General features: G+C 51.3%; 45 protein-coding genes (1 of these 45 running past the window's edge). 26 read left to right on the forward strand and 19 right to left on the reverse strand.

What is annotated here, in order from left to right; all coding sequences use genetic code 11:
• Positions 1-136: 136 nt before the first annotated feature.
• Positions 137-514: a VOC family protein gene (locus LKK83_RS23405; RefSeq protein WP_324633847.1), complete on the reverse strand. Its 378-nt coding sequence runs from the start codon at positions 512-514 to the stop codon at positions 137-139.
• Positions 515-614: 100 nt separating this feature from the next.
• Here LKK83_RS23405 and LKK83_RS23410 point away from each other — a divergent pair, with 100 nt between their 5' ends.
• A complete protein-coding gene (locus LKK83_RS23410) occupies positions 615-1,277 on the forward strand; it encodes a DUF1449 domain-containing protein (RefSeq protein ID WP_324633802.1) in 663 nt (220 codons plus the stop codon).
• 105 nt (positions 1,278-1,382) lie between these two features.
• On the forward strand, positions 1,383-3,557 hold the full coding sequence (locus LKK83_RS23415; RefSeq protein WP_324633803.1) for an SPFH domain-containing protein: 2,175 nt from the start codon (positions 1,383-1,385) through the stop codon (positions 3,555-3,557).
• Positions 3,558-3,740: 183 nt separating this feature from the next.
• On the opposite strand, the gene LKK83_RS23420 is transcribed toward LKK83_RS23415, so the two are convergent.
• The 4 genes from LKK83_RS23420 to LKK83_RS23435 all read right to left on the reverse strand — a co-directional run bounded on the left by LKK83_RS23420 (position 3,741) and on the right by LKK83_RS23435 (position 10,137).
• Positions 3,741-5,171: a sodium/glutamate symporter gene (locus LKK83_RS23420; protein ID WP_324633804.1), complete on the reverse strand. Its 1,431-nt coding sequence runs from the start codon at positions 5,169-5,171 to the stop codon at positions 3,741-3,743.
• A gap of 200 nt (positions 5,172-5,371) precedes the next feature.
• Entirely contained in the window at positions 5,372-8,026 is a 2,655-nt protein-coding gene (gene mutS, locus LKK83_RS23425; protein ID WP_324633805.1) for a DNA mismatch repair protein MutS, read from the reverse strand.
• A gap of 296 nt (positions 8,027-8,322) precedes the next feature.
• Positions 8,323-9,345 (reverse strand): histone deacetylase family protein, encoded by a 1,023-nt coding sequence (locus LKK83_RS23430; RefSeq protein ID WP_324633806.1) that lies wholly within the window; start codon positions 9,343-9,345, stop codon positions 8,323-8,325.
• Positions 9,346-9,696: 351 nt separating this feature from the next.
• Positions 9,697-10,137, reverse strand: coding sequence for an NUDIX hydrolase (locus LKK83_RS23435; RefSeq protein WP_324633849.1), 441 nt, complete (start codon positions 10,135-10,137; stop codon positions 9,697-9,699).
• A 1,382-nt stretch (positions 10,138-11,519) separates the two neighbouring features.
• Here LKK83_RS23435 and LKK83_RS23440 point away from each other — a divergent pair.
• From LKK83_RS23440 to LKK83_RS23465, 6 genes are all read left to right on the forward strand, one after another.
• Positions 11,520-13,340 carry an N-acetylmuramoyl-L-alanine amidase gene (locus LKK83_RS23440; RefSeq protein ID WP_324633807.1) on the forward strand — a complete coding sequence of 607 codons (1,821 nt, stop codon included), beginning with the start codon at positions 11,520-11,522 and terminating at the stop codon, positions 13,338-13,340.
• A 272-nt stretch (positions 13,341-13,612) separates the two neighbouring features.
• Positions 13,613-15,463, forward strand: coding sequence for an N-acetylmuramoyl-L-alanine amidase (locus LKK83_RS23445; RefSeq protein ID WP_324633808.1), 1,851 nt, complete (start codon positions 13,613-13,615; stop codon positions 15,461-15,463).
• Between the two features lie 504 nt (positions 15,464-15,967).
• Positions 15,968-16,660: a deoxyribose-phosphate aldolase gene (deoC, locus tag LKK83_RS23450; RefSeq protein ID WP_324633809.1), complete on the forward strand. Its 693-nt coding sequence runs from the start codon at positions 15,968-15,970 to the stop codon at positions 16,658-16,660.
• A gap of 118 nt (positions 16,661-16,778) precedes the next feature.
• Positions 16,779-17,699 (forward strand): DNA repair protein RecO, encoded by a 921-nt coding sequence (gene recO, locus LKK83_RS23455; protein WP_324633811.1) that lies wholly within the window; start codon positions 16,779-16,781, stop codon positions 17,697-17,699.
• A 35-nt stretch (positions 17,700-17,734) separates the two neighbouring features.
• Positions 17,735-19,318 carry an MFS transporter gene (locus tag LKK83_RS23460; protein WP_324633812.1) on the forward strand — a complete coding sequence of 528 codons (1,584 nt, stop codon included), beginning with the start codon at positions 17,735-17,737 and terminating at the stop codon, positions 19,316-19,318.
• Positions 19,319-19,464: 146 nt separating this feature from the next.
• Positions 19,465-20,673 (forward strand): glycosyltransferase family 4 protein, encoded by a 1,209-nt coding sequence (locus LKK83_RS23465; protein ID WP_324633813.1) that lies wholly within the window; start codon positions 19,465-19,467, stop codon positions 20,671-20,673.
• Between the two features lie 185 nt (positions 20,674-20,858).
• Here LKK83_RS23465 and LKK83_RS23470 read toward each other — a convergent pair whose 3' ends face one another.
• Both LKK83_RS23470 and LKK83_RS23475 read right to left on the reverse strand, forming a co-directional pair.
• A complete protein-coding gene (locus tag LKK83_RS23470; protein ID WP_324633814.1) occupies positions 20,859-21,794 on the reverse strand; it encodes an isoaspartyl peptidase/L-asparaginase in 936 nt (311 codons plus the stop codon).
• Between the two features lie 78 nt (positions 21,795-21,872).
• Positions 21,873-22,061, reverse strand: a complete 189-nt coding sequence (locus LKK83_RS23475) for a DUF2256 domain-containing protein (RefSeq protein WP_442957360.1) — start codon at positions 22,059-22,061, stop codon at positions 21,873-21,875.
• 78 nt (positions 22,062-22,139) lie between these two features.
• On the opposite strand from LKK83_RS23475, the gene LKK83_RS23480 reads away from it, so the two are divergent.
• The gene (locus LKK83_RS23480) at positions 22,140-22,925 is read left to right on the forward strand and encodes an RNA methyltransferase (RefSeq protein WP_324633816.1); all 786 of its coding nucleotides are present in this window, start codon (positions 22,140-22,142) and stop codon (positions 22,923-22,925) included.
• A 13-nt stretch (positions 22,926-22,938) separates the two neighbouring features.
• Entirely contained in the window at positions 22,939-23,136 is a 198-nt protein-coding gene (locus tag LKK83_RS23485; protein ID WP_324633817.1) for a hypothetical protein, read from the forward strand.
• Positions 23,137-23,186: 50 nt separating this feature from the next.
• Here the strand turns inward: LKK83_RS23485 and LKK83_RS23490 are convergent, their stop codons facing one another.
• Positions 23,187-23,804 (reverse strand): hypothetical protein, encoded by a 618-nt coding sequence (locus tag LKK83_RS23490; protein ID WP_324633818.1) that lies wholly within the window; start codon positions 23,802-23,804, stop codon positions 23,187-23,189.
• 64 nt (positions 23,805-23,868) lie between these two features.
• Between LKK83_RS23490 and LKK83_RS23495 the strand changes: the two genes are divergently transcribed.
• Positions 23,869-24,861 (forward strand): serine hydrolase, encoded by a 993-nt coding sequence (locus LKK83_RS23495; protein WP_324633820.1) that lies wholly within the window; start codon positions 23,869-23,871, stop codon positions 24,859-24,861.
• Positions 24,862-24,902: 41 nt separating this feature from the next.
• On the opposite strand, the gene obgE is transcribed toward LKK83_RS23495, so the two are convergent.
• The 3 genes from obgE to LKK83_RS23510 all read right to left on the reverse strand — a co-directional run bounded on the left by obgE (position 24,903) and on the right by LKK83_RS23510 (position 27,269).
• The gene (obgE, locus tag LKK83_RS23500) at positions 24,903-25,931 is read right to left on the reverse strand and encodes a GTPase ObgE (RefSeq protein ID WP_324633821.1); all 1,029 of its coding nucleotides are present in this window, start codon (positions 25,929-25,931) and stop codon (positions 24,903-24,905) included.
• A gap of 106 nt (positions 25,932-26,037) precedes the next feature.
• Positions 26,038-26,754 carry a Mo-dependent nitrogenase C-terminal domain-containing protein gene (locus LKK83_RS23505; RefSeq protein ID WP_324633822.1) on the reverse strand — a complete coding sequence of 239 codons (717 nt, stop codon included), beginning with the start codon at positions 26,752-26,754 and terminating at the stop codon, positions 26,038-26,040.
• 215 nt (positions 26,755-26,969) lie between these two features.
• Positions 26,970-27,269, reverse strand: coding sequence for a 30S ribosomal protein PSRP-3 (locus LKK83_RS23510; protein WP_324633823.1), 300 nt, complete (start codon positions 27,267-27,269; stop codon positions 26,970-26,972).
• Positions 27,270-27,505: 236 nt separating this feature from the next.
• Here LKK83_RS23510 and LKK83_RS23515 point away from each other — a divergent pair, with 236 nt between their 5' ends.
• Positions 27,506-28,303, forward strand: coding sequence for a TIGR01548 family HAD-type hydrolase (locus LKK83_RS23515; protein ID WP_324633851.1), 798 nt, complete (start codon positions 27,506-27,508; stop codon positions 28,301-28,303).
• Positions 28,304-28,370: 67 nt separating this feature from the next.
• On the opposite strand, the gene LKK83_RS23520 is transcribed toward LKK83_RS23515, so the two are convergent.
• Together LKK83_RS23520 and ruvB are read right to left on the reverse strand one after the other, a co-directional pair.
• Positions 28,371-29,225: a tetratricopeptide repeat protein gene (locus LKK83_RS23520; RefSeq protein ID WP_442957361.1), complete on the reverse strand. Its 855-nt coding sequence runs from the start codon at positions 29,223-29,225 to the stop codon at positions 28,371-28,373.
• A 106-nt stretch (positions 29,226-29,331) separates the two neighbouring features.
• Complete coding sequence (gene ruvB, locus LKK83_RS23525) at positions 29,332-30,444, reverse strand: Holliday junction branch migration DNA helicase RuvB (protein WP_324633824.1); 1,113 nt, start codon at positions 30,442-30,444, stop codon at positions 29,332-29,334.
• On the opposite strand from ruvB, the gene LKK83_RS23530 reads away from it, so the two are divergent.
• The 13 genes from LKK83_RS23530 (at position 30,443) to LKK83_RS23590 (ending at position 46,973) form a co-directional block, all read left to right on the forward strand.
• The gene (locus LKK83_RS23530; RefSeq protein ID WP_324633825.1) at positions 30,443-30,586 is read left to right on the forward strand and encodes a hypothetical protein; all 144 of its coding nucleotides are present in this window, start codon (positions 30,443-30,445) and stop codon (positions 30,584-30,586) included. The genes ruvB and LKK83_RS23530 overlap by 2 nt on opposite strands.
• 50 nt (positions 30,587-30,636) lie before the next feature.
• Positions 30,637-31,203 (forward strand): hypothetical protein, encoded by a 567-nt coding sequence (locus LKK83_RS23535; protein ID WP_324633826.1) that lies wholly within the window; start codon positions 30,637-30,639, stop codon positions 31,201-31,203.
• Between the two features lie 284 nt (positions 31,204-31,487).
• Positions 31,488-32,288: an ABC transporter permease gene (locus LKK83_RS23540; RefSeq protein WP_324633853.1), complete on the forward strand. Its 801-nt coding sequence runs from the start codon at positions 31,488-31,490 to the stop codon at positions 32,286-32,288.
• Between the two features lie 57 nt (positions 32,289-32,345).
• Positions 32,346-33,752 (forward strand): ABC transporter ATP-binding protein, encoded by a 1,407-nt coding sequence (locus LKK83_RS23545; protein ID WP_324633827.1) that lies wholly within the window; start codon positions 32,346-32,348, stop codon positions 33,750-33,752.
• A 48-nt stretch (positions 33,753-33,800) separates the two neighbouring features.
• Positions 33,801-34,904, forward strand: a complete 1,104-nt coding sequence (locus LKK83_RS23550; protein WP_324633828.1) for a sulfotransferase family protein — start codon at positions 33,801-33,803, stop codon at positions 34,902-34,904.
• Positions 34,905-34,920: 16 nt separating this feature from the next.
• Positions 34,921-36,312: a glycosyltransferase family 2 protein gene (locus LKK83_RS23555; RefSeq protein ID WP_324633829.1), complete on the forward strand. Its 1,392-nt coding sequence runs from the start codon at positions 34,921-34,923 to the stop codon at positions 36,310-36,312.
• Positions 36,313-36,414: 102 nt separating this feature from the next.
• Positions 36,415-38,292 carry a glycosyltransferase family 2 protein gene (locus LKK83_RS23560; protein ID WP_324633830.1) on the forward strand — a complete coding sequence of 626 codons (1,878 nt, stop codon included), beginning with the start codon at positions 36,415-36,417 and terminating at the stop codon, positions 38,290-38,292.
• Positions 38,293-38,302: 10 nt separating this feature from the next.
• The gene (locus tag LKK83_RS23565) at positions 38,303-39,076 is read left to right on the forward strand and encodes a methyltransferase domain-containing protein (protein WP_324633831.1); all 774 of its coding nucleotides are present in this window, start codon (positions 38,303-38,305) and stop codon (positions 39,074-39,076) included.
• A gap of 273 nt (positions 39,077-39,349) precedes the next feature.
• Entirely contained in the window at positions 39,350-41,233 is a 1,884-nt protein-coding gene (locus tag LKK83_RS23570; protein WP_324633832.1) for a GtrA family protein, read from the forward strand.
• 243 nt (positions 41,234-41,476) lie between these two features.
• Positions 41,477-43,759, forward strand: coding sequence for a hypothetical protein (locus LKK83_RS23575; protein ID WP_324633833.1), 2,283 nt, complete (start codon positions 41,477-41,479; stop codon positions 43,757-43,759).
• Between the two features lie 244 nt (positions 43,760-44,003).
• Positions 44,004-44,750 carry a sulfotransferase domain-containing protein gene (locus LKK83_RS23580; protein ID WP_324633834.1) on the forward strand — a complete coding sequence of 249 codons (747 nt, stop codon included), beginning with the start codon at positions 44,004-44,006 and terminating at the stop codon, positions 44,748-44,750.
• A 190-nt stretch (positions 44,751-44,940) separates the two neighbouring features.
• Positions 44,941-45,660 carry a class I SAM-dependent methyltransferase gene (locus LKK83_RS23585; protein WP_324633835.1) on the forward strand — a complete coding sequence of 240 codons (720 nt, stop codon included), beginning with the start codon at positions 44,941-44,943 and terminating at the stop codon, positions 45,658-45,660.
• A gap of 71 nt (positions 45,661-45,731) precedes the next feature.
• Positions 45,732-46,973, forward strand: coding sequence for a glycosyltransferase family 4 protein (locus LKK83_RS23590; protein ID WP_324633836.1), 1,242 nt, complete (start codon positions 45,732-45,734; stop codon positions 46,971-46,973).
• Positions 46,974-47,019: 46 nt separating this feature from the next.
• On the opposite strand, the gene LKK83_RS23595 is transcribed toward LKK83_RS23590, so the two are convergent.
• The 5 genes from LKK83_RS23595 to hslO form a co-directional block, all read right to left on the reverse strand.
• Positions 47,020-48,528, reverse strand: coding sequence for an MBOAT family O-acyltransferase (locus tag LKK83_RS23595; RefSeq protein ID WP_324633837.1), 1,509 nt, complete (start codon positions 48,526-48,528; stop codon positions 47,020-47,022).
• 175 nt (positions 48,529-48,703) lie between these two features.
• Positions 48,704-51,475: a zinc-dependent metalloprotease gene (locus tag LKK83_RS23600; protein ID WP_324633838.1), complete on the reverse strand. Its 2,772-nt coding sequence runs from the start codon at positions 51,473-51,475 to the stop codon at positions 48,704-48,706.
• A 1,183-nt stretch (positions 51,476-52,658) separates the two neighbouring features.
• Positions 52,659-54,872 (reverse strand): hypothetical protein, encoded by a 2,214-nt coding sequence (locus tag LKK83_RS23605; RefSeq protein ID WP_324633839.1) that lies wholly within the window; start codon positions 54,870-54,872, stop codon positions 52,659-52,661.
• A 3-nt stretch (positions 54,873-54,875) separates the two neighbouring features.
• Positions 54,876-55,073, reverse strand: a complete 198-nt coding sequence (locus LKK83_RS23610) for a hypothetical protein (protein WP_324633840.1) — start codon at positions 55,071-55,073, stop codon at positions 54,876-54,878.
• Between the two features lie 522 nt (positions 55,074-55,595).
• Positions 55,596-56,489 carry an Hsp33 family molecular chaperone HslO gene (gene hslO / locus LKK83_RS23615; RefSeq protein ID WP_324633841.1) on the reverse strand — a complete coding sequence of 298 codons (894 nt, stop codon included), beginning with the start codon at positions 56,487-56,489 and terminating at the stop codon, positions 55,596-55,598.
• A gap of 167 nt (positions 56,490-56,656) precedes the next feature.
• Between hslO and LKK83_RS23620 the strand changes: the two genes are divergently transcribed.
• Positions 56,657-57,055 (forward strand): hypothetical protein, encoded by a 399-nt coding sequence (locus tag LKK83_RS23620; RefSeq protein ID WP_324633842.1) that lies wholly within the window; start codon positions 56,657-56,659, stop codon positions 57,053-57,055.
• Positions 57,056-57,118: 63 nt separating this feature from the next.
• Here LKK83_RS23620 and LKK83_RS23625 read toward each other — a convergent pair whose 3' ends face one another.
• Positions 57,119-57,671, reverse strand: the 3' portion of a protein-coding gene (locus LKK83_RS23625) for a DUF928 domain-containing protein (RefSeq protein WP_324633843.1). The gene runs 248 nt beyond the window's last position; the window shows 553 of its 801 coding nt (coding positions 249-801); the start codon falls outside the window, past its right edge — the gene reads right to left on this strand; its stop codon occupies positions 57,119-57,121.

Genomic DNA, 57,671 nt, shown 5'->3' on the forward strand with positions numbered 1-57,671 from the left:
TTTTACCTGATGTGAATTCCCTTTGTCAAGCACTCCATCGAAAAAATTTGCGGCTGAATATTGACAGAGACTCAGGATAAAGACTGTGGGGTGGGGAATGCCCACCCGACGAATTAAATCGGCGCGAAGTCAGGGTTTATTTCGCGCCGACGACTTCTTGAGGAACCGAAGCGGGTTCGTAGAGGTATTCAAACCAATTGCCATCCGGGTCTTTACCGTAAAAAGAAGCCGTTCCATCGCGATGTTCGTGGATATCGCGCACATCAACCTTTTGGGCTTTTAATTGCTGGTAAGCCGATTCCATTTCGGCGCGATCGCTGAAGACAAAGCCAAAATGAGGACCGGCTTGTTTGTAGCTGGGAGTCAACAGGGCTAAACCATCGCCGCCTGCTTTCAGATAGGCCCAGTCCGGATCCTTCCAGACCACCTCCATGCCCAAGTTTTGGTAAAAATTAACCGCGCGATCGAGGTTTTCAACGCAAATTGCCACGTGACCGATTCGTTTGAGCTTCATCTCGATTAAAATAGCATTATCCTTCTTCTTTATTATGATATTGGCAATCATGTAGAGCGATCGCCGTTCTGCTGGATTGTGGTTTTAGGGGACAACCCATATGTTATTCCATCCCGCCAACTTACCTTACTGGATTTTACTCGGGGTTGGGATCTCCTTATTCCTGCTGGTGATTGTCACTGGGGGCGGAGAGGATGATTTCGATTTCGATTCCGATATGGATCTCGATGTAGATGCCGATGCCAATGGCGCACTGGATAATTTCGGTCCGATGCAAATTTTATCATTGCTCGGTCTCGGGCGGGTACCTCTAATTCTGTTAATTGCCATTGACTTGAGTTTGTGGGGATTAACCGGATGGACCTTGAACGCGATATTCGGCGTTCCGGGGGGGTGGTTAGCCAGTGCAGTATTTATCGGTTCTTTGGCGATCGCCCTAGTGGGAGGGCGAGTGCTCTCACAACCTGTGGGCTATCTGTTTGCCTCATTTAGTGAAGATACCAGTCGCGATCGCTTAATCGGTTGTATTGGTACCGTCACCTCCGCCACCATCGAAAGTAAGAAACTCGGCCAAATTGACGTTTTAGATAACAATCGCAACCTCGTCACCGTGACTGCTGCATTGCCCGAGTGGGCCACGGTCATTCCCCAGCGCGGCGACAAAGCGATCGTCATCGATCGCACCGACGAGTGTTACATTGTCATTGCGGATCGGAGTGTAGATTGCGATCGGTGGTTGGGGGAATTTTCGCGAGACCGATAAACTGTCATTCCTTCCCTGGGGAGGAGTCGAGAGGAAACGCCAGTTTTCTCGCACGTATAGACCACAAGCCTTGGTAAATTATCCGTACAATATGGGGGTAATCTCATGTTATTTTGGCTAACGCTTCTCGAAACCCTACCGCGTCTTGACCTGCAAGACAGCGCCAGATTAGAACCAGCCTGCGAGGTGGCATTTGCAGAAGAGAACTCCGCCAACACATCACCTGCTTATTCTACTGCGATCGCGCAACTTCAGCCCGCCCAAACCAATCTGGTGGAAAGCGTCTCCAACAACTCTGCATTTATCGTTGTTTTTTGGATTGTTTTTGGATTAATTGCGTTCGGTGCCATTCTAGCATTAATTCGCAAATTCTATAAAATCACTCCCACCAACGAAGCCTTTGTAATTACCGGGTTATTTAGCAAAAAGAAAAGCGTCGTTCTCAATGGCGGCTGCATGATTATTCCCGGATTTCAGGAATACACCCGAGTCCCCCTGAAAGAAATCTCAATTGATGTAGAACGCACCGGCAAACTAGCCGTTCGCACCCAAGATTACCTGCGGGCGGATATGAAAGTGACATTTTTCGTCTGCATTAATGCTTCAGAAGACGATATTTTTACCGCCGCCGCGCGCTTGTCCAACGAGGGGCAAATCCAGATAGAAAACATCAAAAAAGCCCTAGAAAATCGCGCCGATGATGCGATTCGGGCGGCGGCGAAGACCAAAGCCCTGGCAGAAATCGATTCCGATAAATTGGGATTCGCGCAAGAAGTGCTAAATTTAATCGGCCCGGACTTGAAAAAAGTGGGATTAACGTTAAATAGCATTGCAATTTCCGAAATTGGCGAAAGCGACACCTATACCAATGACTTTTTCGACGCCCAAGGGGTGCGCCTGCGAACCGAAACCATCCAAAAGTCGATTAAGCAAAAGCGCGAAGTCGAACTGACCACTCAAATTGAAATCGAACAAAAAGAGGTTGAAGCAGAGAAGATATCCCGGCAAATTGCCAATGATAACGAACGGGATAAGTTAGAGCGACAATTGGCGATTGAAGCCGAACGCGCCCAACGAGAGCGGGAAATTCAAGAAGCGAAAGACCGCGAAATGGCAGCTATCGAACGGAGTAAGATTTTACAGGAGAAAGCGGTTGAAGAGGAAAAGATTAAAAACAAATTGGCCGTGCAACAAAGCCAAATTGAAGCGGATATTGCGTTAGAAGAGCGCAATAAGCACTTGAAAGTAGCGCAAGCGGTACAACAACAAGAAGCCGAAATGGCGGAAATCAATCGTCAAAAAGGCGTGCAGCAAAGTCAAATCGAAGCTGATATTGAGTTAGAAGAACAGCGCAAGCGGTTTCGGGTGGCACAAGCGCTGCAACAACAAGACGCAGAAATTGCAGAAGTGCAGCGTCAGCAGCAGGTAGACTCGGCGCGATTGCAGTCTCAGGTAGAGGTTGCGGAATCGGAACGATCGGCGCGGATCGCACAAGAAGACGCGGCGATCGCGATCGCGAACAAAGAACGGGAACGATCGCTAGCCGAAGCGCAACGGGTAAAAGCGGAAGCCGATGTCGCAACAGCAAAAGCGATCGCCGAAGCGCAGCGCCAACAACAATTGGCCGAAATCGACGCCGAACGAGAAGCACAACAGCATAAAATTGGCGAGCAAAATGTGGTAGAAATCGAAGCCTATCGCCGTCGGCGACAAGCAGAAGCCGCACAACAAGCCGCCGAAATGGAAGCCGAATCGATTCGCACTTTAGCCGAGGCAAATCGCGAAAAAGCGCTTGTAGAAGCGGAAGGATTGCGCGAGAAAATTGCCGCCGAAAATGCGATTAGCGATGCGAAATTGAAAGCGGAAGTGATTCAGGCGATCGCCCCCATGTTGGTGGATAAACTCCCCGCCATTCTGCAAGCCCTAGCACCGCAACCGGGGGTTTTAGGCGACCCGAAAGTGTATTTATTCCCCGGAAGTAATGGCAGTAACGACATGGGAGAATTCAATAAAATTCTGCTTTCGACCAGTGGTTTGTCGCTGATTAATGCATTTTTGGAAGAGGGGAAATTAGAAAAAGTTCTCGGTTTAATGGGGAATTTTATTGGCAAGAATGACAGCACTGGCAATAGTGGAGAAAAGTCCGACAGTGAAGCAATGCCAAAACCACCCAAATCACCAGCGACTCCCGCGCGATCGAGCGAACCGATACCCCCTGGAAGCACCTCGGCGATTCAACAGGTTCGCAAACCCGGTTCGGGGGAAAATAATGTGTCGTAATCTCAGCAGTGCGATCGACCCGTTGCGGTTGGATTGAACTGGGTAAATTTGTTTGGGGACAGGATGGTTTTCCTGTCCCTAAAATTATGGCATTTTGCCCAGGAGTGATTGTGCTATGCGTGATTTGATGTTTTCTCCATAGCCGATCGAAGTCGGCGATAGCGATTCCTTCAGACTTATCTCTTATCTCCTTCTGGCGGCGCGCTTGTTAATTTGGCGAAAATTATACAAGCCAAACGCCACCCAAAACACCAGCAAGACGGCGGTGAGGATAAAAACTGGAAGCGGACCGAACTGATAAATCAACGGAGGAGCGGCTGCAGTGAATAAACCGCCGCCGACGATCGGTTCGAAAAACAACTGTTTGTAGGCAAAACTCTCGAAGGCACCGGAATGATTGTCCGGGTCTACCATGCGAATCAGCAAAATGCCGGTTGCCGTTACCCCCATCGATTGTCCCATGTCACCAATGCCCCGTTCGAACCAATATGAGGGAAGAATCCGAGGTGCGAGGAATAGAAACGCGGCGATATTCCAGGTAATGCCAACCACAGATAACAGCAAAAATGGCACGAGGTTCGCGCCGAGAACGGTGAGAGAGATGCTCGCCAGGGCGGTGACAATGGTGACATCCAGAGCCACACCCGCGATGCGATTGGTCAAGGTGCGATCGATGAGCAAGCCGAGACCCAAGCGCACCATCCCCACCTGCACGATCAGCCCGCCAATCAGTGCCATTGGGAATAACGGCACATAGCTCATCACCTCGATGCCGCCTCGACCCCAGGTTATGGATTCGATAAAAATCAGCGCTTGCAGGATCGACCAGCCGATCGCGATCGCCAATCCCACAAAGCCGAGATTGAGAGATAGGGGATCGATCAGTAAGTCGCGCAGCAATATGCTTCTGGCTCTGCGAATATCCGGATGTTCGATGTGAGTCGGTTCGAGATTTTCCTCGATTTCTTCTTGAACGTTGACCTTGACATAACCTTTGCGGCGACCCCAATCGGCGAGCAGAGTGCCGGCGACAACGCCGGATACAATACCCACGGTAGCTAAACCGAGTGCCAGGTCTGCACCCGCCGGAAAGCCTAATTCTGCAAAGGTATCGCCCATGCCGGCGGCGGTACCATGTCCCCCTTCAAAGGCGATTTCGATCAGCGCGCCGGCAATCGGGTCGAGACCGAACAAGGGGGTGAGAACCAGCATGGCAAGTAACAATCCCAGTACATATTGTCCCCAAGCCAGACTTTGCCCGAAGGCGACTTGGGGTGCGGCTTTGCGCCAAATTTCCCGGGGTCTGGGAATGGTTTCGCCGAGGAAAAGTGCGGCAAAGACGACGTTGATAAAAATGCCGGGAGACTGCGCCCAAACTTGGCGGATTTGTTCGGGAAATAAGCCAGAGGCAAAGGGGGAATTCGGGCCGGCAATCGCGGTGGCGATCGCGCCCAATGCACCCGGACCGAGTAACAAAGCTAACAGGCCCGCTACAATCGAACTGGGCAAATACAACGCTTTCAACACCGATATGTTTTGTCGAATTAAACGCCCCAGTAAAATGAAAAGCCCGATGATAATAAAGGCAAAAAACGCATCAAATAGTTGAATCATGGCATAATTTCGATAGGTGGTAAATGAAGTGGCTCAAACTCCTTGGGGTTAAAGAGCGGTTTAAGCCGTTCTATTGTAATCGATAGTTTCGGTTCTGACAAGAACTACAGGTTTTGCGCCCCGAGCCAAAGAAATAGCCCGCTGGTGCGGGCGGGTCAGGGAAATACTTCAATATGTTGTAATTCTGGGGGTGATTTCGGTCAAAAATCAACCCCACCGAAAGGGTCGATCGCGCCTTGATTTGCCGTAGGTTCTGCGGGTGCGCCTTGGCGCAGTCCCACGGCAATTTTGCTGTGTTTTTCTATCTGACGCATCACTTCTCGGGCGCGTTGAATAACCGGGGCGGGCAATCCCGCCAGACGCCCCGCTTCAATTCCATAGGAGCGATCGGCTCCACCGGGATGAACTTGGTGCAAAAATACGATGCGATCGGGGAATTCTTTCACGGTAACTTGATAGTTTGCCACATTGGGAAGCACTGAGGCCAATTCGTTGAGTTCGTGGTAATGGGTGGCGAAAATCGTTCTGGCTTGAATCTCAGTAGCGATATATTCGGCGACGGACCACGCAATGGAAAGGCCATCAAAAGTGGCAGTTCCGCGCCCGATTTCATCTAAGAGAACCAGGGAATGAGAGGTGGCATGGTTGAGGATATTGGCGGTTTCGTTCATTTCTACCATAAAGGTGGATTGACCGGTGGCTAAATCATCCACTGCGCCGACGCGGGTAAAAATGCGATCGCAAATGCCTAAAGTGGCCGAAGTTGCGGGTACGAAACTGCCGATTTGTGCCATTAATTGAATCAATCCGACTTGTCGCAAATAGCAACTCTTGCCACTGGCATTCGGACCGGTTAAAATAATTAAATCAGGAGCGGGGCGATCGCCGGTTTGCGAACTGTAGAATCCTCCCAATCCGGTAGAATTAGGCACGAAGAAACCCACGGGCAAGGATTGTTCTACCACCGGATGACGTCCTTGCAGAATGCCAATCTCTCGTCCTTGCACGATGTGCGGGCGACAGTAGCCGAGATCCGTGGCAATCTCGGCTAAGCCGCACAATACATCGGCGGCGGCTACCGCTTTGGCCACCTGACGAATCGTTCCTGCATGTTCCCCGACTTGCGATCGCAGGTGGGCGAAAATTTCGTATTCCAATTTATTCAGGTCATCTTGTGCGGTGAGAATCCGCGATTCCCGTTCTTTCAGTTCCGGGGTGATATAGCGTTCTTCATTGGTGAGAGTTTGGCGGCGGACGTAATCTTCCGGGGCTTGGTCGCTTTTTGACTTGGAGATACTGATATAATAGCCGAAGGTTTTGTTATAGCCAACCTTCAAATTGGAGATACCGGTGCGATCGCGTTCCTGCAGTTCCAGATTGGCAAGCCACTGGCGATCGCCTTCCACTTGCGATCGCATCTCGTCCAGGCGCGCATCCACCTTGGGGCGAATCAATCCTCCCTCGTTGAGATGCAGGGGCGGCGATTCTACCAAGTAAGCTTTCAGATGGTTGGCCAGTTCCGTGAGTTTCGGTGGCACTTTCTGCAAAGCTTTGATATAGGGAGAAGTGCCTTGGGCGGCTAATTGAGTCATTTCGGATAATTTCAGTAGGGAATCCGCCAAAGCGACTAAATCCCGCGCGCTTGCGGTTCCCGAACCGGCGCGCCCGGTCAATCGTTCCAGATCGTATATTTCGCGCAACAGCTTTTGTAGGTCTTCGCGCAGTTCGCTATTATCTATCAATTCGGCGATCGTATCTTGTCGCGCTTGGATGCCTTTGATTTGCAGCAGGGGTTGCAGCAACCAGCGACGCAGCGCTCTCCCACCCATTGCGGTTCTCGTGCGATCGAGCGCCCACAGCAGAGAACCGCTAAAGGTGTTATCGCGCACGGTTTGGGTGATTTCCAGGTTGCGCCTGGTTTGGCGATCGAGAATCAGATAGTCCGAGGGGATATAGGTGCGAACCGGTTGCAGGGGCAGGGGAGTTTCTTTTTGCGTGTCTTCTAAGTATTCTAGCAATCCCCCTGCAGCGCGCACGGCGAGGGGAAGATGTTCGCACCCCAAGCCTTCCAAACTGTGGAGTTTGAAGTATAGCAAAAGCCGCTCGCGAGCTTCGGATTGGGTGAAGGGTTTTTGCGATCGCAATGAATAGCAAAATGCCGAGGGCAGACATTCCGGTAGGTGTTGCGATTTCTCTCCGGGTCTGAGCAACATGCCAATATCCGGAGCATTGGTGGGAAACAGCACCTCGGAGGGTTGCAGGCGCATGAGTTCTTGGTGCAGTTGTTCGAGATCTTCGGCTTGGGTAGTGAAAAATTCTCCGGTAGAAATATCGGCATAGGCTAATCCCCAATGATTGCGGGCAATCACCACAGCGGCTAAAAAGTTATTGTTGCGCGCCGGCAGCATTCCTTCTTCTAGCACCGTACCGGGGGTGATGACCCGGGTCACTTCTCGGCGCACTAAGCCTTTTGCTTCTGCAGCGGATTCCACTTGATCGCACACCGCGATCGCATAGCCTTTTTCTACTAACTGCATCGCATAGCGTTCTAGGGCGTGATGCGGTACCCCCGTCATCGGTACCCGTCCGATTTCCCCGCCATGCTTGCTCGTTAGCACAAGTTCCAGTTCCCGCGCTACGGCGATCGCATCTTGAAAAAAGGTCTCAAAAAAATCTCCCACTCGATACAGCAGCAAGGCATGAGGATATTTATCTTTTACTTCTGCGTAATGCCGATACATTGCCGAGAGTTGGTTGCGATCGATTTCGCGATAATCGGCATTGCGAATATTGGGTTGGCTCGTTCTAACGCCAGTGGCGTCGGGTGGGGTAGATGCAGGGGAATATGATGTCATGGATTCCAGTGGTAGATATAGGGGTCAAGCAGTTCATCTAAAATAATAAATCCCTACCCTCCCGGATTACCTAAAAAATTGCTGAAATCTTCACTTTTGGCATTTTTCTTGACAAAATACTCCATCTGTGATAATTAAACTCCCCCGCGTCATCTTCATCCCTTCGGGGTAGAGGACCTCGGGCGAAATTCCTCTCAACCGGACCCTACAAACCCCCAGCAAAACCCCACCCTCCCTCGGTCAAAACACCTCCAGAATTCAGCCTTTTTCCTCCGCCTGACATCCGCCGATTACCCTTAAGGGTAGTTGGCTAAAACTCTGATGTGACTGAGCGCTGCCGATATCGTTATCGGGATATTATATCCGCCACCGTGACAAGAAATCACCGGACAATTGACGCGATCGGCCAAATCTAACACATATTCCGTTAATTCTTGAAATTCTCCATTCGACCAATTCGTGACCCCAGCACCGCAGTCGCGAACATGAGAATCATACCCGGAGAAAATCAAAATTAAATTCGGCTTCCAAGGCAATTTCTCTAAAGCAGAATAAAACACATCAATACTCTCTAAACCTTTATAAAAATTGCCGCTTAAGTTCACTTTTTCCAAAAAACTGGTTTCCAAATTTTCCGGGAAAATCGGAATATTACAGTGCCCCAATCGAGCAGCAACAGTTGTGGTGCCGAGGTTTAAATCAGATAATTTCGCCATGTACAAGTCCAGCCCATGATGAATGCTGATGCAATACACCCCCGGATCGTGACTAAATATCGACTGGGTGCCATCGCCGTGATGTAAATCCCAGTCTACAATCAGAATTTTTTCAAATCCTTGGGTTTGAGCATATTTCGCTGCGGCAGCTTGCGGATTGAGCAGACAATAACCATGTCCCCAATTTCGATAGGCGTGATGTCCGACTAAACTGAAACAGTAAGCGCGGTCTATGTGACCTTTTTTCATACAGTCGATCGCTTCCATGATGCCCCCTAAACTGTAGAGGTATCCGGGGATGCAATATTCTAATCCTTCGCATTCAAGGCTTAATTTAGGACTTGATAAATTGAATCGTTCTAGAGGTTTGTCGCGTCCCATCAGCAGCAGTTGCTTGAGATATTTTCGGCTATGAACCCTGAGATATTCACTGTAACGGGCTTTTCGCAAGGGCAAGGAGGGGTAATCCCGCAGGTGGGTTTCAAGTTGCTGGCGCACTTGGCTAAAATGAGGCAATGAATAGCGCCGGAAAAGAATCAAATGGGGGGATTTTGCAGTCAAACAAGTCTGCGGGTGAAGATAGGTGGCGAATCGGCTCATCATTGGGCAATCGGTGAAGAACAGTACAAACAAAATAAGTGAAGCGATCGCTTCGACTCGTCTAAGACTCCGCACCCTCAATCGTGACCCGCGAAGGGTCTGCTAAAGACAGCCCCAGGAGGCACTGCCCACTCTATTATTACCGCGTTTAGGGTAAAATGAGGTGGGAAAACAAAACCGTTACCTGTAATTTGCTTGTGGTGTTTGAATCCACGCCCAGGGGTTAACTCCTTTCACTTCATAAAAATTCTTGATGCTTTTTCTTTCTCGGCGACACAATCCCACTTCGGGAAGAAGACAGCCCCACACTGACCCCTTCCCCCTAACGGATCTCTCTCGGTGGAAAAATTTTCCCTATGATTTCAATAAACCGCGCTCGATAAACTGCAAGAAAATCTGCTGATGAGGACCCCCCAGGGGTCGAACTTCATCCGCTTTTTCCGAGTAGCGATCGCCGCGCCGAATGTCCTCCGGCGTCCATAATCCCATATCCCACCCTTCATTGAGCACTAACTCATCGAGACCCACCGTTAAGGGCGCGTGAAAAACATGACGCACCACTTCTGGGGTCTGATAAGAACCAAACTCCCACACCTGCGGCGGTAAATAACCAATTTCTTCTTGCAATTCCCGCTTGAGGGTCATTTCCGGGGTTTCTCCGGGTTCGAGATGTCCGCCAAACAATCCCCAATACCCCGGATAGACAATTCCGGGGATATTATCGCGCAGTTGGAGGAGAAACTGACCCTCGCGGTACAAGATAGCGAGGGCAACATGAACGACTTTCTCGCTCATCGGCTTTTTAAAATTTTTCATTATAGCAATCAGAAAGGTTCCGTGCAACATCTCTCCTGAGCTTATCATTTTCTCTGCTTCCCGTTGCTGGAGGTCATTTTATTGGAACCCTTCTTCAGAGAATTTTCTGCTTCGATGAAATTCATTTGTAAAAGTTACCTTGGCAGCATGGCGGGTTTTGAAAAATTAGTTATTTCCCAAAAACTTCTACCAGATTTTATATGTTAACGATAAATAAAACTTTTCAATATTCTCTTGTGAAATACAGTCCCGAAACCTAAAAAAAAACGCCGATCGCCCATATTATGCAATAGCCAGAGGTCGGCGATCGCCCGCACCATTCCTTACTTAATTTATCGTTCCGGATCGGCCTTTTTAACAAACGTACTATCCTACAAGCTCTCGAAAAAAGGTAATCAGCCGAGGTTTACCGTTTGGAATCTGAGGTGTTTCCCGATTCCATCCTTGGCTTTACCTTTTATTTAAAGGAACGAAATAAAGGGAAAATCTTCTCTTGTTTTCCAGGTTTTTCCAGTCCCCAGCTATCCGTTGACGTTCGAGTGGGAGGCATTAGAAAGCTTGAGGTGTGTCACAAGTGTTGAGTTATCCATTGGGTCTCAAATTAGCCGGATTCGCTAATTCGGAAATTTGCTTAAATTTTTGACTGACAAACCGCAATCTGTAGGTAAAAAATAGAGCGAATGGGGCAATGGAAATTGAGTGGATTGTAAAGATAGCGGTGGTTCAGGGGAGGCGAGGGAAGCTCGCTCTAACCGACCTGTCGTCTTATGGTTAGCCTCGTTTCTTCGTTCTACCGAAGAGTGAAGACAAACAAGCCCAATTATCGGGTAGATCGATGTCCTCTTTTGCAGGGCATTTTTGTCATACTTTCGAGAAAATTCAGGAAACTGGAGTGCTTTTTTTTGGCTAGTTTTTCTCCCAATTTCCGAATTGTATGATTTTCAATAGAAGGGGAAATGCTTGGAAATCTGCCATACATTTCCAGCTATTTAAAGGAGAAACTCTAACCCGAAACTAGAAAAGGAAGAAAAATGGTTAGAGTTTCAAAGTTCGATACCGCAAAAACAAGGGTTGGGCGAGAGAGGAGGTGATATTAAAAATTCTCCAAAACCCCACCAGTTTTGCCAGAACTCGTCGGTGAGTTTCCCCTAATTCGAGGGGAATTCAGGGCAGTAGAGAGCTGATGAAATGAGCGCTTGGCAAGCTCGATCAATGGTGGGAAATGGAGCGATCGGCGAGGGTAATTTATTGCCCATACTTGAATCAATCCGAGTAGGAGCAATTCACCAATCGATAAGATTAGCCATAACAATCGGGGGCGTCAATACCTTGTGTAGAGTGATTCGAGCGAGAAGAAAAACGTGACCCAAAAATTGAATTTCCCAGCATTAAATGCGCGCCAATTGAGAAAAAATCTCATCGTGAAAGGCTTAGTGCCGGCGCTTGTCGGTGCTTTTGTATTAGCAGCGCCTGCGGCGGAAGCGGCGAGACTAGACTCTTGGCGATTTGAAGCCAATCAAAACCGACTGTCATTTCGGACCATTGGCGGAGTCCAACCCACGGCGAAACTGATTTCCAACCCCACCCGGTTAGTGATCGATTTACCCGGAACCCGGTTAGGGCGGCGGACCGTGCGAGAGCGAATTGGCGGAACCGTGCGAGAAATTCGCCTGGGACAGTTTAATTCCCAAACCAGTCGAATTGTGGTAGAACTGGCCGAAGGATATACCTTGGATCCCGAGGCGATTGAATTTCAGGGCGTGGCACCGAACCAGTGGATCGTGCAATTACCTGCGCCGCAGCGGAAAGTGGAACCTGCGCCCCGGGATCCCGCGATCGCGGTGCCTTCAGTCACCGAAGCGAGTACCTTGCTGCAAGACATCGAGATAACCGATCGCGGATTTGTACTGCGAACTAGCGGGCAGAGTCCTCGCATCGACCTCAAACCCAGTCGCGATCGCACCTGGCTCACCCTAGACTTACCCGGAGTTAGCCTATCGCCGCAACTGAGCCAGGGAAATCTGTTTGCCGATCGCCTGGGCGTAGAACGAGTGCAAGTGATGCAACTCTCGGACGACCCACCATTTACCCGACTCATCTTCAATTTAAGCGATCGCCGACAACAGTGGCAGGCGCAGGTGAGCGATCGCGGCGCTGTGCTGCTGTGGCCCTCCGGAGAAACGCCCCCCGAACTCACCGCCGAGATGACGCAACTCGCCACCATCGAATCCATCGAAGTGGCCAATAACGGGAGTGAAGTGATTGTGAATAGCGATCGGCCCATTGCCTACAAAACCGAATGGGATCCCCAAACCCTCGCCTATCGCCTCACCCTATTTTCCGCGCAGCTCACCGATCGCGTAGAACAATTGCGCCCCGACACCGGATCCTCCATCTTGTGGGTGCGGCCCACCCAGGAAGACCCGCAAACCGTCAGCATCCTGGTGCAACCCGCTGCCGGGATCCAAGTCATAGGGGTAGAACAACCCAATCCCGAACAGGTGGCGATTCAACTGCAACCCCGTACCGTCGCCACAAAAGCCCCGGACAGCGCGCCGCGCACCGAACCGGACAAAATCCCGATTTCCGTACCGCCGCCGACGAATCCAGCGCCCCAACCGGCCCGGGCGAACAATCAGCGAATCGCGATCGTCATCGATCCTGGACATGGGGGACGCGATCCCGGCGCGATCGGGATTGGCGGTTTGCGCGAAAAGGATGTGGTCACTGATATCTCCCGACAAGTCGCCGCAATTCTCGAGCAAAATGGCGTAACGGCGATTATGACTCGCGAAGACGACCGAACCCTCAGTTTGGCAGCGCGAACCTCATTAGCCAATCGCGTGGATGCCGATTTATTCGTCAGCATTCACGCCAATGCAATTAGTATGTCCCGACCGGATGTCAATGGTTTGGAAACATTTTACTATCGCGCTGGGCGTAGCTTAGCCCAGTACATCCAAAACAGCATGTTGCAAACATTTGATGACATGCGAAACCGAGGCGTCCGACGGGCGCGGTTTTACGTGCTGCGCCATACTGACATGCCTGCGGTATTGGTCGAAACCGGGTTTTTGACCGGTCGCCATGACGTTCGCGTACTGGCGAATGCCCAAGATCGCGCCCGCATGGCGGAAGCGATCGCCCGGGGAATTTTACAGTATATTCGACAAAACCCCTAGATGGAACTCAAAAAATTCTGGCGATCGCGCAAAAAATCCCAGCAAACCGATTGAATGGGAAGATTGAGGAAAAAAGTCGCTTTTTCTATCCCCTAAACCCTATGTTATACTTGGCCTCGGTCAAACCTTTTCGGGATGGGTGCTGCTACATTTGTAAAGACATAAAATTCCCTGCTTCAATGACGGCAAAAGTGACGAACGCATTGAACCGTGCAATTGTTGAGAGGGTAAAGAGGGAGCGATAACTCGTCCGTGTAGTCGGTAAGCAAAACATGAAACATCACACCCAAGCATTAGAGTCGCAAATTCGTGACAAAAGTCCAAGCAAAAAAAGTCAGCTCCCGCAGTGGATCTTGCCCGGGGTTCTCGGCGCATTTCTGCTAACGGCTCCTCCGGCGGAAGCTGCCCGACTGCAGTCTTGGCAGTTTGAAGCGAATCAAAATCGACTGTCGTTTAGAACCATTGGGGGAGTTCAACCCAGAGCGCAACTACTGTTCAACCCCACGCGGTTGGTGATTGACTTGCCCGGTACCACCCTGGGGCGTCAAACCGTTAGCGAATCGGTGGGCGGACCGATTCGCGAAATTCGCATCGGGCAGTTTAATTCTCAAACCAGTCGCATTGTGGTGGAACTGGCGGAGGGCTACACCCTGGATCCACAAAAAGTGCAGTTTCGGGGACTCGCGGCTAACCAGTGGACCGTGCAATTACCGAACCCGGAACCGGAAGTGAACAGACGCTCAGGGGTTTCCGCCTCGGCAGGATCCAACACCACCAGCGCTGCGGTAACTGGCGCGCAAACGGTCCTGCAAGACATACAGGTGGAAGATGAAGGGGTCATCTTTCATACCCGAGGGGAACAGCCAAAAGTCGAACTCAGACCGAGCAGCGATCGCTCTTGGGTTGCCCTAGATCTCGAAGGCGTCACCCTCTCGCCCCAAGTGCAACGACGAATCATGCAAATCGATCGCTGGGGAGTAGAAAGGCTCGAAATTTCTCAAGCCTCCGACTCGCCGCCCTTAACCCGGGCGATCCTGATCTTGAACGATCGCGATCGCAATTTGCAAGCCCAAGTCGGTCCTCGCGGTGAGGTAATCGTTTGGCCCGAAGGGGAAAAACCCCCCACAGCCAATGCCGCTCCTGTTAGCGGTTTAGCCACCATCAACTCCATCGAACTGGGTGCCAATGGCTCGGAAGTGGTCGTCAACGGCGATCGCCCCCTCAACTACACCACCGAATGGGACCGCGAAACCCTCGCCTATCGCGTCACTATTTTTTCCGCTCAGCTCGGCGATAGCGTTCGCAGAATTCGCCCCGATCGCGGCTCTTCCGTCTTATGGGTTCGCTCCACCCAAGAAGACCCGGAAACCGTGGTGGTGCTCGTTCAACCTGCCGCTGGCGTCCAAGTTGCCGGTGTGGCTCAATCCAGTGCCGAACGAATCTCGGTGAAATTGCAAGCCGGAGAGATGGCCAGTGTCTCTTCAGATGTCGTGCCGATTTCCGTCCCGGATACGACTCCTTCGACCACTATGCCACCTGCTCCTAATACTCCTACACCGGAAATCCCGGCGATTCCCGATGGCCGCATGGTAATTGTTATCGATCCGGGTCATGGCGGCTCAGACCCCGGCGCTGTGGGGATTGGCGGGTTACAAGAAAAACAGGTGGTCCTGGATATTTCCCATCAGGTGTCCCGGATTTTGGAAGAAAACGGCATCGGGGTAATTATGACCCGCCAAGATGACCGCACCATCGACCTGTCCCCCCGCACCTCCCTCGCCAATCGCGTCGATGCTAATTTATTCGTCAGCATCCACGCCAATGCTGTGGCGGGAAGACGCCCCGAGGTAAATGGGTTGGAAACCTATTACTATCAAAGCGGTCGGACGATGGCTCAGTATATCCAAAACAGCATGTTGCAAAGCTTCGACATGCCCAACCGAGGCGTGAAGCGAGCAAGGTTCTACGTGCTGCGCCATACCCGCATGCCGGCGGTTTTGGTAGAAGTGGGTTTCGTCACCGGCAATCAAGATTCTCGGATTTTGGCCGATGCCGCCCAACGCACTCGCATGGCAGAGGCGATCGCCCGAGGAATCTTGGAGTACGTCCGCGCCACTCGCTAACGCCCACCCAGGCGAATTGATTCCGGAGGGGCCAGAGCCAACATCACCGACTCCACCCGCCCCTCCCATCCCGAAATTCAAAATTCAAACTTGAGAAAAATCCGATTCTAAAACTTTTAAATTGCATAATTTTATTTCGGATGGTATGGATAATTGCCTACCATCATATATTGTTGTAAATTAATAAATTCGTAGGGTTTGTACCGCCGATAATGCCCAAAATACTGTGTGGCTTGCGATTTATCCAGGGTCTAGGAAAGGTAAATTGACGGCCAGGAGGGCAAATAATTGACAGAATAACTTGCAAATTAAATGTGTTGGATGTCAGGGATTCTCGGTTCTGATTTTCAGCCGACTCTAGGGAAGCTGGTTCCATCCTCCGCAAGACATGCGCCCTGTATGGTTCCCAATGCCTGCCCCAGAGCGGTTTAAACTTGTGGTAAAGGCTACAATTTCATAAAATATTGATAAAAGTTTCCACATCAAGAATAGGGAGAACACAGAATGGCTGTTGCCCAGCCAGATATCGATCTTGCATCCTTTATCGACCACGCCTTGCTCGTACCCACCGCCACCCCAGAACAGGTAGCGCTGTGTTGCGAACAAGCCGATCGCTTTCATTTTGCCTCAGTGTGCATCTCGCCGGTGTATGTCCGCCAAGCGGCAAATCTGCTCCAGGGAAAGCAACCGAAAGTTTGCACCGTGATTGGATTTCCCACGGGAGCCACCACCCCGGAGGCGAAGCTTTACGAAGCAGCAGAAGCGGTAGAAAATGGAGCCACGGAACTGGATGTGGTCATTAACCTCGGCGGATTGAAAGCCGGTAATAGCAATCAAGTGCATCGGGAAATCGCCGAAATCTGCGAACAAACCGGCCAACTGGTGAAAGCGATTATCGAGACCAACTTGTTAACCGACGCCGAAAAACAACTCGCGGCAGAGATTTGTATGGATGCGGGGGTCGCCTATCTCAAAACCTGCACCGGCTTTTATGGAGGAGCCAAAGTTGCCGACGTGAAGCTGTTAAAAGAGATTGTGCGCGGCAGAATGGGGATTAAAGCATCCGGAGGGATTCGCAGTGCCGAACAAGCGATCGATTTAATCGTTGCGGGAGCCACCCGGTTGGGCACCTCTCGCGGTCCGGAGTTAGTAGGCTTGTCCCCCATCTGTGCAGGGGGAGAGCGTGAAGAAAGTTAACCGGGTGTAGGGTGGGCCAACGCCCATCCCAGCCGATACTCAGAAGGGTGAGGCCCGGATTGCCTCAGCCCGATCGCGGCTATCAGCACCCGTTTTCATAACCGATCGCCGAGCCACTATGAATCGAACCTATAAAGCCATTGGCATCAATCTGAAAAGCATTCCCTTCGGGGAAGCAGACCGACTGGTAACGATTTTGACCCGGGAATTTGGGTTAATTCAAGCCGTCGCACCGGGAGTTCGCAAGCCCAAATCGAAGCTAGGGGGGCGCAGCGGATTGTTTGTGGTGAACGAACTGCTCCTGAACAAAGGGCGATCGCTCGATCGCATCACCCAAGCCAATACCCTCGAATCTCATGCCGGTCTGAGTCGAGACCTGGGCAAACTAGCGGCTGCTCAGTATCTCGCAGAATTAGTCATTTGTCAAGCCCTCAGGGAGCAACCGCAAGACGAGCTATTTATCTTGCTCGGGGAGCATTTAAAGCGGATCGAGGGATGGAAGGCGATCGGCGATCGGCCCTCGGGATCGGGAATTTTGCCCCTTTTAACCCACGGTATCTATCATTTACTCGCCGTGGGGGGGATTGCGCCACAAGTCCATGCCTGCTGCATTACCAAACAACCCCTGCAACCCGATTTCACCTCCCAAACCTGGCGAGTCGGGTTTAGTGTGAGCGCCGGTGGCACCGTAAGTTTACCCCACAGCGATCGCCTCACCCCAGCAGCCAAGGGCAAAAACTTACCCCAGATAGAAGCGCGTCAGCTCGCGATCGACCGACAATTAAATGCAGTGGAGTTAGAGATCCTCCAACAATTGAGCGCCCCCGAACTGCCCCAACAAGGAACCAGCAGTCATTTTCCCAGCCAACTGAGAGACCAGCGGCCATCTCTTGATAAAGTGTGGATATCCGTGGAACGGTTATTGCGTCACTATGCCCAGTATCACTATGGCCGCTCGATTCGTTCCGCCCAGCTCATCGAGACTTATATGAATGCATCAGCGATGAGTCCCTACGAAACGCGAACGCCCACGTTGTAACCGTTCGCATTCAGCCGATTTTACCAAACAGCATAATGCCATTATCCGAGAGTCATTTAGAAACCCACCTTGACAATGCGAATTCCAGCCGAAAGCGTCGCACCCTATCTGCAAACCCGAGGCCAAATCCCAGCGGAATCCGACGAGCGATTTGCGATGGCGCGCAAGTCCCCCTAGAAACTACAGCAGAAGCGGGGGAAACCGCAACTCCTGCCAGTATCAGGGCAACCCCAGAAGACAAGAACCCCACCGCCGCCCACAACGGCAACGGTGCCCACCCCACCGGGGAAACCCCCCAGCCCCCGGAGGAGCCAAAACCGGAGCGGGGGTTTATACCCGTCTTGAAAAACCGCAACTTCCTCGCCTTATGGAGCGGTCAAGTCTTCTCCCAGTTAGCCGATAAAGTGTACTTGGTGCTGATGATTGCCATCATTGCCAGTCGCTTTCAGGCAGAAGGGCAGACCATCAGCGGCTGGGTCTCCGGGATTATGGTCGCCTTTACCATTCCCGCCGTGTTGTTGGGGTCCTTAGCGGGAGCGCTGACCGATCGCTGGTCGAAAAAGGGCGTCCTGGTGGCCACCAATCTGCTGCGCGGGGCCTTCGTCTTAGTCCTGCCCCTGCTGCTGTTTGCCGCCGAGGGATTGAAGCTCGGACCGTTGCCCTTAGGTTTCGAGCTGATGCTGGTGATTACCCTCTTGGTGTCTACCCTGACCCAGTTTTTCGCCCCAGCAGAACAAGCGGCGATCCCCTTGATTGTAGAGCGACGGCTGTTGCTACCGGCTAACTCCCTTTATACCACCACCATGATGGCCTCGGTGATTATTGGATTTGCTGTAGGAGAGCCACTGCTTGCCTTAGCAGATACCGCCTTCGACCGACTGGGCAGCGGGATCGGCTACGGAAAAGAACTGATTGTCGGCGGCAGCTATTGCCTCGCCGGATTGCTCCTGTTATTGATGAGAACCCACGAAACTCCAGACCCAGACCGGGAATATCCCCATGTGTTTGAAGATATTCGCGAAGGTCTGCGCTACCTGGGCCAACACCGCCGAGTTCGCAGCGCTTTAATTCAGCTAGTGATTTTATTCTCGATTTTTGCCGCTTTGGCAGTATTGGCGGTGCGTCTGGCAGAGGTGATTCCGACCATTACTACGGATCAATTTGGCTTCTTGCTGGCGGCGGCGGGAGTCGGCATGGGCGCAGGGGCGGCAATCCTGGGTCATTTCGGTCACGGCGTTCCCCATCGGCAATTGAGTATTGTGGGATCTATTGGGATGTCCGCCTCTCTGGCGATTCTCTCCGCCTTTACCGAACAACTGTGGGTCGCCTTGGTGGTGATTACCCTATTGGGTCTGTTTGCGGCAATGGTGGGGGTACCGATGCAAACCACCATCCAAGCCGAAACGCCAGAAGAAATGCGCGGTAAGGTGTTTGGGCTGCAAAATAATGCGATTAATATTGCGTTGAGTTTGCCGTTGGCATTGGCTGGGGTGGCGGAAGCATTTTTTGGCTTGCGGGTGGTAATTTTAAGCTTGGCGGCGATCGCGGTAGCAGGCGGGGTCTTAAGCTGGTATATTTCCCGTACAGAACCACCTAAATTAACGAAAGTGCCGAAATAAGGTGGTTCGCGATCGGCACTAAGCGTTTAGTAATTGGCTCAATCGGCTGGGATGAGTGGCGAGTTGGTTTCGCGCTCATCGCGCTTGCGCCTTGATTGCGCGATCGGCTTTCTGTTAATCCCAAACCTATTACCCCCAACACCCGAATGCACATCGCTTGGCTTGGAAAAAAAACTCCCTTTTGCGGAAATGTTACTTACTCTCGCGAGGTTACGAATGCACTGTTAGACCGAGGGCATCAGGTCAGCTTTTTTCATTTTGCTCAAGAAGCGACCCAAGAAACGCAAACGTTGGTTTCTAAGTGGGAGCCACATTCTCCCCTCAATGGTGGGAATGGCTGGTCGATTGGCGGCTGCGAAGTGTCTTTGCCTTGTCTTTATAAGTCTACGATTTACACGATTCCGACGTTGAAATCGCGCAAGGTTTTGACTCAGGCGTTGCGAGAGTTGCAGCCAGATTTGGTTCATGCATCTTTGACCCTCTCGCCGTTGGATTTCGTGCTGCCCGAGATTTGCGAAGAGTTGGATTTGCCCTTGGTGGCGACGTTTCATCCGCCGTTTGCTTACGCAACAGCGCGGCGATCGGGTCGCCAACACCTGCAACATCTTACCTATCAACTGTACGCCCCTTTTCTGCTTCACTATGACAAGACGATCGTGTTTTCTCAGATGCAGCGGGAGGTGTTGGGGAAACTGGGGGTCCCGCCGGGGAAAGTGGCGGTGATTCCTAATGGGGTGGACGTGCAGAAGTATTCGCCGGGGTATTCTCAGGTGAAGTACGAGTTAAAGGCACAGCGGTTGTTTGTCTATCAAGGTCGCATCGCAATGGAAAAAAATGTGGAAGCTTTGCTCAAAGCGTGGAAGCAGTGTGACCTGGGTGCGGATTGCAAGTTGGCAATTGTCGGTGACGGTCCGTTGGCTCCTTCTTTGCAGGTGTATGCGGGTTCGGAAGATAATGTTTTGTGGTTGGGATATGTGGCGAATGAGCAACAGCGGATCGAAATTCTGCGCGGCGCTGATGTGTTTATTTTGCCTTCTTTGGTGGAGGGATTGTCTCTGTCTCTTTTAGAGGCAATGGCCTGTGGGTTGGCTTGCATTGCTACAGATGTAGGTGCGGATGGTGAGGTGCTATCGAATGGGGCGGGGGTGGTGTTGAATTCTCAAGGGGTAACGACGCAGTTGAAGACTCTGTTGCCCCTGTTTCGAGACCAACCGGAGTTGATCCCAGTGCTGGGACAAAAGGCGCGTCAGCGGGTTCTCGATCGCTATACCCTGAGCGGCAATATCACTCAGTTAGAGAACTTGTATGCAGAAATATTAAAAGCGCGATTGGGGCAAGTGAGTCGGTGGAGATAGAGGCGATCGCAATGGGTTAACATATAACTGAGTGGTTTGGAACTCTTGTCAGGCGATTTGCTACCCTAATAAAATGCTACGATTGTTACCCTAGGGGATAACATTGTTTGCCGAGGGCACTTGCGCGGTTGCCCCTCCATACCCCCGCGAGTTGCAGGGGTATGGAAGGGTAGAGTAAAGGAGTGCTATGCCGTCGCCACACCCGGTGCGGTTTGCCACTCCAAGGTATCGCCAATGGTTTCGCCGTTGTGATAGGCGGCGAGAATTACCTCACAGGTTTTGCCCCAAGCGATCGCGCCAGTGGCATCGATGCCGATCGCCCCCAAATCGCGCTGATTGCGCTCCGACTCGGCAAAGGAGCGCTCGAATGCCGTGGCTAACGATAACCCATCGGTGACTCGCACAACGATCCGCGCCGCCAAACATTCATCGATAATATCTTCCCCAATACCAGTACAGCTAATTCCCGCCTTAGCATTGGCGTAATTTCCCGCAGGCATTGCCGAATCGCTCACCCGCCCGATGCGCTCGAACCCCTTGCCCCCGGTAGAGGTCCCCGCCGCAATCGCCCCGGTGGAATCCAGTGCCACCACGCCAATCGTACCACTACCGGCAGGTTCTGCCACCACATCCGCCATCGTGCGCGAAAAATTCTCCTTGCGCTCATCCATCCACTCCTGCAAGCGCTTGTCCGTGAGCGGATTGTAAATTGGTAACTGCAATTCGCGCAACAATTCCGCCGCACCATAGTCCGACAGCACGCGATCGCGACAGCTTTGCAAGAATTTGGCTAGATTAATGGGATTTTTCACCCGAGACACATTGATTGCGCCGCTAAATTTTTGCGCGGTGCCATCCATTAACGAAGCACTCATCCGGATTTGCCCATCGGATTGCAGCACCGAACCGGTGCCGGCATTAAAACGCGGATCGTCCTCGAGGAGCTGGCACCCGCGCACCACCGCCTCACTCGCCGAAGCTCCTTCCTGCAAGAGGGCGTAAACTTCCTCAATAATTTTGTGCAGGGATTGGCGCAGCGCCACCAAACCGCCTTTCCCTTTCAAAGAACTCCCGGCTCCACCGTGGATAATTAGCTTGGGTTGTACCTGCCCGGTTGACATCAATTAAACCTCGCGCCTGCTGTCGTTTGCTTCGCAACCTTTCATCTTAGCACGAAGGAAGCGTTTTACAACCCCTATTTACCCCAGGTTTCTTCGCCGCCGACAGCGTTGCGAGCAATATTTCACCTCATCCCAACAGGTGGCCCATTTTTTGCGCCAAGTAAAGGGACGCTGACAAACCGGGCATACTTTCGTGGGAAGATTAGATTTAGAGCGATCGCGTCCCATGTTAATTTCCGTGCAGGATTTATCTTTAATGTTACGCAAAACGCGATGGAGGGAGAAAAGACAAGCAGAGAATCTTTTCACCGAATACAATTAAATCGCCGATGGGGTCAAGGTAGGATGAACCAGACAGCACTCAAACAAATTCGCATTGTACTCGTCGAACCGGCAGGGCCATTGAACGTGGGCGCGATCGCCCGGGTGATGAAAAACATGGGGTTGTCTCAGTTAGCGATCGTCAATCCCCAGTGCGACATTATGGCAGATGACGCCAAAAAAATGGCAGTTCATGCCCGAGAGATTTTAGAAACGGCGAGCATCGAAGCCGATTTACCCGCCGCCCTACAAGGATGCTTGCGCGCGATCGCCACCACCGGCAGAACCCGATCCTTGCCCACCAACTTTGAAACGCCGCGCCATGCCTTACCCTGGTTGCTCGAAGCCCCCTCCGCCCTCATTTTCGGGCGGGAAGACCGAGGATTGAGTAACGAGGAATTAAAATACGCCCAGAGATTCGTCCGCATTCCCTCCTGCGAGGAATATTCCTCCTTAAACTTAGCCCAAGCGGTAGCCGTTTGCTGTGCCGAACTGTATCAGAGTGCCATTGGCCCCGCCGTGGCGTCCCCAGAAGCGAGCGATCGCGCCGTTTCCGCAGAAACCGCCGTCCATCCCCCCGCCAGCCAAATCAGGGACAGCGCTTCTCTAGACGAGAGCGAGGGATATTACCAACACTTAGAAAAATTGTTATTAGAAATTGGGTATCTTTATCCCCATACCGCCGCCAGTCGGATGGAAAAATTCCGGCGCTTGTATAACCGCGCCCAGTTATCGAGCCAAGAAGTGGCAATGCTGCGCGGAATTTTGCGTCAAATCGAGTGGGCATTATCCCATCAAATTCGGAGTTAGTGATACGCTATTGATGCGTCCGATGATTTGTCCCCCGATGCTGCCGAAAAATTGCTGTGATGGTCAGGCATTTGGATTTTTCACCAGCATCCGGAAGGCATCCCGATGGCGATCGCGCCTGAGAAAGGGCGCAGGAAGTAAAAATTCCCAGGCGCAATATTCTGGCCATTGGCAAGCCGGAAGAATCGTAAATGATGCCTATGGTGGATAACCAGTGGTGTAGCCTACAACGCAATCAGTTAAAGAGGAGTGAGCAGTGGCTCAAAGGTTTCCAATTCGGTCATTTTTGTCGGTGGTGCCCTCAAAGTCCGGCCCGGGGGAACCCCCGAGAAAGCGGCAAAAACCCAAGGGTGCGGACAAGCGCAGAGGCAAAGCACGCCCAAACTTGAGAACTGCCCCCGGATCGGAGGAGCGATCGCCCGCCCGACGCCCGAGTAAGCGTATCGGTTCACCGCCGCGATCGGCACCGAATCGGGGATCGGTGCGGTCCAGACCCAGGGAAAACCGAGAAAACACCGGCAGACAAGGGGATGCCGAGACCAGACCCCAACCCACCTTGCTAGAGTTTAGCCAATCGCCGCCGCGATCGCCGCAATCCCCTCTTCCCAAAAATCCACCCATGTCCGGAATGGGCCGGTCCTCGGCATCTGCGCCCACCCCGCGCACCCCTAATCCGATCGATTTAATGTACCAACGGCACCGAGGAAGGATATCCGGCGATCCCCCGCCACCTCCACCGCCCACCTCCATGCCGATCGCACCGATGGGGGGCGAGAGTGCATCGACCCGCGCAATCCCAGCCGCGCGATCGCGTCGGCGATCGGCCAAACCCGCATCCGCCAAAACCTCGGGCAGTACCGCCGCATCCTCCAAACGCACCCCCAGACCAAGGAAAAGAAGCAAACCGCAATCGAACCGACAGGGCAAAAAAACCGCCCCCTTGGTGTATGGGGCGAGGTTGCTGATCCTGGGTGTGGGGTTAGGGGTACTCGCCGGTACCTTTTTCTCCGTGTGGAATCCCGCCAAAAACTTCACGGCGGATGCGTCGCGAATGGACAGCGAATCGGTAGAACAGCCCGACACTGCCGCGATCGCCCCAACGGGAGGATTGAGACCCGGCTTGCACCTCAGTTCCGAAATGAGCGCCTTAAAATCGCAAATCGAAACCTTAGTCGCAGAACAATCGGACCTGACCCCGGGAGTATTTGTGGTGGACTTGGATAGCAGCGCCTATTTGGATATCAACGGCACCATGCGGTTTTCGGCGGCGAGTACGATTAAGACGCCGATTTTGATTGCATTTTTCCAAGATATCGATGCCGGGAAAATTAGCCTCGACGAAACCCTGACGATGAAAGCGGAACATGTGGCTTCTGGATCTGGGGATATGCAGTACAGCGAACCGGGGACGCAGTACAGCGCCCTGGAAACGGCAATTAAAATGATTGCGATTAGTGACAATACCGCCACGAATATGCTCATCGAACGCCTGGGCGGTGCCGCTGCACTCAATCGGCGGTTTTTGTCCTGGGGGCTAACCGCCACCCAAATTTCCAATCCCCTCCCGGATCTGGAGGGTACCAATACCACCAGTCCGCGAGATTTGGTGCAGTTGATGGCAATGGTGGAGAAAGGAAAATTGGTGTCCCTGCGGAGTCGCGATCGCTTGTTGGGGATTATGGAATCCACGGTGAATGACGCTTTACTGCCCCAAGGACTCGATGCAGAAGCCACGATCGCCCACAAAACCGGCGATATTGGGTCCACGATCGCCGATGCGGGGTTAGTGGATATGCCCAATGGCAAGCGCTATTTAATCGCTATGTTGGTGCAGCGCCCCCACAATGACCCGAATGCAGAAGAGTTAATTCGGCAAGTGTCTGGGAAGGTGTATCAATCGTTAAGCGCAGAAGCGGTTTCCTCTCAGTTGCCTTAAGATCGAAACGCCGGGGACTTAAACTCCCCGGCGGCTGTTGCTCAAACTCCCACCCGATCGCCTTCCGGTTGTGCCATGCGATCGAGGGTTTTCCACACTTCTTGCATTAACCCATCGAGACCTTCTCCGGTGACGGCGGAAATGCGAAACAGGGGGGCGGGATTAAGCTGGTTTAAGTGAGAGGCGAGAGCTTCCACTTCAGCCGGGGAGCGATCGCAGGCATCCATTTTATTAAACGCGAGAATTTGCGGTCGTTGCGCCAAACCGCGTCCATACGCCTCCAACTCCTCCTGAATCATCTGATAATCCGAAATTGGGTCTGGGGCGGTGATGTCGATTAAGTGCAGCAGCACTCTAGTGCGCTCGATATGGCGTAAAAACTCGTGACCGAGACCCGCGCCGTGATGAGCGCCCTCGATCAACCCCGGAATATCTGCAAACACCGTGCCATCCCCGGTGGGGTTTCTCACCACACCTAAGTTAGGAACTAAAGTGGTGAAGGGATAGTCCGCGATTTTGGGTCGGGCGGCGGACAATGCGGCAATTAGGGTAGATTTGCCGGCGTTGGGTTTGCCGAGAATGCCCACCTCAGCCAGCAGTTTGAGTTCCAAGCGCAAAACTCGCCGCTCCCCTTCCAATCCGGGTAAGGCGTACTCTGGAGCGCGGTTGCTGTTGCTGAGGAAGTGTTTGTTCCCCAAACCGCCTTTCCCGCCTTTCGCCACCACTAACGTTTGCTCGGGTGCGATCAGGTCGCCGATAACCTCCGCCGTGGTGGCGTCATAAACCACGGTCCCCACCGGCACCTCCAGGATGCGATCGCTGCCATTCGCGCCCGTGCGATTGTTCGGACCGCCCCGGAAGCCATGTTCCGCCCTTATCTTGCGGTTGTATTTAAAATCCAGTAAGGTTTGCAGGTGTTCCACCGCCTGGAAAATCACGGATCCCCCGCGACCGCCATTACCCCCCGCCGGACCTCCAGCGGGCACGTATTTTTCCCGCCGGAAAGCCACAATTCCGTCACCCCCCTTACCGCCTTCGACTTCAATTTCAGCGCGATCGATAAATTGCATAGTTGTGTTTTACCTGTTGCTAATAGATAATTTTAAGCCGAAAAGGCGGCTGGCTGCCCGGTGCGGATCCCGAACCGGAAACGGAGTGGGGGTAGGGGAATCGAGATTAACAATAGGGGGTGACATCTTCACCGCAATCATCCGCCAAATAAGATAAAGCCCGGAAGCGCAGACCCACCAATTGCTCGTAGAGCGGGTTGAGGTGACAAAGGGGCGGAACATGGACCACCTTATGACCGAACAATTTGATATCGCGCTCGAAGGGGCACTGCGGCGGAATCATTTTGCACAAAAATCGAGCCAGTCTCGGATCGTGGATATCGAGATCGTCGAGCCAATGGCGCACCGGCGAGAGAACATCGATCTGATGCTTGTGGGCTTGGTGAGGGTCGATCGCCGCTCCCTCTCCCGCCACCGCCACCGCCTGGGGATCCACGCCATCCCCCGGTTGACCATCCCAGAGGGTATGGCGCAGGGCGTCTAGCACGTCGATATTGAGTCCTAACGCATCGCAAAAGTCGTGGATCTTGTCCGCTTCCGAGGCCGAATATACCCCATCCGCCACCGCCACCATCACCGCAGTTCGCAAGAAATTCTCGCCGATGAGTTCATCGGTGCCTAAAACCTCAGCCAAGGCTTGCGGTTCGATTTGTTCTAGAGACCCTAGATCTAAGGAGGGCGCTAACTCTTCTTGGGTAAGTTCTGCAATTAAATCTTTTTCTTCTCGATCGAAGTGTCCATCAGCCCAAGCAATCGTCAGCAGACCTCTCAGCCACACAGAAATCTGGTCGCTTGTTAAGGGAGATTTAACAACACCAGTCATAAAAATTAAACCTATTGAGTGGATGTGCTCAACTTTATGGTAACGCTTGCATCCGGTCTCGTGGTTGTCACAGCAGGCACAAAATCGGCATCGAAAGACCGGGGAAAAGGAGGCGTTTCCCCTTTGGCTTGAGGTGACATGAAAAAGGCTAGAAAATTAGAAGAGCGGATATCCCGCGTGGGTATCCGCTAAAAGAAAGGCGAAGCGCAGTGGCGTTAGCTGCTACCGGTAAATGCCACTTCAGGAAATTTATCCTGAGCCTTAGACATGGGAAGCTTTCTGCCTTCTTCTTGCCAATAGTTAATGACTTCAGTGGCTTTGTTGAGCAACTCAATGCGCTCACTCTCGGAAATCCAATGCTTCGCTTCCATTTCATCCTTCAGTTGTTCCCAGGCATCGTTCCGAGGCCAGAAGAAGTATTGAGTCAAAGGGCTGGTGCCTTTGCCTACAACTTGGTCAACCGCGATCGCAACGTTATCCTCTAACCAGAGAACTTTTAAAATGAACTTTGACAATCACACCTCCAGAAATCAGTATGGACCGATTCTCATCTAAGTACAGCACTTTATTGTAACGCAGAACTGGCCCAGATTACCAGAGCAATGCAAAATAATTTCGACTTTGGGGTAAATTGGGAGGGAGCGAGTCAGGAGCGGCGATCGCAGTGCCAGCCGTTCTCGGGATTGCCCCACAGGCTTTACCCCCTCGCGGACGGACAATTGTAGCCGAAGTGGCACGGGATGCAAAGAACATGGTCAAAACAGCCAAGGCGATCGCGGTGTTTGATATTGATGGAGTCGTGCGGGATGTGAGTGGATCCTACCGCAGGGCGATCGCCGATACCGTAGAGCAGTTTAGCGATCGCGCCTATCGACCCTCATCTGCAGACATCGACGCCCTGAAATCCGAAGGCATCTGGAACAACGACTGGGAAGCCTCGCGAGAATTAGTGTATCGCTACTTCGAGACCCAGGGCAAACCGCGATCGCAACTCAACCTCGACTACGATCGCCTCGTCGCCTTTTTTCAATCGCGCTATCGCGGCCCAGACCCCAATACCATGACTGGCTACATTTGTCAAGAGCCATTACTCATGCAACCCGCCTATCTGGAAAATTTAACCCGCGCCGGGATACCCTGGGGCTTTTTCAGTGGTGCCATGCGCGCCGAAGCCGCCTATGTCCTAGAAGGGGGATTGGGCATCCGCGAACCGGTGGTGGTGGCGATGGAAGATGCCCCCGGAAAACCCGACCCCACCGGCTTGCTCGCCACCGTGGCCCTGCTAGAAACCCGCAATGGGTGTCCCCCAGAAATCCCGGTGGTTTACATCGGCGATACCGTGGCGGATTTGTACACCGTGGAGAAAGCCAAACAACAGCAGCCCTCCCGCACCTGGATCGGCGTCGGCGTATTGCCCCCCCACGTGGGAGAAACCCCCGCCCGTCGCGACGCCTACAGCAACACCCTCAAACAAGCCGGCGCGGCTGTGGTTTTGGGCAACGTGCAAGAACTCACCCCTGCTTTAATTCAAGAATTGATAACGCCCTAGGGGGAATAGAGAATAGAGAATAGAGAATAGAGAATAGAGAATAGAGAATAGAGAATGAGAGATGATATCACTCGATGTTGAGAAAGCGATCCAAAGCGGAGACCATTGCGGGGGGCCAGCGGCGGACTTGCGCCACCCACTCGATATCTTTGTAGCGCGGATCCAGGCCAACCGCCGAAACCCAGTTACTTTCCGCTTCGCCGCGTCTTCCTTTCTCCCATAGTGCCGCCGTCAGCGCCGCCCGGACATCGGCAAACTTGGGATATTTTCGCAATAAAGAACGCATGGTGCGAATCGAGGCATCGGTTTCGCCCAGTTGATACAGAGCCAGGGCGTAGTTCGCGCGAGCAAACGAATATTGCGGGGCGAGTTCGGTTGCTTTTTGGTAGTCAGCGAGGGCAGCTTCCCATTGTTGCAAGCCAGCTTTAGCATTGCCTCGGTTGTTATAGGCGGCGGCATCCTCCGGGTCGATTTCCAAAACCTGGTTATAGTCGGCGATCGCCTCCTCCCAGCGTTCCAAGCGTTCCAGAGCCGTACCGCGATTGAGATAGGGATCCGGGGCATAGGGAGCCAATTCGATCGCTTTATTATAGTCGGCGATCGCCTCAGAAATCTTGTTTTGGCTGACTTTCACATTTCCCAGATTGCTCCAAATTGCCGGATTTTCTGGCAGTTTCTCAATCATTTCCGTCAAATACGCTTCTGCCTGGTCATAGGAGCCGGCATTGGTCGCACTGAAGGCACGGCGCGAGAGGTCCTCCAGGTGGGACAACTCCTCCGCCGTCAGCTCCTGGCCCGTTTTGGCAGCCGCCACGGCGTCAGCAGGAGCCACCGGTGCCAGCCACAGGGCGAGGCTGACAAAACAGAGGCACGCTACAGTCAGGAGTCTGCGAAAGGTCAACGGTTCAGAAGTTCTGTGCAATTGAAAATCGTCCTCAATCGGGGGTGAACGGTCATTCCCTGGGATAGGGTGTGGGAAAATCTATTTTAACGTGGATTGCGTAAGCCCCTGAAGGTTAATTCCTTGCTTAAAAGCGTAATGATAACTGTTCCGGCGGGGAAGAGTAACCCAAGTGCTGCCAAGCGGCGGTGGTGGCGACGCGACCGCGCGGGGTGCGATTCAAATAGCCAATTTGCAATAGATAAGGTTCGTAAACTTCTTCGATAGTTTGAGAATCTTCCCCCGTCGCGGCGGCGATCGTCTCCAAGCCCACCGGGCCGCCATTAAAATTTTCAATCATCACGCTGAGCAAACGGCGGTCGGTCCAATCCAAGCCGCAAGGATCCACGTTAAACAATTCTAGAGCATCCCTAGCCACCGCAGCGGTAATTTCGCCACATTCTTTCACTTGGGCATAGTCGCGCACCCGTTTGAGCAGTCGGTTAGCGATTCGGGGGGTTGCGCGAGACCGACGGGCAATTTCCGCCGCGCCATCGTCAGACACCTGAGTTTTCAGGATTTGCGCCGATCGCCGGACAATTTCGCACAGTTCCTCCACCTCGTAAAAGCGCAACCGTTGAATCAAACCAAAGCGATCGCGCAAGGGGGAACTCAGATGTCCGATGCGGGTGGTTGCGCCCACCAAGGTAAATCGCTGCAGGGGAATGCTGCGGGTGCGGGCACTAGATCCTTTGCCGATCGTAATATCAACCCGGTAATCCTCCATCGCCGGATAAAGAATCTCCTCCGTCATCCGACTCAGGCGATGGATTTCGTCAATGAACAAAACATCCCCCGGTTGCAGATTTACCAGCAACCCCACGATATCGCGCGGACGTTCCAACGCCGGGGCGGAAGTAATCTTGCACCCCACCTGCATCTCGGCGGCTAAAATCAGCGCCATCGTGGTTTTGCCCAGTCCCGGCGGCCCATAGAGCAATAAATGATCCAGGGCTTCCTGGCGGGATTGAGCCGCTTTAATCGCGATATCGAGCAGCTCTTTCAGGTCTTTTTGCCCGATGTAGTCCGCCAGTCGCTGCGGTCGGATGGAGTCTTCTTGTTGCGGGTCAAGTTGTTCTGCAGGGGTTTGGGAAGCCGCCAGTACCGAGGGTTCCGAGGTGCGATACGCGGCGCTTTTCTCCGCCGCTTTGCGCGATCGCTTCGGTTCCTCCGGCTGTTGGTGGGAGGAGATAATTGCCATGAGTCCCTATCTCGAAGTTGCGTTTCCTACAATCCTAGCCGCTTTTTCGGCGCAAAACATTGCTACAGTTTTGGGGGGTGGGGGGCGATCGCGGGTGCAGCGGGAATGGTGGGGAACCGGAGGTGGGGGGTCTCGGCGATAAACGGCGCAATATTGTACCATGTTTTAAATGCTGTTTGTGGGGGTTGAGTGATGAAAAACGCGATTGAGGTTCCGGAGGGAGTGAGTTTTCAAGAGGCGATCGCCCTGACCCAATCGTTTCTGTCGCAACTGGCATCCGGTCAGATTTCCCCGAAGGAGACAGAAGCGTTTGTGGCCACATTGGTGGGGAGCAAAGATGGAGTGCGGGGCTTTTTCGTGGCCTATCTCACCGACGATCGCCCGTTCGCCGACAATCCGACCCGCGAGGTAGTGCAGGGGTTGCGCTCAACTCCGGAAACCATCGGCGAGGTGTTGGTGAAAAATGTAGCCATGTCAGCGGCGATGGTGGTGCATCACCGCCGCGAGGACAACGAGGAAATGGCTAAACAATCCGAACGAGTGCGCGATCGCAGCATTGGGTTAATTCGCCATTTGAACTTGCCTCAGTTGCGAGAAATCGCCGTCTCCTTGCGAGACAGTACCCGGGGGGAAGGCGGGGAATACGAGACATTTCTCCAGCGCTGGGGCTACGATGGAGAACAACGTCAAGCAATGGCGATCGCCTTATCCGCCGCGATCGACGCGCCCCACAAATCGCCCTCGCCGGATTATGATTGATAAAACGTAAAGACAACTTTACTTTAAACCGCCGTTCATTCAGGGGATGCAATTCTACCATCGTGACCATCGGAACTTTACGGATAAATTACCCTTCACCGGGTCAAATAAGTGACCGCCTTGAAGGATTTTATTTCATTCAAGACGGAATATTCTAGCCGCAGAATTATTGTCTCTGCGGAATTTTATGTGTGTGTGTGTGTAGGTAGTGGACGAGGACGTGAAAATTGGTCAGATCCATAAAAGGAGCCTTTTGCAAGGCCAATCGAGTTCATGCAGCGGCGATGGACAACGAGCAATGGTTGGTCAAACTCAACCTGCTCAAAATATTAGTTCAAAGAGACTTAGAAGCGCGGTATAAAGGGTCGATTATCGGCAACTTATGGCCATTGCTCAATCAGCTTTCCCAACTGCTGATTTACACCTATGTGTTTTCGATTATTTTAAAAGTGAAGCTGCCCGCCAGCGGATTGCCGGAAAATAACTTTAGCTTTGGGCTGTGGCTGTTTGCCGGATTATTGCCGTGGATTGCCTTTACCAACGGATTTATCCAAGCGGCAAACTCCGTGGTGGGGCAGCCGAATTTAGTGAAAAAAGTGGTATTTCCCCTCACCTTGCTGCCCTTAGTGCCGGTACTTTCCTCCTTCATCGAGAGTACCTTTGGCTTGATGGCAGCGATCGTGTTATTGGCGATTTCTTCCGATACGTTACACCCCACCTTATTGCTGTTGCCATGCGTGTGGGTGACGCAGCTTTTGTTAACTGCCGGATTTGGGTATTTAGTGGCGGGATTTACCGTATTTTTGCGCGACATTCCCCAAACCCAGTCCGTGGTATTGAACTTGTGGTTTTATTTAACGCCGATTTGCTATCCGGCGACGGTGATTCCGGAACAGTGGCGAGAATGGGTGTTTTGGTGCAATCCTTTAGCCGCGATCGCCGAAGTTTACCGCGATTTGCTATTAGTCGGAGAACTGCGGCACCTAGGAGAATGGGCAGTTGCCACGGCCATTTCTGCGGTAATTTTCTCTCTCGGGATTTGGTCGTACCGCAAACTCCGTCCAGCCTTTGCTGACGTCATTTAATCCTGCTGCTCCCACACACCTTTGTCAATTCTTCGCCGTTTTTACAGCAGCAATCTAATGGGTGAAATTGCAATTTCGCTAAACAATGTCTCCAAATGCTTTAAGCGCTATCGTCATCCGGTCGATCGCTTAAAAGAAATTCTCCTCCCCGGAAAAGTCAGAGCCGATGAATTCTGGGCATTGAGCCACATCAACCTCGAGCTTCCCAAAGGCAAAACCCTGGGAATTGTCGGGCGCAACGGGTCTGGAAAAAGTACCCTGTTGCAAATCATTGTCGGCACCCTCGCCCCCACCGAAGGGCAAGTGAATGTCAAAGGCAGAATTTCCGCCTTGTTAGAACTCGGAAGTGGCTTTAATCCGGAATTTACCGGACGCCAAAACGTCTTTTTCAACGGTCAGTTACTCGGGTTAAGCCAAAGCGAAATCGAAGACAAATTCGATGAAATTGTCGCCTTTGCCGATATCGGCGATTTTCTCGACCAACCGGTGAAAACCTATTCTAGCGGGATGTTCGTGCGGTTAGCCTTTGCCGTGGCCACCAGCGTGGATCCCGATATTCTCGTGGTGGATGAAGCGCTTTCCGTGGGGGATGAAGCCTTCCAGCGCAAGTGTTTTGCCCGCATCGAAACCATTCAAGAACGCGGCGGCACCATCTTATTTGTTTCCCACGCCGCCGCAATGGTGGTGGAATTATGCGACTCGGCAATTTTAATGCACGATGGGGAATTACTCCTCTATCATACCCCGAAAACCGTGGTAGATAAATATCAAAAATTGATTTATGCTCCCCCAGGAAAAGTCGAGAAACTCTGCGAAAATATTCGTCAGCTCAATCGGGATAAAGGGCAAGAATCCGTGGCAACAGAACTGGCGAAACTGAGCGCCAATTCCAGCGTCCCCCCAGCAGCAAAATGGCCCGGCGTGGAACAAGCGGCTCGCGCTTTTTTCGATGAAGATTTGCAGCCGAAAAATACCATTCATTACGAATCGCGCGGCGCAGAAATTATCGACCCGCATATTCTTACCTTGGGGGATAAAAAAGTCAATTATTTGGTAGGACGACACGAATATGTCTATACCTACACGGTGGAGTTTTTCGAGTCTGCCACTCAAGTACGCTTTGGCATGTTAATCAAGACCATTAGCGGTTTAGACCTAGGCGGCGCATCCTATCCCTTTTCCGAAAAACCGATGCAGCGGGTTGAAGCGGGGAGGAAAGTGGTGGTTAAATTTAGGTTTAAATGTTTGCTAAATCCGGGCGTGTACTTTTTAAATGCCGGGGTTTCGGGTATTGTAAATGGAGATTTCACCTATATGGCCCGCTGTATCGACGTGGCCATGTTTAAAGTGCAACAGGAAGGCAACTTATCCGCTACTGGAACCGTAGACTTACTGGTAAAACCCAGTGTCGCCCTGGTGGAAAGCGAAGCTGACCCGAAACCGAAACAAATCGAGTTGATTTAAGGCGAAATCCCACCGTTAACCCCCATTCACTCACTGACAACGTCCACTATGTCCCTGCCTCTGATTGTAACCGGAATGCACCGTTCGGGAACTTCCCTAACGGCGTCATTGATTCAAGCGATTGGTGTTGATTTCGGGGAAAACCTCTTGCCCGGAGATTGTTTTAATGCGAAAGGTTACTTCGAGGATGTGGATTTTCTCGAATTTCAGCGATCGCGCTTGCAAGAAAGTTGTCCTCCCGGGGATCCAGGATGGCCCGACTGGGGGTGGACCGAAAGCGAAACCCTCGATCGCGATCGATTTAATTCCCATATCCACACCGCCAAAGCGATTGTTTCTCAACGCGATCGCGCCAGCATTTGGGGATGGAAAGACCCCCGCACCTCCCTGATGCTGGATTTTTGGCATCACTTGCTTCCCGAGGCGCGATATGTCTTCGTCTATCGTCTCCCGTGGGATGTGGTAGACTCTATCATCCGCCTGAATAGCACCATTTTCTCCCAACGCCCGGACTATGCTATCCGAAGTTGGGCGTACTACAATCGTCAGATTTTAGCCTTTTATCGCCAATATCCAGAACGCTGCCTTTTATTGAACGTAAATTCGGTTTTGCAACAGCCTAATCGACTGGTGGAACTGTTAAAAACAAAGCTGGGTTTACCCCTTTCCGAAAACGTTAATCCCGCGCACTTGCAAGAAATCTACGACCCGCATTTGTTTAAGCAGTTAGAGGACAATCATCCCTTAGTGCAGTTTTTGCAAAATCCCGCATTTCCCTATCTTTCTTTGCTCCAACAATTAGATAGCATCGCCGACATTCCGAGTCAATTCTCTGCATCGCCGCAGCCAAATTCCGCGCCACCCCTCGAACTGTTTCCCCTGATGCTGCATCATCGCGCCTTACAAGCTCACAGTCAGCTCGAAAGTCTCTCCCAATTGCAACAAGACAAACGCGCCCTACAAGCCCAAAACCAGCAGTTAACCGCAGAAATTAACAACATCAAAAGCTCGAAACTGGGGAAAGTGCAGCAAACCTGGGTCAAAATAAAAGGATGGCTGATTCGTCAGGGATTATCCCGCTTACTCGGTAAAACGACAGATGCGCGATCGCAGTTCGTACCGCCGACGGGCGATCGGGTGAATCTACGCTAAAACAGGAGAATTATAGATGTCTGAAGTGAAGGATGTGGCGGTATCAGTGGTTATCCCCTGTTACAATCAGGGGCAATTTATTTTAGAGGCGATCGCCAGCGTGGAAAGCTGTCAAGATGACTGCTACGAAATCGTTATCGTCAACGATGGTTCCACCGACCCCGCCACGGTGAAGGTTTTAACCTACTTAAAAGAAAAAGGGTATCGCGTCATCGACCAGAACAACCAAGGACTCGCCGCCGCGCGCAACCGGGGCATTAAAGAGGCAAAAGGTCGCTATATTTTGCCCCTAGATGCCGATAATAAAATTTCCCCCAATTACATCACCAAAGGCAGAGAAATTTTAGAGGAAATGCCAGAAGTGGGAGTGGTGTATGGCGATAGCGAATTGTTTGGCGAAAAAACGGGAGTTTTAGAAATTCCGGAATTTGACATCAATCGCATTCTGGCGGGGAATTATATTGACGCTTGTGCCCTGTTTCGCAAAACCGTTTGGGTGGATTGTGGCGGGTATGATTCCCACATTCCTCAGCAACTTGGCTATGAAGATTGGGATTTTTGGCTGGGGGCTGCCGCAAAAGGGTGGAGATTTTATCACATTCCCGAGGTATTATTTCACTATCGGTTTCGCTGGGACTCGATGGTAAGTGGTTGCAATCAACCGGAAAATCGCCAAGAATTATTTCGCTATATTTGCAGCAAACATATTGGGTTGTATGCCACGAATTTCGCCCATATTTTAGCGCAAAAAGAAAGCGAGCGATTGCAGGAGGAGAAAAACTGTCGAAAGCTGGAAAAGCAGCAGGAAAAACTCGAAATTGAATTAGAGATTGCCCGATCGCACCTGCGCGAAACCGAGGCGCAACTGCAGGCGCGGATAGCGCAAGTGGAAGACTGCGAGGTACAGATTGAGGAGTTAAAACAACCGCAAACGGAAGGGGAAGAGTATGAAGAGCAACTAGAAGAATCGCAACACCAAGTGCAACAGTTGCAAACCGAAATCGAGCAACTGCATTTGCAAATCGCGCAAAATCAAGCGGATTTGCAAGCGCAAGAAGCCAACGTTAAAGCCCGACTCGAAGACCAAGAACGGGAACATTTAGCCCAGCAAGACAATCGCGAACAAAATTTCCAGCAAACCTTACAGGAAACTTTACAAAAAACGCAGAACGAGTGGCAAACAAAACTGGAAGAACAAGCGCGATCGGCACAAAACCAACTGCAGGAAACCGGCGATCGCTTTGAGCGATCGATAGCTCAATTGCAAGCGCAACTCCAGCAGGCGAAAGCGGAACTCGACGCCGCCCACATGACCATCGCCGCCATGCACAGCAGTAAATTTTGGAAATTGCGGACGCAGTGGTTTAAGCTAAAAAAAGCCTTCGGATTGACGAAGGAACAAGTCTAACCCTGTGCCATAGTTTTCCACCGCGCGCGCCGCATTGCACCGCACCAACCCAATTAGTTAGCGTGACCCAAATTCCCAGCGACTTGATAGGTTAAACCGCGAATGCTAAACAATCCTCTGTCTCGCACTCGAGAGCAACTGTCTCGCATCCAACGCTTATCCAAGCGTTCTTACGAAATCGTCACCAACAAAGGCGTGCGGTATGCACTGTCTCGACTGTTCCGGAAACTGTATTTCAAGCTCGATGAAACCCCCTTACCCAGTCAAGGGGCACCGGAAGTGGTTCATCCCTTCCAGGAGTATCATTATTGGTTGAGTCAGAACTCTGCCAGATCGGTTGATTTGCGTCAAAAAAGAGCAACGGTGCCGATTTTTTCCCATAAACCGGTGATTAGCATATTGATGCCGGTTTATAACCCGCCGGAAGCCTATTTGCGAATAGCGATCGAGTCCGTTTTCGATAGCGTTTATCCCTACTGGGAATTATGCATTGCCGATGACGCTTCCACGGCGGAGTATGTCAAACCTTTGTTAAAAGAGTATGCCGAAAAAGATACGCGCGTGAAAGTGGTATTTCGCGAGCAAAACGGTCATATTTCTGCCGCATCGAATTCCGCTTTAGAATTGGCAACCGGAGAATTTGTGGCGTTGCTGGATCACGATGATTGCCTCAACGCCGATGCGTTGTATGAAATGGCGCTGATGCTGAATTTGCATCCCGATGCGGATATGATTTATTCCGATGAAGATAAAATTGACGAGAGCAATACCCTGAGGGATCCGTTTTTTAAGCCCGATTGGTGTCCCGACTCATTTCTCTCGCGGATGTACACCTGCCATTTGGGAATTTATCGGCGATCGCTCGTCAATGACATCGGCGGATTTCGCATCGGATATGAAGGGTCGCAAGACTACGATTTAGTGTTGCGACTCACGGAAAAAACCGATCGCATTTACCACATTCCCAAAGTATTGTATCACTGGCGCATCCACCCGCAATCCACCGCCAGCGAATTAGAAAGCAAAAACTACGCCACCGATGCAGCGTATCGCGCCCTTTGCGATGCCCTAGAACGACGCGGCGAACCGGGAAAAGTCACCCCCACGGAGGGCGGACATTGGATTATTCGCTACCAGATCCGCGACTATCGCCGGGTGACGGTGATTATTCCCACGAAAAATTTAGGTCGCATTCTCAATACCTGCCTGACTTCGATTTTTGAAAAAACCACCTATCCCAACTATGAAGTGTTGCTAATCGATAATGGGAGTACCGAACCGGAAACGTTAGAAATTATTGACAAGTGGAAAACGAAAGAACCCGATCGCTTTCGCTGCGAACGGTACGAGGTGCCGTTTAATTTCTCGAAAATTAATAACTATGCAGCGAGCAAAGCCAGCGGGGATTATCTGCTGTTTTTGAATAACGATACGGAAGTGGTTAATCCCGACTGGATGACCGCAATGGTGGAACAAGTGCAACGACCGGCGATCGGGGCCGTGGGCGGTTTATTGCTTTATCCCGACGATACGGTACAACATGCGGGGGTTGTGATTGGTTTGGGCGGGGTTGCCGGTCACAGTCACAAGCATTTTCCCGCCCATGTTCCGGGGTATTACTATCAGTTGAAAACCACAAACAATTATTCTGCCGTGACCGCCGCTTGTTTGATGTGTCGCCGCGAAGTGTTTGAAGAAGTGGGCGGATTGGAGGAAGAAAATCTGGCGATCGCGTTTAATGATGTGGATTTATGCCTGAAAATGGTGGCGAAAGGCTATCGCAATATTTACTTACCCCATGTGGTGTTATATCACTACGAATCGAAAAGTCGCGGATTTGAAGATACGCCGGAAAAAATTGCCCGATTTGCCAAAGAAATCGAGTACATGCGGGAGAAATGGAAGGAGATTATCGATCGCGACCCTTGTTATAGTCCTAATTTGACCAAAGACAGAGAGGACTATAGCATTAACATATAGGTAAACCGCCATGCTGAAAAACATGCTGAAAAAACTCAATCCCTTCCTTAACGGGAAGGTGATTCAAGCCAAACGGGCGATATGGTGTCAGGGTAGCATAGAATCGCGATCGCCATTGCACCAAACACTGGCCAACTGCTACATCAAGGGGAATGGCATCGAAATTGGGGCGTTGCATTCCCCTTTAGAAGTGCCGCCAGAGGTTACGGTGCGGTACCTGGATCGAATGACGGTGGAAGAATTGCGGCAGCAATATCCAGAATTGGAGCGAATGGATTTCGTTCCTGTGGATATCATTGAGGATGGTGAAACCCTGGTTTCAATTCCCGATGAATCGGTTGATTTTGTGATTGCCAGACACACTATCGAACACTATGAAAATCCCATCGGTAGCTTGAAAAGTTTATTGCGGGTTTTGAGAAAGGATGGAATTTTGTACTTAGCCGTTCCGGATAAACGTTACACCTTTGACCGCGATCGCCCAGTCACTTCGTTAGAACACATCATCCGCGATTACACCGATGGCCCAGAGTGGTCCAGATATTCTCATTTTGAGGAATACGTGCGCTTGGTGGATAAAGTCCCGGAACAAAACCTCTGCGGTCATGTGCAATCTTTAATGGATATGAATTATAGCATTCATTTTCACGTGTGGACGCCCACTGCTTTTTTAGAACTGCTGTTCTATTGTCGCCAACAACTAAACTTCCCTTTAGAAATCGAATTGTTTCAAAGAAATGACACAGAATTTATCGTGATTGTCAAAAAAACGGCCAAGGATTGAGGCCAATTATTTCGGGAACTCTCCGAGGACAAGCGAACTTTTTTCAGGGTTAAAGAATTGCTGTTTGGGTGAAAATACGGAGAAGTCTCAAATGTGAACCCCCCGGTGGCATTGCCTTGGGGGGTTCTGAGATGGGAATTTAATCCTATTTCGGTATGGGAAAATACAGATTCTTGTCACATTTGGGCTACAGGTGCGATCGCCCTTGTTAGAAACCCACGCAATAAGCTAAAGTAAATCAACTTTTGCAACGTCAAAATTCCTGGTGGTGTGATGGATCCAATTTATATTTTAGGCGGGGGTCCTGCAGGACTCGCCGCCGCCTATACCTTAAGCAAACTCGGTCAACCCGTGGTGGTTGTCGAACGAGATTCCCAAGTAGGAGGATTAGCAAAAAGCTTTGAACGAGAAGGGTTTATTCTCGACTTTGGCCCCCACCGCTTCTACACCAAACTCGCCCCGGTGCTCAAACTCTGGGATGAAGTGCTCGGGTCCGAACAAGTCACCGTCAATCGCCTCACCCGAATTTATTACGGCAATAAATATTTTAGCTATCCGCTCAAAGCGCGCGAAGTGCTGCTTACCCTAGGCATTGGAGAAAATCTGCGGATTCTTTTATCTTATCTGTGGGCGCGGATTTATCCCAACAAAAACCCGGAAAACTTTGCCGAATGGGTGACAGCAAAATTCGGACGGCGACTGTTTGAAATGTTCTTTCAAGGATATACGGAAAAACTCTGGGGAATTCCTTGCGAAGAGATTAGTGCCGATTGGGCGGCGCAGCGGATTAAAGGATTATCTCTCTCGAAAGCGATTCGCAATGCCATTTTAGGCAACGATGGCAAAGTCAAAAACATGATCGATCGCTTTCAGTACCCCAAGTATGGTTCCGGGCAGCTTTATGACAAAATCGCCGACCATCTACAGCAAAACAACCAAACCCTGCTGCTGAATACCGAAGTCACTCAAATTCATCACACCCAGGGCAAAGTTACCCAAATTACCTTAAAAAATCGCCAAACCGGAGAAAAAGAAACCGTCAACTGTGGCGGCGTGATTTCCTCTATTCCAATTACCGTTTTTCTCCAGCAACTTCAAAGTCCGCCCAGCGATCGCATCTTAAACCACGCCAAATCCCTGAAATTTCGCAACACCATTCTCGTTTACTTAATCGTCGAAAGCGGCAATTTATTTCCCGATAACTGGCTTTACATTCACGAACCGCGTGTAGACCTCGGACGAGTCACCAACTTTGCCAACTGGTCTTCCCACATGCTGCCAAACAGCCACCAAACCCCCTTATGCTGCGAATATTGGTGCAATTTCGACGAACCGCTTTGGCAACAAGATGAAGCGGAACTCCTGGAAAAAGCCGAACGAGAATTGCGAACCATTGGTCTGCTGCATAACGAGAAAGTCTCCGGCGGATTTGTGGTGCGACTTCCGCGCACCTATCCCATCTATGCGGGCAACTACAAAATCGCCCTCGCCGAAATTCAAGAGTATCTGCAGTCCTTTAAAAACTTGCAGCTAGTGGGTCGCTATGGTGCGTTTAAATACAACAACCAAGACCACAGTTTGTTGATGGGAATTTTAGCGGCAGAAAATGCAGTTACGCCCGGAAAACACGATTTGTGGTCGGTGAATAGCGATAGCGAATATGTAGAAGAAGCGAGTGCCGAGGCGAAAACCACCGCCGCCGAAATCACCGACGTCTCCCGTCGCCGCCAAGTGGTACAAGTGATGCAACAATTTGTCCGCTATCTGTTTACAGGTGGCGCAGCAACGGTGGTAGATGTGATGGTTTTTGCCATTTTAACGCAATCGGGGTTGTGGTACGTTTCGGCGTTGTGTATCAGTTATTTCCTCGGCTTAAGCGCGAATTTCTGGCTCTCCCGTCGCTTTGTATTTGGCATTTATTGGAAAAATTGGTTCGTGCAGTATGCGGTGTTTGCCACCGTGGCGCTCAACAGTCTTTTGGCTAACCTGGGTCTGCTACAATTGCTGATCGATGAGGTGGGTTTGGAAGCAACCACCGCAAGGCTGATTAGTGCCGCTTGCGTTGCCCTTCTCAGTTTTACGGGTCATAAGTTATACTCTTTCTCGGCACTCAAAGAGGCCGAATTTCAGCGCGAAAATGGCATCAACAATGGATAAAGTGAAGTGGGTAATGGGCGACACCGTTCCATTACCCTTTTCTTCAGGGTTCGGAGGGGGATTGTTTTGAGGAACCCATTCTGGTAATCTAGTCAGATAGCATTGTTCATTACCGATCCGGCGAACGGCTATATCTGGTTTGGCAATATCAAACCAGTGAGGCTACGTCATTGCCGCAATTTGACGCTCGCCTGGATTTATTTTTTCCTATAATTTCTCTCTTAATCGTCATTTTATATCCGTATGTCAGACCCAAAGGATAACTCCACACCCAATGTAGCGGCGGTGTTTTGCATTGCCTTAATTTGTTGGCTGGTATTGGTGCCAGTGGTTAATCAAATTTACCTTCCGCTTGGCGAAAATGCCACGGGTGCAATTTCGGTGGCTACACTGGAGAATACCAGTCCTTACACGGATTACCTGAAGTATTTTATCCTGCTATTCGTGCCGCCTTTGGTGGGCGCGATCGCCCTGGTAATTAACCCCAAATGGGTGGATGGGTTTTTCGGAGTTTTACAAAAGGCGATCGCTCACCCATTCTTTTTAATTCCCGTCACCGCACTCCTCATTCTATCCTGGACGATTAACAAACATCTTTTTGGCTTGCAAGCACCATTGCTCGATTCCTTCCACGAAGGCGAGTTTCTGGGGTTTTTGCCCAATTTTACCGCCTTAGAAAATCCCTTTGCGAACACGGTGTTTGTGCATGGGTTTGGGTTGAATGTGTTCCCGAGTTTACTCGCTCATACCCTAGGATATTCCAATACCTTAATTGCTAAAACCCGGTTGTTTGTTATCGGATTGCGGATAGTTTCTACCTTGGGGTGGTTTTGGGTTTTATGGGAAATTACGCAGTGCGTTCGGTTTAAGAAACAATCTAACCTGCTATTTTTCCTGGGAGTTAGTCTGCTGTTTGCTTTTTTGGAAGGCATCTTTTTTTACGTGGATGAAACCCGCTCCTCATTTTTTGTTATTCAGTTTGCACTGATGTTGCGTTTTTTTAGAGTGGGGGATTATAAACCAATACAGGGTAAAGTATTACCGATTATCGTTGGGTTTTCTATTCCGCTAAGCTTTCTTTACGTATATGATAGAGCGATTTATTTTCTGGGGATTTATCTGAGCGCGGTTGTGTTAAGCTTTGGGTTGGAAAAGCGGGTGAGAAAGCGGTGGTTAGCTGGATCGGTTCTGGGAATTGGAACTGCCTTGATTTTACTCGCGATCCTGTTGGGTTTCCAGGGTCTAGGGGCGATAGGGTGGCAAATTCTCTACTGGGGTAAATATGGCCGTTATATCTCTTTTCGTCCCCTCCCTCCGTTGGAAATGACATTCGACTCCCAGTGGTTTTGGATGTCGATGTTGATTCAAACTTCAGTGCTGGTTTATCTGGCGATCGCGTTGAAAAAAACACAATTCCACCTGCGGTCGTTTATTCAGAAACACTTTCTCACCCTTTTGTTATTATCTGCTGCTTGCATCTACATGCGGAGTGCCCTCGATCGCAGCGATATCGGTCATGCAGGACACAGTGCCCTTGTCAGTTTTTTGCTGCTATTTTATCTGAGTTTACGCGGGGTGCGAAAGTATTTAGACGATACGGTGCAAATCCCCAATGAAACCCGGGGATTTATTCGGCTCAGTTTTGGGGTTATCATGCTCGTTTTGCTCGCATCAGAACCGAATTTTGCCCCGGAAAAAGCTTGGGAAAAAGTCGCCGTAACCTCTCAGGCGATCGCCACCGCAGATGAGAAAATCGTGCAACCGGATTACTTGGAAGCAGTGAATGCCCTCCAACCAGAAATTGACAAGCAGTCCTGCTTTTATACCCTAACCTCTGAGGGACTTTGGTACTCCCTGTTCGATAAACCCTCTTGCTCGAAATTTAGCTATACCTATTATTCCAAACCCACCAGCGCTCAAAAAATCGTGGTGCGCGAACTAAAACAGACTCAACCGGATATCATTTTATTGACCAATAACATGTGGTCGAATACCATTGATGGGATTCCTACCTCGGATTCGGTGTCCCAGATTTATCAATACATTCTGCAAGAATATCAGCCCTATCGGTTAGTCCAATCCCATTGGTTTTGGAAGCGGCGCGATCGCGACTATCGTTTGGCAACCAGTAACACCATTCAGGGGGTTTTAGATAATATACCCGAGACGGAAATCTGGAAAGGACAAACCATTGCTATTTCCGGATGGGCCATTTTGCCACAACAAAATAAACCGCCAGATGCCGTTTTTCTCAGCTACGGATCGGATAATAAATTGATTGCTGTAGACCCAGTGAATACCCCCAGACCCGATGTTGCCCTTGCCTTATCCAATCCAAATTACACAAACTCTGGATGGAAACTGCGAATTCCCACCACAGTTTTACCCTCGGGCAAGACGGTTTTGAAAGTTTGGGGTTATGATGCCCAAAGCCAAGAACTCATTCAAATCGGAGACGAGATTTCCTTGAATGTGTTACCCTATCCTTCCGTTCCCCAACGATCCAGAAACAAATGGATACGTTGACCTTCAAACCTAGCAAATCACCTGACCCCTTCATCTTCCCTTTCGACCAAATTTTCTGAATTGTCCCGGAATTGGGTCGCAACTGAAGTGGAGGGTGAGGGTTGGCGATCGCATCCAACAGAATTTCCCGCTGGTGGAAAACCAGCAACTGGCAACATCAAACTTCCCCAGAATATCTTCCCCTAAATTTTCTGCAAATATGGGGCAAAATAAGGTTTGGAATTATTAGCTCTATCTCTCATCCATGCCAGACTTTCTGATTATCGGCACCCAAAAAGGCGGGACGACTTCGCTTTATCACTACCTCACCCAACACCCGCAAATTATTCCCGCCGCGCAAAAAGAAATTCACTTTTTCGACCTCAACTTTCAGCGGGGACTTGACTGGTATAACGCGCAATTTCCCTCCGTGACTCCCGGGGAAACTCTCACCGGAGAAGCGAGTCCGTATTATCTCTTTCATCCCCTAACGCCGAAACGGGTCAAAGCGCTATTTCCCGAGATAAAACTCATCGTATTGTTGAGAAATCCAGTGACGCGAAGTTGGTCTCATTACAATCACGAAGTTCGCTTGGGGTTCGAGTCCCTGTCGTTTGCAGAAGCGATCGCTAGCGAACCGGCGCGACTGGCAGGAGAAGTGCAAAAAATGCTGGCTGACGAGAACTATTATAGCTACAATCATCAGCATTACACCTATTTGTCCCGGGGAATTTATCTCGAACAGCTCAAACGCTGGATGGAACTGTTCCCGCGCGATCGCTTCTTAATCCTTACCAGCGAGGACTTTTATCGTCACCCGGCGCAGACAGTGGCGCAAACCCTGGCATTTTTAGGATTGCCCCCAGCACAACTCGGCGACTATCCCCGATACAATGCAGGGGAGTACCGGGAGAACATCCCCGACGCAATGCGAAGACAGTTACAGGACTATTTTATGCCGCACAATCAGGCATTAACGGAACATTTGAAGATAAAATTTGACTGGTATTAGGGGAGAGAGGACTTCCGCGATCGCCGGAGTTGTAGGATGGGCATTATTGCCCACCGTACCTCTATATCGAGAGTCATTAGGGGTCAATTACGTAACTCTTAAAAGACGATAACCTCGCCTTCGGGTGGCAAGGTTATGCTCTCCACCCGAAAAAGAAGGTTTTGCCGTTCAGTATCTAGAGATCGACCCGATGGAAAATGCAAAAGAGGGAATTGATTATGAAGGCACCTGGGATGCTTATGCCACCGCATGGCATAATATTCATCCGGGACTCGAACACATTGGCGATGAGTGGATCGGTCAACGGGCGGGGGCGGCCCAATCCCTAGAGGAATATGAAGCCCTCATCAAAGAGCGGTTTATTCAGCCCTACCTGCGTCCAGAACATGTGGTGTTAGAAATTGGCGTGGGCGGGGGCAAAACCGGGGCGCTGTTGCTCGATCGCTGTAGGCAGCTTATTTGTGCCGATATTTCGAGTAAAATGCTAGAAGCAACCCAGTCGCGGTTGGGCAGCGATCGCGTCAGCTACGTCAAACTCGATGGTCTATCATTAAACCCCATCGAACCGGGATCCGCTGATGTCTGTTTCTGTTACGATACGATGGTGCATTTGGAACCGAGAGATATTTTTAATTACTTAACCCAAATTCCCGCGCTTTTGCGGGGCGATCGCCTCTGTATCTTTCACCATAGTAACGTCCTGAGTGACTTAGGATGGCAGAAATTTCTCGGGGAATGGCAGGTCAACTTAATGGGGAAAAGACATGGTTCCGCTTTCTCCGTAATGACCGATAATATTATGGAAAAATTCCTCAGTCATCTTAACTATCGGATCATCTTAAAAGATACCACCACCGTACCCCGCGATTGCGTCTGGGTCTGTCAAGCGCCAGAGTCTCTGCAAACCTAACACAGAAAACCTTCTGTTTTTGCCTGAATTTTTCCTGCTGATTTCATTTCTCATTTTGACTGGTTCTCCCCATGCGAATCCTAATCCTGCATCCCAATTTTCCCGCACAGTTTCGCCATGTTGCCACCGCGATCGCCAGCAATCCCAACAACCAAGTGGTATTTGGCACCAAAAACGAACGCCCGGAATGGGTCATTCCCGGCGTAAAAAAAGCCTTATTTAAACCTAGTCGCGACCCCAATCCAAACACCCATCATTATGTCCGACCCCTGGAAAGTGCGGTCCTCTCCGGACAAGCGGTGTTTCGGATGGCAGAACAGCTCAAATCGCAAGGATTCGTGCCGGATATCGTGTACGGGCACTCCGGGTGGGGACCGACGTTATTTGCCAAAGATATTTTTCCCAATGCCCCGTTATTGTGTTATTTTGAATGGTATTACCATGCTTACGGATCCGATGCCAATTTTGACCCGAAAGACCCGTTAACGATTGATGATGTGGCGAGAATTCGGGTGAAAAATTCGCCGATTTTGGTGGATTTAGCCTCCTGCGATTGGGGGATTTCTCCCACCTACTGGCAGCGATCGCAATTTCCCCCGGAATTCCAAAGCAAAATCTCGGTGATTCACGATGGCGTGGATGTAGACTACTTCAAACCCAACCCGGGGGCAAAATTAGTCTTGCCCGAATTAGATTTGTCTCATGTAAACGAACTCGTCACCTATGTGGCGCGTGGAATGGAACCCTATCGCGGATTTCCCGAATTTATCGAATCCCTCGCTTACATTCAGGAAAGACGCCCGAATTGTCACGTGGTTGTCGTCGGTTCCGATCGCGTTTGCTACGGCAAATCTTTACCCAGCGGGGAAACCTACAAAGAACACATGCTCAAAAAAGTCCCCCTAGATTTATCCCGGGTTCACTTTGTCGGCGCTTTACCCTACGGATTGTACTTAAAAGTCATTCAAGCATCCGACGTTCATGTGTATTTAACTCGTCCGTTTGTCTTATCCTGGTCGATGATAGAATCCATGTCCACCGGCTGTTTAGTCGTCGGTTCCGATACGCCACCGGTGCGCGAAGTAATTACCGACGGGGAAAATGGATTGCTTGCAGACTTTTTCTCCCCCAAACAAATCGCCGATCGCGTGGATGAAGTCTTGGATCATCCCACTCGCATGGCCGAAATTCGCAAAAAAGCTCGCGAAACCGTATTAGAGCGCTATGCGGCACAAAACCTCATCCACCGCCACTTACAACTCATTCAAGATGTAGCGACTGGCGTTCTCAACAGCAAGAGTTTCAAGGCATAATTCCAATAATTTTGACGGTGGGCAATGCCCACCTTACCACTACCCTTTAAAAATCAAAATAAATGTAGGGCAACCCTCCTTCCGGGGCAAACATCCACACCGCATATAAGGCGATCGGCACTAACGCAATTTTCAAGGGCCAATTGAGTTGCAATTTTAAGCCGCGATGAACCGCGTAACTCAATCCCATCGATATCCAAATCACCGCAATCAGCACCGCCAATTCCACCCGGGGCAACCCCATACTTTCTAAATACACTTTCTCGGCAAACTGCACGTCGCCGGTATGTTGCCAGAAATGTTCTAACACCCATTGAGCATCTTCCAGGTTGGGAAGGCGAAAGGGAATCCAGGCGAAAAACACCATTGTCTGGGTCAAAACCCATCCCGTTACCATACCGGGAATGGTTTTCCACCAGCGTTTTAAGCCTTCAAATTTCTTTGAAACCACATCGGTGATGCGGTGAATTGCCAAGGCGACACCATGCAAGATTCCCCACAGGATAAATCCCCAAGCTGCACCATGCCAAATTCCCGCCACTAACATCACAATAATTAAGTTGAGACAGGTTCGCGCCAACCCAACGCGCGACCCGCCCAAGGGAAAATACAGATAGTTTCGCAACCAATCTCCCAGAGAAATATGCCACCGCCGCCAAAAGTCGGCAATGCTGGTACTAAAATAGGGAAAATTGAAGTTTTGCGGCAGATTAAATCCCAACAGCATGGCACTCCCGCGCGCCATATCCACATACCCGCTAAAGTCGAGAAACAGTTGCAAGCCATAGGCAAGGGTTGCCAGCCACAAATCGCCGCTACCGGCGCGCTGCATGTTCTCAAAACTCAAGTCTACCAAGATGCCAAGGCGATCGGCGACAATTCCTTTTTTGATGGCACCACAGGCAATCAACCACAGTCCTTCCACCCATTCGTGGGAGGCGGGAAATATCAATCCTCTCAGTTGTTTTTGAAAATAATGATAGCGGGTAATCGGCCCGGAGATTAGTTTGGGAAAGAAGAGTTTGTAAGACGCAAATCTCAGCAATTGTGCCGAAGCCGGTGCGCCGCGATACACATCAACCAGATAGGCAATACATTCAAAACTGAAAAAACTCAGTCCCAATGGGGCGATAATATTGTCGGCAAACCAATCGGCGGTGTCTAAGGCAATGGGAATTTCAAATTGCGTGCCGATTGTGGTGAATAAAAAGGGCACGTATTTGAATCCCAGCAGCAGAAATATGTTAAAGAAAATGCCAATCCATAACCAAAAAAGCCGACGGCGTTCCCAGTTGGCAAAGCGCTCTTGCCAGGGTGGGGAAGCGGTTTGCTGGCGCGGGGTGGGTTCGGATTTTTTGGCGATCGCGCGTCCCAAGCGATAGTTAACATAAATTCCTCCCAGGAGCAAGGGAATGTAAATGGCTTGCAGGGAGGCATAAAAAATCAAACTGGCAATGAAAATCAGCCACAAACGCGATCGCTGTTTGCTGACGCTCCAATACAGTCCTAACAGACTTAATAAAAATACCGCGTAGACAATCGAAATAAAAGTCATCGGATAAATTCAGCGGTGATGGGTGGAAATTCACCAGGGCACAGGGTATCGAAAATCGGAAACGGGAAGTTATTTTGCCTCTTTACTGGAAAGAAGCGGAGCCTCAGATGGGGCGTTCCCAGGCGTAAGCCTGGGAACGAGGGAAATGCCACTTGCTACTCCATTTCCTCTGGCATCAGCGAGATTGTAACTGCGCTTCGAGGGTTTTGTCGATGCGGTGGATGCTTTCCGCCAGATGCGCTTTAGTGGCGGTATCCAAGTTGTCGCCGCGCTTATCCAGGGTTCGATCGAGCTGTTGGCGCAGTTGTTGTAAGTTGTACCATGCCAGAGTCCGCGCTTCATCGGGAACCTGTGCTTTTCGCAATACCATTGCCATCATCATGGCCAGGTGATCGCGCTGCAGGTCGCGACGGACGCTAGAAATCTCGCCCATGTCGTCTTCGGGTTCGATCGCCTCGGTCCAAATTCCGGTTTGCAGGGTATCGAACAACTCCTGGATGGTGAGGGCTTCCCCGGGGGATGCCTTGAGTTCCAGGTCTTGCAAGCGCATCAAGCGCGGATAGGAGAGCAGCGATCGCAGGACAATCCCTTGCAACAGATTGATCCGCTGATGAATGGGATAATCCAAGGGGAACACCACCGGTAGAGACCCCCAGTGATACCAGCGATCGGGGGCTAATTTATTCAACAGTTGCGCGGAGAAGTGCAACGCATCTTTATCAAATACGTATTGTTGCAGCAGTGCCAAACTCTGACGCTGTTTTTCCACCGAGATGGGTTGAAAAGGCAAGCGCCCATTTCCGTCGGCGTGGTTGCGGTTAAACCACTGACCCCCCACATAAAGGGTGGCATTCATGGCGTTGCGGAAATAATAGAAAAACACCATGTCAAACATGCGGCGCACTTCGCTAAAGCTTTCGCCCGTGACCGGATAGCGCTTATCTAGGCGTTCCCACATTTCCCGAGCATTTTCCAATTGCCACTCGGAATATTTCACCATATCGCCGCTGAGATCGAAGGCATTGGCGGCGGGGTTGAGGATATCCATCGTATCCTCATCCGGGGCATAGGCCAAATGGGGATCCTCTCCGGCGCGGGCGGCAATTTCTTCTAATTCGCGCCGTTCCATTGCCGGAATCATTGCATTGAGAGGTTTGTAGCCATATTCGATCGCCCATTCATCGTAGGGGCCGACCACTACGGGGTAAAAATCCCCTTGTTCGCGGTCTGGACCGGCCAAGTTCACGGGCACGTAGTCCATGACTGAAGCCACCAGTCCTTGGCTGCGGGTAATGGTGGTATCGTGCAGTTCTTCCGGTTGGAGCATGGTGCTCCCGTGGAAGTTGTGGCGCAAACCCAAGGTATGCCCGACTTCGTGGGCGGTGAGGAAGGTCAAATACTGATTGATGTACTGTTCCATTTCCTCGCCACTGGGTAGGGCGTTGTGGAAGACGGATAAGCCAAATGCCCCGATGGCTAACTGTTGCGGGGCTTCGATGCCGTAGCACAGGTCGTATTTTTCTACCATGTCGGAGACGAAGGCTCGCACCTGGGCGGGGGGTTCTCCCATGCTGCGATCGCCCATCTGCATGGTTCCCAGGGAGGCATCGGTGGAGACCCCCATCGCCGGCATGCAAGGGTGGCGATCGCCCATCATTTTGCCCAAAAATGCCATTTCGCTTCCGCTGGGTTCTCGTTCCACTAAGCTGCGATACTCGCGCTTGATGCTTCGCACGATATTGCCGTCGATGAGAATATCCGCATCCAGAATTTCACCGGTCAGGGGATTGACCCGCGAGGGTCCGACGCCGGCAAACCAGGACTCGAAGGCGGTGGACCAGCGAATGGTATTGTACCGAATATCTGAGGGATCCCAGGTGGCATCGTCGGGCATTTCTCGCGCTTCTATGGCATTGATAAATCCGGCTTTTTCAAATGCTTTGTTCCACTGTTCGATGCCTTCGGCGATCGCGTCTCGATATTCTAACGGAACCGTGTTTTCGATCCAAAAAACGATCGGTTTTTTCGGGGGAGACAGGCGGGCATTGGGATTTTGTTTTTCTAAATGCCAGCGGTTGATATAGCGAACAAAGGTTTCTTTGCTGCGGCGATCGGATAAATCCTGGTAGGCGGTGATGAAATAACCGACGCGATTATCGGCGAGTCGCGGACGATATCCGTTGTTGACCGGCACTTCGGAAATGCTGTAGTTCACGTGCAGGTTAAATGCTCGGTTGTCGGGCAGGGTTTCCAGGGCGCTCACTTGTTCGTCGCCGCCACTGAATCCATACACGCATTCGATTTCTACGTTTAAGGGGAAGGCTTGGATGCGATCGAAATAGGAGGACTCGCTATCTCGGCTGTAGGAGGCTCCTAAAAACCACGGCATAATCCCGCTTAAACCGGTTAAGTCTCGCTGGTTAATTAGCAGGTTACTTAGGTCTACGAGCAGGCTTTCCCTCTCGGGATGTTTGCTTTCAATGGGTAGGGTGGACAGTACGGAGTCGCTAAAGGAGCGATCGAGCGATCGCTCTACCGGATCTCCCGGACGGGCGCGGAAATACACGTTTCTGACCACAAACTGTAGGTTCTCGTTCACCCGTTTGAAGTAAAATAACATATCCTGTAATGGCATTCCCCGGAACAATCCGCGCTCGCCAATTCCGGATGCTAAGGTCATTACTGCCAGGAAGTTTTTGTCCAGTTGTTCCGGCATGATTTCCATATAAACTTTGCCGGTTTTTTCCTGGTGGTATAGGGTAAATAGTCCTTCTAGTTTTTCGCTGTCTTCCACTACCTCGTCAAACTTTTCTATTGAATCGAGGTCGCTGTGGAAACTCTCCTCCTCTTCGGATGGCGGCGGAGGCGGGTTTTTTTGCGCGGTGTTTCCCACAATTGGCATTTGGCTGATTGCCGGCACTGGAACCATGCTCCAGGTCACTGGCATCAGGAAAAATGCTAGAAATAAAATTAAGAAGGTTTTCAGTCTTGAGCGATTGCTTCTTCGCGGCTTCGGTCTTGGCAAGGGAACAGTTCTCGCCAAAAATTGCCTCAGTTTCCCGAGGATGCGCTTTCGGAAACTCCCTAGGGATGTCAGTTTTTTCATCTGGCGATGCATTAATCTTCTCTGTGTTTTGAGTGGCTACTACATCTCGGTGGCAATCTGTCGGCAATGGAGGGGCTTAGTCTGGAATTGCGCGGCCCGAAGGCAAGATTGACACAGGAAATTTAAGAATTTACAATTTATGGATTGTCAAGTCTTAGTTTCGGTCCGCTGTCGCGGCTTTTTCGCCTGAGTGAGTGCGACACTGTGCCGCTTTTTCGGCAGTGCTGAAGGCTCCTGACAAGGTGTCACTCCGGCAAGTTACCGACGCGATCGCCTCGGTGGTTATGGGATCTAATTTACAAAAAATTTCGGTTGAATGCCTCAAACCATCGGCGAACCTCCTGTTATATCGAGCAGCTATCCCTCCCGGAGGCACCCCGACTCGCACTTCAGTTGCCCCTCCAACCGCATTGGGTTGGGCGCTTCGCCTCTGAATGGTGGCGATCGCCTTTGGGGGTTGTGTAGATCTGCACCCGCGCTTCTGGCATCGCCTCCTCCAGTGGCGACAGGGCAGATTGCCCGGTTTGTCTCTTGGTGGGGGATAAGCGCCTCGTTCGTTAACCGGATCTCGCGATCGCTTGCCACTCCAGAAGCTTCGCTTTTCCAGCCAAAACCCCTGCCTTCCCCTTGGGCATTCCCTCTGGGAGAGCAGCAATCCTCACCGCCAATTTGCTTGCTTTTGCGTTTTCTGGCTTTGGCTGTTAGGCGATCGTCTGTATTCTCTTATCTTAACCTGTAGCCACCCTTGTCGGTTTGATTTTATTGTAAAGAATTTTTAAAGATTGTTTTTCAATCCCGCCTTGGATTGGTTGAATAAACTCGCTATAAAAAATATATTTATCCTGCCAAAAATCCAGCGATCGCAATTCCAAATCCGTCTCATTTATTCCCCTTCAACCCGGGCTTGTTTTTCAATAAATCGATGACCGGGTATCCCAATTTTACCGATGAAATTGTCGGTTTTTTATCTCAGCCTCGTCCCCCTGAAGGTGCGGAAAACTTCAGGGGAATCAGACCCGATCGTTCACCCCCGATCTGTATTCACGCCTTCTTCTGGCCCATTGGGGGAATCCGATGCCGGCGAGGCGTCGTCTATCGCCTCGGTTTGGGGTTGTGAAGATGCATCGGCAGGAATTCGGGTCTGGGAATCCGAGGCAAATGAGGGAGAAGTATTCCGATTGGTGCGCGCCGTATCCGGTTCGGCTAAGGGAGGCGGTGGCGGGTTGAGCAAAATTTCCCAAGCTTCCACTTCTCGTCTGGCGCGGGGATAAACGCTGGAGTAATAGGGAATGATTTTGGCGATGTTGACAGCAGCTTCGAGATTGTAGGTGGATTGGTCTTGGGCGAGGGACAATATTCGTTGACTCCAATCATCGATCGCCGCATCGGCGCTAAAGCGTAAGGAAGAACCGGAGGAAACCCGATTGGCAATTTCGATCGCCCGCAGCAATTCTTGCGGCGTCTGGGCTAAATCGCCGATCCGATAGGCTTCGTCGAGGGTTTCGCGATCGCGGATTTCTTGTTGCCAACCTTGAATCGCCGATTGGGCTTCATCGTAAAGCGCCCGGTTGGGGGGAATGGTTTGCGCCATCGAAATCGCGGCTTTCACATTTCCTAACTGAGACAAACTCCAGGCGCGATCGAGAATCGGTCGATCTTCGAGCCGTTGAATTTCCAGTTGCCAATCTTGGATTTTGGCTTGGGCTTCCTGATAAAGGGCGCGCCCTGGAGCGATGTTGCGCGCTGCATTAATTGCCGCTTCCAAAGAGGGGCGATCGCCATAGCGCGCCAATTGTTCGGCTTGTCTGAGGTAGGGGCGGTCCTCGGTGCTTTCAATTCGACTGCGCCAGCCATCGATTTCCGACTGGGCTTTTTCCCATACGGGGTTATTTCGCTCCACCTGTTGCGCCTGAGCGATCGCCGCTTTTAAATCGCGCATGGTGCCGCCCTGAGCCAGTTGTTGCGCTTCTTCTAAATAGGCCACATCTTTGATGCTATCTTGCCACTGGGCAATTAACTGTTGCGCTTCCCCATACAGGGGACGAGTCGGACCGATAAGACGGGCTTTGGCGATCGCATCGGATAGAGAACGCACCGTAGCCCGCGCGGCGATCGACCGTGCCCGCACCAAATCGATTAAATCGTCCGCCTCTTTTTTCACCGAGCTATTGTAGGGAACTTGGCGGGCAATATAAATAGCATCTTGCCAATCTTTTTCTTCCACCCGCTCCCGTGCTAAGTCCAAAATTTGCTTGGCAAACTCGGCAACTAGAGAGCGAGATTTCTTATATAATTTGCTGCTTGGCTCGATTTCCTCGACAACTTTTATCGCTTCTAAGATATCTTTGAGTTCTCCTTTTTCTGCCAGATTGCGGGCTTCATCGAGGGTTTGACCTTCTTTTCGCGTCGCTTCGATAGACTGATTGAGCGCATCGTACTTGGTGGTTTCCCAGTAAGTATTGCCCACCACGGTCAATTGTCTCATCAAGCGAATAGCCTGACCCCAGTTTTCCTTTTCCAACTCGGACTCGGCTTTTTTATAAATTTCTTGCGCTTCATTCCAAATCGATTGCCAGCGTTCGATGCGTTCTTCGACTAATTGAGCGGCTTCAGTATTGCTCGGAACCTGTCGGGCGGTGGCGATCGCTTCGGTGAGCTTGCCCTCCTGGAAGGTATGTTCTGCCAAATCCAACAACTGTTCTGCCCATTTTTGGATTTGACGATTTAATTCCGGACGCAGGGGGTGATCTTGGGGCAGTTGATTCACTTGGGAGATCGCTTCGAGCAACCCCTCAACCGTTTGCTCGGATGCTGCTTTTTGGGCGCAATACATATGCTCCGAAGCCGAGATCATGCCCCATTGATTATTGTTACAATTCGGCACAGCGGGAAGTTTTAACAGCATCATCAGCGCGCCGCCCCCGAGGGAGCCACAGAGTACCAATGTAAACAGTCCCCAGAGTTGCCAGCTTGTCAGCCATTTCAACACCCGGGTGCCCATCTGTTCTCCTTGGGATGTCCGAGGACTGCTGGCGGCGCGGTGGGGAGTTTCCGAGTCGCGATCGCGGCGGTTTTTGGGGGAGCGATCGCGGCGGGAATCTCGATCGCGACCCGCACCACCAGCCCCACCTGCGGACCGTGATGACGAGGAGAAAGGATTCGCAGCTCGGGGATGATTTCCCGCCTCCGAAGACCTTTCGATCGGCCAGTGCTTTGGAATTTCGCGATCTTTTGTCATAGCTCACCCGAACCGCATGTGGTGTACCTTTGGGACGTTCAAACCCCCGATCGCGCCAGTTGCGATCGCGGCCACAGTTTTCCGATCCCGCGTGCCGAGACTGACGTTGAGCCGATACCATTCGGCCTGAGTCAAGTCACACCCATTGTACATGGGATTTAAGCTAGGGGTCTCGACCGAACCGAGCATTTGAGAATTCACTGTAGCCTCTAGGAGAATCTACATTGCTGCCAGCCACTTTTCCGGTGGTTGACTAAGGCGCTGTTGATTTAACTACGAGTAGATGAGCCACCCTGGGAAGCCGATCCCTACCCGCAATTCGCGGGCGATCGCTCCTACCATATCCATTACAATTTTCCAATTTTTCTCCCCCTAGATTGTTAACCGGGGGGGGTGGAAATGTGCAAGGAGGAAAGCAGATTTAAACTTATTCTAGAGGATTCGCTTTTGATAACTATCCGAGCAAGACAGAAAACCTCACCGTGGTAAAGTTGTGGGCAAGTTCGGCTTTGTGAAGCGAGGGGGAATTCACTTGGGTTTCCCCCAGGGCGGGAAAGCCGGTGTGGGTGGGCGCAAGGGCGGGTAGGAGGGGTCTGACCTGTGGCGATCGCCCGCCAACACAGACCAGATCCGCTTATGAATGCTCCTCCACCTGCTATGGGAGAAAAAGAGAGTGCGGCGAATCTCGTTCAATGGCGGATATGCCCCCCTCCAGACCCCAGATTAGGACTCTGCCTGCAGTGCCACAATCAAGTCGGCGAGTTGATCGCTGCTGGCGGTATAAATTTCCCCGCAAAAATGACAAGTCGCCTCAGCGCCATCATCTTTTTCAATCATGTCTTGCAGTTCGTCTTCGCCCAACAATTTCAACGCTCTTAACATCCGCTCTTCCGAGCAACCACAGTGAAAGCGCACCATCTGGCGTTCCGGTAAAATAACCAGCCCCATGTCGCCAAGCAGTTCTGTCAAAATTTCGCTCAAGGATTTACCAGCTTGCAACAACGGTGTAAATCCCGACAGACTCGCCACGCGCGATTCCAAGGTTTCCACCAGTTCTAAATCCTCGGCGGCTTTTGGCATCACCTGTAGCAAAATGCCACCGGAAGCTTGTACCCCTTTGGCTTCCACAAACACGCCCACCACCAATGCGGAGGGGGTTTGTTCCGATGTCACCAGATAATGGGCCACATCATCGCCAATTTCTCCAGAGACCAATTCCACGGTACTGGAATAGGGGTAGCCATATCCCACATCTCGGACCACATAGAGATATCCCGGACCGACGGCACCGCCCACATCCAGTTTTCCTTTCGCATTGGGGGGCAGTTCCACATGCGGGCGATCGACATAACCGCGTACTGTGCCATCTAAACCGGCATCTACGAGAATGCCTCCGAGGGGTCCTTCTCCCTTGACGCGCAGGTTGACCCGCGAACCCGGGCGCTTCATACTGGAGGCGAGTAGCAATCCGGAGGACATGGTGCGTCCTAAAGCCGCTGTGGCTACATAGGAGAGCTGGTGCCGTTGGCGCGCTTCTTCGGTTAGGCGCGTGGTAATGACTCCCACCGCTCGAATCCCGCCCTCAGCCGCCGTGGCTCTAATCAGTTGATCTGCCATGCAAAAACCTTACAATTCTTAACAAGTCACCTTTTTATATTGTAAGAGTCCCGCTGGGTAGGAGGGGGCGATCGGGGGTGGGATGAGGAGTTTTTCTCCCCGTTCGGTATGGGGGAATGGCATACTGAAAAAAATGACTTCCACTGGCGGATAAGCTGAGCCGATCTATGTTAGGGACTTTTCAACAAACCAGCCTGAGAATTGAAGTGGACGCACCTGCAACGGCGATCCGGGATAGTATCCTGCGTCCGGAACAGTTGCAGGAGTGGTTATGGCCGCAACGCACCCGCGAAAAGCTGCCAGAGCAGCTTTATGAAGGATTGAGTTACACCAGCGCGATCGGGCCTGTTTTAATTCACCACCGCATCGATCGCGCCGAACCCCACTGTTTGCGAGTGTTGTTGAGTCAGGGAATTGATGGGTTTCACGAGTGGTACTGGGGCGAGGGTTGGGTGCAGTCTCGTTTGGAAGGGGTTTCCTTGCTGCCACTCAGTTTGAGCCATACGGTGAATCTGTTGCGTCTGCGCGAGTTTCTCAGCCATAAAAATCGGCAGCATGCCGAATAATCGGTGATGCTGCCTGGGTCTGGCGCGATCGCGAACCTAAGCTGTTTCCATCCGAGAAGGGGGTTAGTTGGTGCTGGCGATCCGTTCTCGCTCTTGGGCGACGACTTCGTTTAATCCCACTTGTTCGAGTAAGGAAAGGCGCTCTAAGGCGATCGCCCTATCGTTGGCCGAATCTTCATAGGCGCTGGAAATCGCTTTGAGAGCGTCATACCATAGGCCCTCTTGTGCGTACACTGAGGCCAACTGGCGATCGCTCCCGGTTGCTGTGGGTTCGCTAGGGGATTCCCCCGCCGCTTCTAACTCTAAGGGCGCAACTCGCTTAATCCACGCCTGGGCAAACACATCGCTCGATCGCCGTTCTTCATTGCACAGCACGCTCACGGACCAGCGATAGGTTTTCCCCTCTTCCAACTCGGGCAAGTCTTTCGGCATCGCAACTTCCACGATTCCCGTCGGTGCCCCAGCAATTTTTTGCGTGAAAATTGGGGTGGGGACCCCGGCTTCTACCAGTGCAAACTCCATATCCGCCGAACTTTGCTCCGACAAATGCCAATAAAAGCTCGGATGTCCCGAAGCGGTTACGCCCACGTGATTGTCCGGAACCAGCAAGGTCAGC

The organism is Phormidium sp. CCY1219 (assembly GCF_035615515.1).
In the GTDB taxonomy this organism is placed as follows: Bacteria; Cyanobacteriota; Cyanobacteriia; order Cyanobacteriales; family Laspinemataceae; genus CCY1219.

What these genes read in the sequence shown, in the direction of transcription:
- LKK83_RS23405 (WP_324633847.1), bottom strand. Translation starts at nt 514, where the DNA reads ATGAAGCTCAAACGAATCGGTCACGTGGCAATTTGCGTTGAAAACCTC.
- LKK83_RS23410 (WP_324633802.1), top strand. Translation starts at nt 615, where the DNA reads ATGTTATTCCATCCCGCCAACTTACCTTACTGGATTTTACTCGGGGTT.
- LKK83_RS23415 (WP_324633803.1), top strand. Translation starts at nt 1,383, where the DNA reads ATGTTATTTTGGCTAACGCTTCTCGAAACCCTACCGCGTCTTGACCTG.
- LKK83_RS23420 (WP_324633804.1), bottom strand. Translation starts at nt 5,171, where the DNA reads ATGATTCAACTATTTGATGCGTTTTTTGCCTTTATTATCATCGGGCTT.
- mutS (WP_324633805.1), bottom strand. Translation starts at nt 8,026, where the DNA reads ATGACATCATATTCCCCTGCATCTACCCCACCCGACGCCACTGGCGTT.
- LKK83_RS23430 (WP_324633806.1), bottom strand. Translation starts at nt 9,345, where the DNA reads ATGATGAGCCGATTCGCCACCTATCTTCACCCGCAGACTTGTTTGACT.
- LKK83_RS23435 (WP_324633849.1), bottom strand. Translation starts at nt 10,137, where the DNA reads ATGAGCGAGAAAGTCGTTCATGTTGCCCTCGCTATCTTGTACCGCGAG.
- LKK83_RS23445 (WP_324633808.1), top strand. Translation starts at nt 13,613, where the DNA reads ATGAAACATCACACCCAAGCATTAGAGTCGCAAATTCGTGACAAAAGT.
- deoC (WP_324633809.1), top strand. Translation starts at nt 15,968, where the DNA reads ATGGCTGTTGCCCAGCCAGATATCGATCTTGCATCCTTTATCGACCAC.
- recO (WP_324633811.1), top strand. Translation starts at nt 16,779, where the DNA reads ATGAATCGAACCTATAAAGCCATTGGCATCAATCTGAAAAGCATTCCC.
- LKK83_RS23460 (WP_324633812.1), top strand. Translation starts at nt 17,735, where the DNA reads ATGCCATTATCCGAGAGTCATTTAGAAACCCACCTTGACAATGCGAAT.
- LKK83_RS23465 (WP_324633813.1), top strand. Translation starts at nt 19,465, where the DNA reads ATGCACATCGCTTGGCTTGGAAAAAAAACTCCCTTTTGCGGAAATGTT.
- LKK83_RS23470 (WP_324633814.1), bottom strand. Translation starts at nt 21,794, where the DNA reads ATGTCAACCGGGCAGGTACAACCCAAGCTAATTATCCACGGTGGAGCC.
- LKK83_RS23480 (WP_324633816.1), top strand. Translation starts at nt 22,140, where the DNA reads ATGAACCAGACAGCACTCAAACAAATTCGCATTGTACTCGTCGAACCG.
- LKK83_RS23485 (WP_324633817.1), top strand. Translation starts at nt 22,939, where the DNA reads ATGCGTCCGATGATTTGTCCCCCGATGCTGCCGAAAAATTGCTGTGAT.
- obgE (WP_324633821.1), bottom strand. Translation starts at nt 25,931, where the DNA reads ATGCAATTTATCGATCGCGCTGAAATTGAAGTCGAAGGCGGTAAGGGG.
- LKK83_RS23505 (WP_324633822.1), bottom strand. Translation starts at nt 26,754, where the DNA reads ATGACTGGTGTTGTTAAATCTCCCTTAACAAGCGACCAGATTTCTGTG.
- LKK83_RS23515 (WP_324633851.1), top strand. Translation starts at nt 27,506, where the DNA reads ATGGTCAAAACAGCCAAGGCGATCGCGGTGTTTGATATTGATGGAGTC.
- LKK83_RS23530 (WP_324633825.1), top strand. Translation starts at nt 30,443, where the DNA reads ATGAGTCCCTATCTCGAAGTTGCGTTTCCTACAATCCTAGCCGCTTTT.
- ruvB (WP_324633824.1), bottom strand. Translation starts at nt 30,444, where the DNA reads ATGGCAATTATCTCCTCCCACCAACAGCCGGAGGAACCGAAGCGATCG.
- LKK83_RS23535 (WP_324633826.1), top strand. Translation starts at nt 30,637, where the DNA reads ATGAAAAACGCGATTGAGGTTCCGGAGGGAGTGAGTTTTCAAGAGGCG.
- LKK83_RS23540 (WP_324633853.1), top strand. Translation starts at nt 31,488, where the DNA reads ATGGACAACGAGCAATGGTTGGTCAAACTCAACCTGCTCAAAATATTA.
- LKK83_RS23545 (WP_324633827.1), top strand. Translation starts at nt 32,346, where the DNA reads ATGGGTGAAATTGCAATTTCGCTAAACAATGTCTCCAAATGCTTTAAG.
- LKK83_RS23550 (WP_324633828.1), top strand. Translation starts at nt 33,801, where the DNA reads ATGTCCCTGCCTCTGATTGTAACCGGAATGCACCGTTCGGGAACTTCC.
- LKK83_RS23555 (WP_324633829.1), top strand. Translation starts at nt 34,921, where the DNA reads ATGTCTGAAGTGAAGGATGTGGCGGTATCAGTGGTTATCCCCTGTTAC.
- LKK83_RS23560 (WP_324633830.1), top strand. Translation starts at nt 36,415, where the DNA reads ATGCTAAACAATCCTCTGTCTCGCACTCGAGAGCAACTGTCTCGCATC.
- LKK83_RS23565 (WP_324633831.1), top strand. Translation starts at nt 38,303, where the DNA reads ATGCTGAAAAACATGCTGAAAAAACTCAATCCCTTCCTTAACGGGAAG.
- LKK83_RS23570 (WP_324633832.1), top strand. Translation starts at nt 39,350, where the DNA reads ATGGATCCAATTTATATTTTAGGCGGGGGTCCTGCAGGACTCGCCGCC.
- LKK83_RS23575 (WP_324633833.1), top strand. Translation starts at nt 41,477, where the DNA reads ATGTCAGACCCAAAGGATAACTCCACACCCAATGTAGCGGCGGTGTTT.
- LKK83_RS23580 (WP_324633834.1), top strand. Translation starts at nt 44,004, where the DNA reads ATGCCAGACTTTCTGATTATCGGCACCCAAAAAGGCGGGACGACTTCG.
- LKK83_RS23585 (WP_324633835.1), top strand. Translation starts at nt 44,941, where the DNA reads ATGGAAAATGCAAAAGAGGGAATTGATTATGAAGGCACCTGGGATGCT.
- LKK83_RS23590 (WP_324633836.1), top strand. Translation starts at nt 45,732, where the DNA reads ATGCGAATCCTAATCCTGCATCCCAATTTTCCCGCACAGTTTCGCCAT.
- LKK83_RS23595 (WP_324633837.1), bottom strand. Translation starts at nt 48,528, where the DNA reads ATGACTTTTATTTCGATTGTCTACGCGGTATTTTTATTAAGTCTGTTA.
- LKK83_RS23600 (WP_324633838.1), bottom strand. Translation starts at nt 51,475, where the DNA reads ATGCCAGTGACCTGGAGCATGGTTCCAGTGCCGGCAATCAGCCAAATG.
- LKK83_RS23605 (WP_324633839.1), bottom strand. Translation starts at nt 54,872, where the DNA reads ATGACAAAAGATCGCGAAATTCCAAAGCACTGGCCGATCGAAAGGTCT.
- hslO (WP_324633841.1), bottom strand. Translation starts at nt 56,489, where the DNA reads ATGGCAGATCAACTGATTAGAGCCACGGCGGCTGAGGGCGGGATTCGA.
- LKK83_RS23620 (WP_324633842.1), top strand. Translation starts at nt 56,657, where the DNA reads ATGTTAGGGACTTTTCAACAAACCAGCCTGAGAATTGAAGTGGACGCA.